Source organism: Aeromonas sp. R2-2 (assembly GCF_040908355.1).
Lineage (GTDB): Bacteria > Pseudomonadota > Gammaproteobacteria > Enterobacterales > Aeromonadaceae > Aeromonas > Aeromonas veronii.
Genome location: NZ_JBFODQ010000044.1, coordinates 1 through 57,302, shown reverse-complemented (window position 1 = coordinate 57,302; position 57,302 = coordinate 1). Strand labels below are relative to the sequence as shown.

49 protein-coding genes and 1 riboswitch (1 of these 50 running past the window's edge) are annotated in these 57,302 nt (G+C 59.6%); of the genes, 29 read left to right on the top strand and 20 right to left on the bottom strand.

The features are described 5' to 3' along the window. The 3 genes in view from AB5Z09_RS07970 to AB5Z09_RS07960 are tightly spaced (at most 17 nt apart) and all read left to right on the top strand, a layout consistent with a single transcriptional unit that may run on beyond the window. Positions 1–1,019: the 3' portion of an NAD-dependent malic enzyme gene (locus AB5Z09_RS07970; RefSeq protein ID WP_368150952.1), read on the top strand. The gene continues 532 nt to the left of window position 1, outside the view; the window shows 1,019 of its 1,551 coding nt (coding positions 533–1,551); its start codon lies beyond the left edge, outside the window; the stop codon is at positions 1,017–1,019. A gap of 17 nt (positions 1,020–1,036) precedes the next feature. Continuing rightward, on the top strand, positions 1,037–2,605 hold the full coding sequence (locus AB5Z09_RS07965) for an ATP-binding protein (protein ID WP_368195016.1): 1,569 nt from the start codon (positions 1,037–1,039) through the stop codon (positions 2,603–2,605). Positions 2,606–2,608: 3 nt separating this feature from the next. Beyond that, positions 2,609–3,304, top strand: a complete 696-nt coding sequence (locus AB5Z09_RS07960) for a response regulator (protein ID WP_368195015.1) — start codon at positions 2,609–2,611, stop codon at positions 3,302–3,304. A 77-nt stretch (positions 3,305–3,381) separates the two neighbouring features. Here the strand turns inward: AB5Z09_RS07960 and AB5Z09_RS07955 are convergent, their stop codons facing one another. After that, positions 3,382–4,281 carry a DMT family transporter gene (locus tag AB5Z09_RS07955; RefSeq protein WP_368195014.1) on the bottom strand — a complete coding sequence of 300 codons (900 nt, stop codon included), beginning with the start codon at positions 4,279–4,281 and terminating at the stop codon, positions 3,382–3,384. A 233-nt stretch (positions 4,282–4,514) separates the two neighbouring features. On the opposite strand from AB5Z09_RS07955, the gene AB5Z09_RS07950 reads away from it, so the two are divergent. From AB5Z09_RS07950 to AB5Z09_RS07895, 12 genes are all read left to right on the top strand, one after another. Next, the gene (locus AB5Z09_RS07950) at positions 4,515–5,318 is read left to right on the top strand and encodes a helix-turn-helix transcriptional regulator (RefSeq protein ID WP_368195013.1); all 804 of its coding nucleotides are present in this window, start codon (positions 4,515–4,517) and stop codon (positions 5,316–5,318) included. A 148-nt stretch (positions 5,319–5,466) separates the two neighbouring features. Continuing rightward, positions 5,467–6,747: a GGDEF domain-containing protein gene (locus tag AB5Z09_RS07945; RefSeq protein WP_368195012.1), complete on the top strand. Its 1,281-nt coding sequence runs from the start codon at positions 5,467–5,469 to the stop codon at positions 6,745–6,747. 63 nt (positions 6,748–6,810) lie between these two features. Further along, a complete protein-coding gene (locus AB5Z09_RS07940) occupies positions 6,811–7,221 on the top strand; it encodes a VOC family protein (RefSeq protein WP_368195010.1) in 411 nt (136 codons plus the stop codon). A gap of 101 nt (positions 7,222–7,322) precedes the next feature. Next, entirely contained in the window at positions 7,323–8,012 is a 690-nt protein-coding gene (phoB, locus tag AB5Z09_RS07935; RefSeq protein WP_005338414.1) for a phosphate regulon transcriptional regulator PhoB, read from the top strand. Between the two features lie 8 nt (positions 8,013–8,020). Further along, positions 8,021–9,316, top strand: a complete 1,296-nt coding sequence (gene phoR, locus AB5Z09_RS07930; RefSeq protein ID WP_368195008.1) for a phosphate regulon sensor histidine kinase PhoR — start codon at positions 8,021–8,023, stop codon at positions 9,314–9,316. Between the two features lie 178 nt (positions 9,317–9,494). Then, positions 9,495–10,469: a PstS family phosphate ABC transporter substrate-binding protein gene (locus AB5Z09_RS07925; protein WP_005338411.1), complete on the top strand. Its 975-nt coding sequence runs from the start codon at positions 9,495–9,497 to the stop codon at positions 10,467–10,469. Between the two features lie 181 nt (positions 10,470–10,650). Beyond that, positions 10,651–11,457, top strand: coding sequence for a M48 family metallopeptidase (locus AB5Z09_RS07920; protein ID WP_005338409.1), 807 nt, complete (start codon positions 10,651–10,653; stop codon positions 11,455–11,457). Beyond that, entirely contained in the window at positions 11,445–11,951 is a 507-nt protein-coding gene (locus tag AB5Z09_RS07915; protein WP_139493598.1) for a GNAT family N-acetyltransferase, read from the top strand. The genes AB5Z09_RS07920 and AB5Z09_RS07915 overlap by 13 nt, the downstream gene beginning before the upstream one ends. Positions 11,952–12,059: 108 nt before the next feature. Then, positions 12,060–12,962, top strand: a complete 903-nt coding sequence (locus tag AB5Z09_RS07910) for an ROK family protein (RefSeq protein WP_368195007.1) — start codon at positions 12,060–12,062, stop codon at positions 12,960–12,962. A gap of 41 nt (positions 12,963–13,003) precedes the next feature. Next, positions 13,004–13,729 (top strand): copper homeostasis protein CutC, encoded by a 726-nt coding sequence (locus AB5Z09_RS07905; RefSeq protein WP_058059160.1) that lies wholly within the window; start codon positions 13,004–13,006, stop codon positions 13,727–13,729. A 150-nt stretch (positions 13,730–13,879) separates the two neighbouring features. Next, a complete protein-coding gene (locus AB5Z09_RS07900; protein WP_368195006.1) occupies positions 13,880–14,491 on the top strand; it encodes an FKBP-type peptidyl-prolyl cis-trans isomerase in 612 nt (203 codons plus the stop codon). Positions 14,492–14,679: 188 nt separating this feature from the next. Next, positions 14,680–14,994, top strand: a complete 315-nt coding sequence (locus tag AB5Z09_RS07895; protein ID WP_005338404.1) for a DUF2845 domain-containing protein — start codon at positions 14,680–14,682, stop codon at positions 14,992–14,994. A gap of 52 nt (positions 14,995–15,046) precedes the next feature. Here AB5Z09_RS07895 and AB5Z09_RS07890 read toward each other — a convergent pair whose 3' ends face one another. Next, positions 15,047–15,265 carry a DUF1107 family protein gene (locus tag AB5Z09_RS07890; protein WP_005338403.1) on the bottom strand — a complete coding sequence of 73 codons (219 nt, stop codon included), beginning with the start codon at positions 15,263–15,265 and terminating at the stop codon, positions 15,047–15,049. A gap of 203 nt (positions 15,266–15,468) precedes the next feature. Between AB5Z09_RS07890 and yfcD the strand changes: the two genes are divergently transcribed. Then, positions 15,469–15,951 carry an NUDIX hydrolase YfcD gene (gene yfcD, locus AB5Z09_RS07885; RefSeq protein WP_181222801.1) on the top strand — a complete coding sequence of 161 codons (483 nt, stop codon included), beginning with the start codon at positions 15,469–15,471 and terminating at the stop codon, positions 15,949–15,951. An 83-nt stretch (positions 15,952–16,034) separates the two neighbouring features. Here yfcD and AB5Z09_RS07880 read toward each other — a convergent pair whose 3' ends face one another. Beyond that, the gene (locus AB5Z09_RS07880) at positions 16,035–16,961 is read right to left on the bottom strand and encodes a phenylacetate--CoA ligase family protein (RefSeq protein WP_368195005.1); all 927 of its coding nucleotides are present in this window, start codon (positions 16,959–16,961) and stop codon (positions 16,035–16,037) included. A 155-nt stretch (positions 16,962–17,116) separates the two neighbouring features. Between AB5Z09_RS07880 and AB5Z09_RS07875 the strand changes: the two genes are divergently transcribed. Next, the gene (locus AB5Z09_RS07875; RefSeq protein WP_368195004.1) at positions 17,117–17,590 is read left to right on the top strand and encodes a peroxiredoxin; all 474 of its coding nucleotides are present in this window, start codon (positions 17,117–17,119) and stop codon (positions 17,588–17,590) included. A gap of 126 nt (positions 17,591–17,716) precedes the next feature. Next, positions 17,717–18,685 carry a calcium/sodium antiporter gene (locus AB5Z09_RS07870; protein ID WP_368195003.1) on the top strand — a complete coding sequence of 323 codons (969 nt, stop codon included), beginning with the start codon at positions 17,717–17,719 and terminating at the stop codon, positions 18,683–18,685. Between the two features lie 88 nt (positions 18,686–18,773). Here the strand turns inward: AB5Z09_RS07870 and AB5Z09_RS07865 are convergent, their stop codons facing one another. After that, on the bottom strand, positions 18,774–19,940 hold the full coding sequence (locus AB5Z09_RS07865) for a type III PLP-dependent enzyme (protein WP_368195002.1): 1,167 nt from the start codon (positions 19,938–19,940) through the stop codon (positions 18,774–18,776). Between the two features lie 507 nt (positions 19,941–20,447). Beyond that, positions 20,448–20,563, top strand: a riboswitch (glycine riboswitch). 250 nt (positions 20,564–20,813) lie between these two features. Here AB5Z09_RS07865 and AB5Z09_RS07860 point away from each other — a divergent pair. Further along, positions 20,814–22,190, top strand: a complete 1,377-nt coding sequence (locus AB5Z09_RS07860) for an alanine/glycine:cation symporter family protein (RefSeq protein ID WP_368195001.1) — start codon at positions 20,814–20,816, stop codon at positions 22,188–22,190. A 114-nt stretch (positions 22,191–22,304) separates the two neighbouring features. Here AB5Z09_RS07860 and AB5Z09_RS07855 read toward each other — a convergent pair whose 3' ends face one another. Together AB5Z09_RS07855 and AB5Z09_RS07850 are read right to left on the bottom strand one after the other, a co-directional pair. Continuing rightward, positions 22,305–23,021: a protein ligase gene (locus tag AB5Z09_RS07855; protein ID WP_201914133.1), complete on the bottom strand. Its 717-nt coding sequence runs from the start codon at positions 23,019–23,021 to the stop codon at positions 22,305–22,307. 99 nt (positions 23,022–23,120) lie between these two features. After that, positions 23,121–24,518, bottom strand: coding sequence for a nucleobase:cation symporter-2 family protein (locus tag AB5Z09_RS07850; protein WP_201914131.1), 1,398 nt, complete (start codon positions 24,516–24,518; stop codon positions 23,121–23,123). 246 nt (positions 24,519–24,764) lie between these two features. On the opposite strand from AB5Z09_RS07850, the gene AB5Z09_RS07845 reads away from it, so the two are divergent. After that, the gene (locus AB5Z09_RS07845; protein ID WP_005338383.1) at positions 24,765–25,886 is read left to right on the top strand and encodes a GGDEF domain-containing protein; all 1,122 of its coding nucleotides are present in this window, start codon (positions 24,765–24,767) and stop codon (positions 25,884–25,886) included. A 32-nt stretch (positions 25,887–25,918) separates the two neighbouring features. Here the strand turns inward: AB5Z09_RS07845 and AB5Z09_RS07840 are convergent, their stop codons facing one another. Together AB5Z09_RS07840 and AB5Z09_RS07835 are read right to left on the bottom strand one after the other, a co-directional pair. Beyond that, complete coding sequence (locus tag AB5Z09_RS07840) at positions 25,919–26,167, bottom strand: YciN family protein (protein ID WP_005338382.1); 249 nt, start codon at positions 26,165–26,167, stop codon at positions 25,919–25,921. A gap of 123 nt (positions 26,168–26,290) precedes the next feature. Next, complete coding sequence (locus tag AB5Z09_RS07835) at positions 26,291–27,670, bottom strand: MATE family efflux transporter (protein WP_368195000.1); 1,380 nt, start codon at positions 27,668–27,670, stop codon at positions 26,291–26,293. A 120-nt stretch (positions 27,671–27,790) separates the two neighbouring features. Here AB5Z09_RS07835 and AB5Z09_RS07830 point away from each other — a divergent pair, with 120 nt between their 5' ends. Both AB5Z09_RS07830 and AB5Z09_RS07825 read left to right on the top strand, forming a co-directional pair. Further along, the gene (locus AB5Z09_RS07830) at positions 27,791–28,648 is read left to right on the top strand and encodes a helix-turn-helix transcriptional regulator (RefSeq protein WP_368194999.1); all 858 of its coding nucleotides are present in this window, start codon (positions 27,791–27,793) and stop codon (positions 28,646–28,648) included. A 69-nt stretch (positions 28,649–28,717) separates the two neighbouring features. Further along, positions 28,718–30,412, top strand: coding sequence for an NAD-dependent malic enzyme (locus tag AB5Z09_RS07825; RefSeq protein WP_331483294.1), 1,695 nt, complete (start codon positions 28,718–28,720; stop codon positions 30,410–30,412). An 85-nt stretch (positions 30,413–30,497) separates the two neighbouring features. Here AB5Z09_RS07825 and AB5Z09_RS07820 read toward each other — a convergent pair whose 3' ends face one another. The 4 genes from AB5Z09_RS07820 to AB5Z09_RS07805 form a co-directional block, all read right to left on the bottom strand. Further along, positions 30,498–31,535 carry an OmpA family protein gene (locus tag AB5Z09_RS07820; protein WP_368194998.1) on the bottom strand — a complete coding sequence of 346 codons (1,038 nt, stop codon included), beginning with the start codon at positions 31,533–31,535 and terminating at the stop codon, positions 30,498–30,500. Between the two features lie 230 nt (positions 31,536–31,765). After that, the gene (ompA, locus tag AB5Z09_RS07815; protein WP_005358919.1) at positions 31,766–32,764 is read right to left on the bottom strand and encodes a porin OmpA; all 999 of its coding nucleotides are present in this window, start codon (positions 32,762–32,764) and stop codon (positions 31,766–31,768) included. Positions 32,765–33,071: 307 nt separating this feature from the next. After that, complete coding sequence (gene ompA / locus AB5Z09_RS07810) at positions 33,072–34,091, bottom strand: porin OmpA (RefSeq protein WP_013723997.1); 1,020 nt, start codon at positions 34,089–34,091, stop codon at positions 33,072–33,074. Positions 34,092–34,399: 308 nt separating this feature from the next. Beyond that, the gene (locus tag AB5Z09_RS07805; RefSeq protein ID WP_219263350.1) at positions 34,400–34,996 is read right to left on the bottom strand and encodes a hypothetical protein; all 597 of its coding nucleotides are present in this window, start codon (positions 34,994–34,996) and stop codon (positions 34,400–34,402) included. Positions 34,997–35,254: 258 nt separating this feature from the next. Here AB5Z09_RS07805 and AB5Z09_RS07800 point away from each other — a divergent pair, with 258 nt between their 5' ends. Together AB5Z09_RS07800 and AB5Z09_RS07795 are read left to right on the top strand one after the other, a co-directional pair. Then, positions 35,255–35,521 carry a DNA-binding transcriptional regulator gene (locus tag AB5Z09_RS07800; protein ID WP_005338367.1) on the top strand — a complete coding sequence of 89 codons (267 nt, stop codon included), beginning with the start codon at positions 35,255–35,257 and terminating at the stop codon, positions 35,519–35,521. A 200-nt stretch (positions 35,522–35,721) separates the two neighbouring features. Further along, positions 35,722–37,062, top strand: coding sequence for an APC family permease (locus AB5Z09_RS07795; protein WP_368194997.1), 1,341 nt, complete (start codon positions 35,722–35,724; stop codon positions 37,060–37,062). A gap of 73 nt (positions 37,063–37,135) precedes the next feature. On the opposite strand, the gene AB5Z09_RS07790 is transcribed toward AB5Z09_RS07795, so the two are convergent. Then, positions 37,136–38,011: a patatin-like phospholipase family protein gene (locus AB5Z09_RS07790; RefSeq protein ID WP_368194996.1), complete on the bottom strand. Its 876-nt coding sequence runs from the start codon at positions 38,009–38,011 to the stop codon at positions 37,136–37,138. Between the two features lie 45 nt (positions 38,012–38,056). After that, positions 38,057–39,595: a diguanylate cyclase gene (locus AB5Z09_RS07785; RefSeq protein WP_368194995.1), complete on the bottom strand. Its 1,539-nt coding sequence runs from the start codon at positions 39,593–39,595 to the stop codon at positions 38,057–38,059. A 197-nt stretch (positions 39,596–39,792) separates the two neighbouring features. Here AB5Z09_RS07785 and AB5Z09_RS07780 point away from each other — a divergent pair, with 197 nt between their 5' ends. The 3 genes from AB5Z09_RS07780 to AB5Z09_RS07770 all read left to right on the top strand — a co-directional run bounded on the left by AB5Z09_RS07780 (position 39,793) and on the right by AB5Z09_RS07770 (position 46,484). Further along, complete coding sequence (locus tag AB5Z09_RS07780; RefSeq protein ID WP_021229115.1) at positions 39,793–40,842, top strand: efflux RND transporter periplasmic adaptor subunit; 1,050 nt, start codon at positions 39,793–39,795, stop codon at positions 40,840–40,842. Further along, positions 40,842–43,958, top strand: coding sequence for an efflux RND transporter permease subunit (locus tag AB5Z09_RS07775; protein WP_144715938.1), 3,117 nt, complete (start codon positions 40,842–40,844; stop codon positions 43,956–43,958). Before AB5Z09_RS07780 ends, AB5Z09_RS07775 begins: the two co-directional genes overlap by 1 nt. 174 nt (positions 43,959–44,132) lie before the next feature. Further along, entirely contained in the window at positions 44,133–46,484 is a 2,352-nt protein-coding gene (locus AB5Z09_RS07770; RefSeq protein WP_110302701.1) for a YgiQ family radical SAM protein, read from the top strand. Positions 46,485–46,566: 82 nt separating this feature from the next. Here AB5Z09_RS07770 and AB5Z09_RS07765 read toward each other — a convergent pair whose 3' ends face one another. The 4 genes from AB5Z09_RS07765 to AB5Z09_RS07750 form a co-directional block, all read right to left on the bottom strand. Continuing rightward, complete coding sequence (locus AB5Z09_RS07765) at positions 46,567–48,798, bottom strand: hypothetical protein (RefSeq protein ID WP_133249545.1); 2,232 nt, start codon at positions 48,796–48,798, stop codon at positions 46,567–46,569. Positions 48,799–49,181: 383 nt separating this feature from the next. Beyond that, complete coding sequence (locus AB5Z09_RS07760) at positions 49,182–50,681, bottom strand: histidine-type phosphatase (protein ID WP_368194994.1); 1,500 nt, start codon at positions 50,679–50,681, stop codon at positions 49,182–49,184. Between the two features lie 288 nt (positions 50,682–50,969). Next, positions 50,970–51,764: a hypothetical protein gene (locus AB5Z09_RS07755; RefSeq protein WP_368194993.1), complete on the bottom strand. Its 795-nt coding sequence runs from the start codon at positions 51,762–51,764 to the stop codon at positions 50,970–50,972. Positions 51,765–51,954: 190 nt separating this feature from the next. Then, entirely contained in the window at positions 51,955–52,563 is a 609-nt protein-coding gene (locus AB5Z09_RS07750) for a short chain dehydrogenase (RefSeq protein ID WP_151286685.1), read from the bottom strand. 105 nt (positions 52,564–52,668) lie between these two features. Between AB5Z09_RS07750 and AB5Z09_RS07745 the strand changes: the two genes are divergently transcribed. Further along, positions 52,669–53,550 (top strand): LysR family transcriptional regulator, encoded by an 882-nt coding sequence (locus tag AB5Z09_RS07745; protein WP_368194992.1) that lies wholly within the window; start codon positions 52,669–52,671, stop codon positions 53,548–53,550. A gap of 128 nt (positions 53,551–53,678) precedes the next feature. Beyond that, positions 53,679–54,593 (top strand): Gfo/Idh/MocA family protein, encoded by a 915-nt coding sequence (locus tag AB5Z09_RS07740; RefSeq protein WP_151286684.1) that lies wholly within the window; start codon positions 53,679–53,681, stop codon positions 54,591–54,593. A gap of 111 nt (positions 54,594–54,704) precedes the next feature. Here the strand turns inward: AB5Z09_RS07740 and AB5Z09_RS07735 are convergent, their stop codons facing one another. Continuing rightward, entirely contained in the window at positions 54,705–55,055 is a 351-nt protein-coding gene (locus AB5Z09_RS07735; protein ID WP_151286683.1) for a TusE/DsrC/DsvC family sulfur relay protein, read from the bottom strand. Positions 55,056–55,079: 24 nt separating this feature from the next. Then, entirely contained in the window at positions 55,080–57,233 is a 2,154-nt protein-coding gene (yccS, locus tag AB5Z09_RS07730) for a YccS family putative transporter (protein WP_151286682.1), read from the bottom strand. Positions 57,234–57,302 lie beyond the last annotated feature (69 nt).

Here is a 57,302-nt window from a genome sequence, read left to right as displayed (position 1 = left end):
ACCCCGAGCTGCTGGAGGATGACTCCTACCTCGGCTGGCAATCCCCGCGCATCGACGGCGAGAGCTACTACCACTTCATGGACAAGGTGGTGGCCGCCATTCGCAAGCGCTGGCCACAGGTGGTGCTGCAGTTTGAAGACTTTGCCGGCAAGCATGCCGCCAACTTGCTGACCCGTTATCGCGACGAGCTCTGCATGTTTAACGACGACATTCAGGGCACGGCGGCAGTCGCCTCCGCTTGTGTGCTGGCCGGTCTGCAGCAGGTGGGCACCGCCTTGTGCGATGCTCCTGTGCTGATCGTCGGCGCCGGTTCTGCCGGTTGCGGCATCGCCGCCATGCTGGCCCAGCTGGCGGGCGGCAGTGAGGGGGTCTGGCTGTTTGATCAGGACGGGGTGGTCTGTGCCGATCGTCCTGCACTGACCCGCGCCCAGCAGCCGTTTGCTCGATCCGTGGAGGAGGGGAGTAGTTCGCTGCTGGAGACCATCCGCCAGGTGCGCCCGGCTGTGCTGATCGGGGTGAGCGGTCAGGGCGGCCTCTTTACTGGCGAGGTGTTGCAGGCGATGGGGGAGGTGTGCGAGCAGCCGGTGATCCTGCCGCTCTCCAACCCGACCCGCAGCGCCGAAGCGACGCCCGAGCAGGTGTGGGCGGCCACGGGTGGCCGCGCCCTGTTGGCGACCGGCAGCCCGTTTGCGCCGGTGACGGTGGCCGGTGAGCGGCGGGTTGTCTCCCAGTGCAACAACGTCTATGTCTTCCCGGGCATTGGCCTCGGGGCCTGCGCCGTCAAGGCACGCCGCATCAGCGACTGCATGTTGCTGGCCGCGGTGCGGGCGGTCGGCGCCTATCCGCTGGTGGCGGGCCGACTGCTGCCCCCGATTGAACAGGTCGGAGAGGTGGCCCGCGCCGTGGCCAGAGCGGTCGCGCTCTGTGCCCGCGAGGAGGGCCTAGCCGATTTTTCCGGTGATCCTGCACCTTTGATTGACCAGACCTGGTGGCATCCGCACTATTGGGCTGCGTCCTGACGATTTAAGGTATGTGCATGAAACTTCGCCATCAGCTGGTCACCCTCTCTCTCGGGCTCTCCCTGCTGCTGATCCTCATTCTTGGCAGCTTGCTGGCCCTCTTTATCCGTCATCTGCTGGAGAGCAATCTGCAGGATAAGGGGAGCGATCTGGCACGGGTCATGGCGGCGGACACCCGGGTGGTCGAGGCCCTGCGTCAGGGCAGTGACCCTACCCTGCGCGACTACATGGAGGCGGTCTGCAACCGCACCGATGCCACCTATATGGTGGTGACCGACGAACATGGCCGTCGTCTCAGCCACCCCAACCCCGAGCTGGTGGGACAGAAGTTCCGTGGTGAGGATATCTGGCCTGCGCTGCAGGAGCGGCGCAGCTACTGCTCCAAGGATCGGGGCACCATGGGGCCGGCGATCCGCTGCTTCTCCCCGGTGGTGGGCGGTGATGGGCGCGTCATGGGGGCCGTGGTGGTGGGCTACCTGATGCAGCAGGTGGAGGGCATCTACATGGAGCGGGTAGCCCTGCTCGTCTGCGCCATTGTGGCGGTGCTGGGGTGCGGTCTGCTGTTGGCACTCTGGGTGCAATACCTGCTGCGCAAGACCCTGCTCGATCTGGAGCCGGAGGCGATCGTGCGCCGCTTCACCCTGCAGGATCTGGTGCTGGAGCACATCACCGAAGGGGTGATTGCCCTCGATGGCCGCGGCAACATCAACATGATCAACAGCACCGCCAGCTATCAGCTGCGGCTGCCGGTCACCGGGCGCCACGCCCTGCAGGGGCAGTCGCTGGCGGAGCTGGTGCCACCCCTTGCCCCCTGTCTGGAGCAGGAGGGGGGGGAAGTGAGCTTCACCATTCAGGGGGAGTCCTTCGTCGGCCGCTGGCAGGCGGTGCAGAGCAAGGCACCGGGGCGGCTGCTGATCTTCAGCCGTCCGGAGGTGGCCGCCAGTCTGGGGGTGCAGGTGACCCACCTGCGCCAGTATGCCGAGATGCTGCGGATGCAGAGCCACGAGTTCGCCAACAAGCTGAGCAGCCTCTCCGGCCTGTTGCAGCTGGGCCATGTGGATCAGGCGGTGGAGCTGATCCAGCAGGAGAACGAAGCGTGCCAGACCATGCTGCAGGAGCTGCTGCGGCTGATCGACAACAAGCCGGTGGCGGGGCTTATTCTCGGCAAGTTCAGCCGGGCTCGCGAGCTGGGGGTGACCCTGGAGCTAGATCCCGATTCGGCGCTGGCGGAGTATCCGGCTTCGGTCTCGGCCGATCTCATCACCCTCATTGGCAACCTGCTGGACAACGGTCTGCAGGCGGCCTGGCGCAACCGCCAGCAGCGGCCGCCGCGGGTGCTGCTCTCTCTGTGCGATGTGGGGCGGCGACTGGTGATCGAGGTGGAGGATAGCGGCGAGGGGGTCGACGAGGAGCTGGCCGATCATCTGTTCGATTACGGGGTGAGTCGCCAGAGCGGCGATCACGGGGTGGGTCTGTTCCTGGTCAAGGAGACCGTGGGTCGGCACGAGGGTGTGATAGAATGGCGGCGAACCGCCGAGCAGACCACCCTGTTTGGTATCTACTTGAATAAAAACCAATTAATGTGAGCCATGGACCCAATAATCACGCTTGTTATTGAAGATGACGATCGGATCGGTGCCATCTTGTCAGAACTGGTGGCGGCGACCCCCGGTTTCTCCCTGCTGGGGCGGGCCGGCACCCTGGCCCAGGCCGATGCCATGATGGCCGGTGTGGTGCCCCAACTGCTGGTGGTGGATGTCTCCCTACCCGATGGCTCCGGCCTTGAGTGGGTGAGCCGCCTGCGCAGCCACAACCGCGAAGCCTACGTCATCATGGTGACTGCCTCGCGGGATGTGGAGACCATCCAGCAGGCCCTCAATCTGGGGGTTCATGACTACGTCATCAAACCATTGCGGCTGTTTCGCATCCAGCAGAGTCTGGACGAGATCCTGCAACTGCACAGCCGCCTCTGCGAGCGGGGTCGGCTGGAGCAGGAAGATCTCGACAAGCTGCTGGGCAAGGGAGGGCGCTCTCAGATCAAGGAGATGCGCGTCACTCCCAAGGGGATCGACAGCATCACCCTGCGTCAGGTGCTGGATCTGCTGGCGGGCGAGCCGGAGAACGTTTTCTCCACCGACACGGTGGCGCTGCGGCTCTCCCTCAGCCGCACCACGGCGCGCCGCTATCTGGAGTATCTGGAGTCGGAAGACCGGGTGGATGTGGATCTCAACTATGGCCAGCGGGGGCGACCGGAGCGGCGCTACCGCTGGCGCCGGGCGGGGTGAGCTGGTTTGCGATCACCAAAACGATAGAAATGAACAAGGGAGCCAGCGGCTCCCTTGTTGTTTTTGTGTGTTACCCATCAGACCGCGCTGCGCTCCGGTTGCGGGAGCTGTTTTTTCAGCTGGGAGATCATCACGCCTCCCAGAATGAGGCCGCCCCCCAGCAGGTGGTAGCCATGGATCGGTTCCCCCAGGCCGACGACGGCGATCAGCGCCGTACAGAGCGGCATCAGGTTCATAAAGACCGAGGTGCGCTCTGCCCCCATGCAGGCGAGGCCGCGCATCCAGCAGTAGGCTGCCAGCAGAGAGGAGGCGAGCCCGGCGAAGAGCACCAGTCCCCACCCTTCGGCCGGCACCGCCATCGAGTCGGCGCTGAGAGCGAGCGGTACCAGCAGCAGTACGGCCAGCAGGATCTGCATGTAGAGGTTTAGCCAGGGGCCAAACGGCAGTTGCCAGCGGCGGATCAAGAGGCCGTAAAGGGCGTAGCTGGCGGAGCCCAGCAACATCATGCCATCCCCCGGGTTGATGCCGTTGTGCAGCAGGGCCAGTGGTTCGCCCTTGCCAAGCAGCCAGAGCACCCCGAACAGGGAGAGACTCATGCCGAGCAGTGCCTGTTTGCCGGGACGCTGGCCGAAGAAGAGCGCCCCTTGCAGCAGGGTGAGCAGCGGAATGAGAGAGCCGATCACCCCCATGTTGGTGGCGGAGGTGCTGTGAGCGGCGTAGTAGGCCAGACACTGGTAGAGCACCATACCGAGCGCTGCCAGCACCAGCAGCTTGCCGAGCCAGGGGCGAACCTCGCTGCGTCGCCGCCAGAGGGGGGGCAGACAGAAGGGGGTCAGCGCCAGGGCGGCGATCACCCAGCGATAGAAGGAGATGGCCGCGGGGTCGAGCACGCTGGCGGCCGCCTTGGACACCACGGTATTGGTAGCCCAGATCAGCACAGCCATCAGCGGAAAGAGAAGAGGGGAAAAGATTCGCATCAGAGGCTCCTTATTTACAGGGGGCCAAGTCTACCCTTGTCTTTATATTATCAAGTAGCGTAAAACAGACAGATTACCCAGCAGAAAAGACAACTCTTTCTGATGCACCTTATTCCGGCTCACACGGGCTGCGTCTGCCCGCAACTGATGGCTGCTTTTGACCTGTGCCGGAGACCGAGCCAACAGGGCGTTGCATCACGCCTGCTCCTCTCTCTCGCTGACAAGGGGCGCTGATGGCCACTCACCAGTTTCAGCCGGTAGATGTCGTTCTGCCCGCTCCCAATCCGCTCTATTTCAGTTACCAGCAGATGCTGGCCGACAGCGCGACCGTGCTGCACTCCCACCCCTGGGGCCAGCTCAACATGATCAGCCTGGGGATCATGGAGATAGAGCTGGGGGATCAGCGACTGGTGGCCCCTGCCGACTACCTTATCTGGGTACCGGCGGGTCTCGACCACACCTCCTACAACGAGCAGAACCTCGACTATACCTCCATCTACGTCAGCCACGAGCTGGCGGCCAAGCTGCCGCCAGAGCCCAGATTGCTGCTGCTTACCCCACTTATTCGCGCCCTGCTGAGCGATTTTTGCGAACAGCGGGTAGGCCATATGGTGGATGAGTGGGATCAGCGCCAGGCCGAGTTGCTGGTGGAGCGACTGGCGCGCACCCGCTGTCAGGAGAGCTACCTGCCGATGAGTCAGGACAAGCTGCTGGCTCCCATGCTGGCGGCGTTGCACAGCGATCCTGCCGATCCCCGAACTCTGGCCCAGTGGGCCGGACAACTGCACACCACAGAGCGCACCCTGGCGCGGCGCTACCTGCGGGAGCTGGGGATGAGCTTCGGTCAGTGGCGGGCGCGGCAGCGGTTGCTCAAGGCGCTGGCCTGGCTCAAGGGGGACATGTCCATTCAGGAGATTAGCTGGCGGCTCGGTTATGGCTCCACCTCGGCCTTTATCGCCATGTTCAACCGGGAGCTGGGCTGCTCCCCCCAGCGCTATCGCCAGCAGTCGGCAATGCGGGTTGGCACTGCGCTTTAAAAACGTGACAGAGAGCAGTGAACTCCTTGATAAGTGGCATGTTTTTTGTGATTCACGGGGTTATCATGGTGGCTTGTTATCGCGTGCTATCCGGTGCCACCGCCTGTTCCAGTTGCACGGATATTCCTATTTACGCGATGGGGTCAGCATGATCGCTTCCAGTTCCCGTTTTGCCGAGTTGCTGTTCTGGTATTTGCTGGCGCTGACTGGCTGCTCTATCCTGCTGTTCGAGTTTGGTCCCGAACGGGTGCTTGATATCAAGGAGTGGCCGCTCTCGGTAAGCGTGTTGAAGGCGGAGGATGCGGCACCGGGAGCGGTGAGTTACCGTCCCTCGGCCGATGGTAATCCCGGCGTAGAGTGTGTACTGACTGCGAGCCCCGCCAGCTATCCCAGCTGTGGTCTGGTTCTCACCCTGACCGTGCGCGAAAAGGGTATCAATCTTGCCCGGTTTAATACTCTCCATATCCGCTTGAGCGTGACGGGTGGCGAGGAGCAGGATTGGCGTTTCTACCTGCGCAACTACAATCCGCTTTTCGACAAGATGGATGACACGCTGCAATCCAAATTCAACGAAATAATCTTTCGTCCTGCCGATTACGGCAAGGACCACGAGGTGCCTCTCGATGTGTTTACCCCGGCAACCTGGTGGATCAAGCGCTACAAGGTGCCGTTACAGTTACAGGGGCCTGATCTGAGCCGGGTCTACGCCATCGAGATTGCTGCGGGGTCATATATGTCGCCGGGTGAGTATGGCGTGGTGATCGAGGAGCTGCAGTTTCATGGCAACTGGCTTGAGCCTACCCTTTTCTACCGGTTGATCCTGTTTGTCTGGTTTATCTATGGCTGTGCAGTCTTTCTGGTTAACCACCTCGCCATGAAGCAGCGTTTGTTGCATGCCCATCAGGCCAAGCTTGAGGTGGAGGTGCTGAACCGTACCCTGAGCGAAGAGAATCGCCGCACCCGTGAGGAGGCCTGTTATGATCCACTGACCGGTGCTTTCAACCGGCTTGGTGGTGAGCGACTGCTGGCCGATATCGCTGATCTGTCGTTTTCCTTCATCTATATCGACGTTGACCACTTCAAACAGATCAACGACATCCACGGTCACCCGGTGGGTGATGAGGTGCTCAAGCATCTGGTCAGCGAGATCCTGCGCCATTGTGATGCGCTCTGCCATCTGGTGCGCTGGGGCGGTGAGGAGTTCGTGCTGGTCTGCCTTCACTACGATGAGCTGCGGGCCTGTGCGCTGGCTGAGCGGTTGCGCGCTACCTTGGAGGCTGATATCCATTGGCCGTCCGGATTGCGGGTGACCGCCTCGTTCGGGGTGGCTGAGCGTGCGGGTGAGTCGCCGGAGCAGGTGCTCAAACGTGCCGACGAGGCGCTCTATCAGGCCAAGACGCAGGGTCGCAACCGGGTTGCGAGCCACTGACTGCGATGCGTCGAGATGCCGTGTGCTTTATTCCAATATCGCTTTCAACATGAGCAAGCAGTTATGACACAACACATAGGGGCGCTGACCCTGCTGGTGGCTGATTACGATCAGGCCATTCGCTTTTTTACCGAGGGACTTGGCTTTGCGCTCCTGGAAGACACTCGGCTCGATGAACCGGGTAAACCGGGCAAGCGCTGGGTGCGGGTTGCCCCCAAAGGCACCCCCGGTTCCGCGTTGCTGCTGGCACAAGCGGCCAATGCGCAGCAGCAGGCCGCCATCGGCCAGCAGGGCGGTGGCCGGGTATTTTTGTTCCTCGAGACCACTGATTTCTGGGGGGATTACCAGCGTATGCAGGCGTACGGTGTTCATTTTTGTGAACAGCCCCGCGACGAGCCTTATGGCACTGTGGTGGTATTTGAGGATATCAGCGGCAACCGGTGGGACTTGTTGCAACGTACTGCTGCCAACTGAATCTGAAAACGTTTATCATCCCGCTTGTCATAAAGTCATAAAAGTGTCACAGAAAATTCTAATAATTGGCGCACCCATCTTCACAGAGGAGAGAGAAGGGAATGGCTAAGCGAATTCTGGTGGTCGAGGACGAAGCACCGATCCGCGAAATGCTCTGCTTCGTGTTGGAGCAGAAGGGATATGAGACGATTGAAGCGGAAGATTACGCCGATGGACTGGCGAAGGTGCGCGAACCCTACCCCGAACTCATCGTGCTCGACTGGATGATGCCGGGCGGCAGTGGCATCCAGTTTATCAAGCAGCTCAAGCAGGATGAGGTGACGCGCCAGATCCCGGTGGTGATGCTCACCGCTCGCGGTGAAGAGGAGGACAAGGTGCGTGGTCTGGAGGCCGGTGCCGACGACTACATCACCAAGCCGTTCTCGCCCAAGGAGCTGACTGCTCGCCTCCATGCGGTGATGCGCCGCGTGTCGCCCACCTCGGTGGATGAGGTGATCGAGGTGCAGGGGCTGAAACTCGATCCTGTCTCCCACCGGGTCAGTGCCGAAGAGAAGGCGCTCGACATGGGGCCGACCGAATTCAAGCTGCTTCACTTCTTCATGACTCACCCCGAGCGGGTCTACAGCCGTGAACAGCTGCTCAATAATGTCTGGGGTACCAATGTGTACGTCGAGGACAGAACCGTAGATGTGCATATTCGTCGCCTGCGCAAGGCGATTGAAGAGACAGGGCACGACAGATTGATCCAGACGGTGCGTGGAGCCGGATACCGCTTCTCAACCCGTCTCTAGAGGCAGTTATGTTGCAACCTTACGCCTGGCGGCGACAGTTGTGGCGAATGGCGTTTTTTTACGCCCCCTTCGCATTGGTTGGCTGGTTGGTTGATCACCTTGCCCTCTGCCTGCTGGTGGCGGCCGTGTTGCATCTGGGCTGGCACTATCGCTTCCAGAAGCGGCTCTCTGACTGGTTGTGGCACGACCGCAGCCTGGTGCCCCCCAGTGGCAGTGGCAGCTGGGAGTACATCTTCAACGGTATCTACAAGCTGCAGCAGCGTCACCGCGCCCGTCGCCGCGAGCTGGCGGGGCTGATCCGCCGCTTCCGGGAGGGGGCCGAGGCGCTGCCCGATGCCGCCGTGGTGTTTCGCACCGATGGCAGCATCCTCTGGTGCAACCGGCTGGCGGAGCAACTGCTCGGTTTCCGCTGGCCGGAGGATGCCGGCCAGCATATCGGCAACCTCATTCGCAATCCTGCCTTTAACGCCTATCTGGGCAAGGGGGCGTATGACGAGCCCCTCGAGATGCACTCCCCGGTCAATGAGGAGAAGTTTCTTGAGTTTCGTATCATGCCCTACGCCTCCGATCAGGCGATGCTGGTGGTGCGGGATGTCACCCGCTTGCGCAGTCTCGAGAAGACCCGCAAGCACTTTGTCTCCAACGTCTCTCACGAACTGCGCACTCCGCTGACCGTGCTCAAGGGTTATCTGGAGATGACCGAGGAGCCGCCCCCGCCCGCCATGTGGGCCAAGGCGCATCGGGTGATGATGGAGCAGACCATCCGGATGGATAATCTGGTCAATCAGCTGCTCACCCTCTCCCGTATCGAGGCGGCTCCGACCGTGGATCTCTCCCATCTGGTGGACATGCCTGCCATGCTGGGGCTGCTGGAGCAGGAGGCGCGAGCGCTCTCGGGCGAACGGGCCCACCAGCTCGAATTTGTGGTGCAGCCCAATCTGTTGGTGCGCGGGGATCAGGAGCAGCTGCGCAGCGCCGTCTCCAATCTGGTCTACAACGCCATTCACTACACGCCGGCGGGGCGCAAGGTGACGGTGGAGTGGCGCAAGCAGGGGGCGATGGCGCTGTTTGCCGTGAGCGATGAAGGGGAGGGGATTGCCCCCGAGCATCTGGCACGGCTGACCGAGCGGTTCTATCGGGTCGACAAGGCACGCTCGCGCCACACCGGCGGCTCAGGCTTGGGCCTTGCCATCGTCAAGCATGCCCTCAGTCATCACGACTGCCAGCTCGATATCGAGAGCCGGGTCGGTCTTGGCAGCCGCTTCAGCTTTCTCATTCCGAGTCGGATGGTGGTGATTAAATAGTCTTTTATGGCAATGGGTTAGCTGCAAAAAGAGGGCCTTTGAACGGGCCCTCTTTTCATTTGTTCAAATCTGTCGCCATGTCATTAAAGTGTCACATTAAATCCATAAATTTGTCACTGCCAGGTCAGATACTGGCGCCGTCTTAAGAACGGACCTTCTGTAACTTTGGAGAGATTGGATGAAACTCAACAAACTGGCTGGTGTAATCGGATTCACCGCAGCAACCCTGTTTTCTGTCAGCGCCCTGGCTGCCGGTGTGGATAAAGACCTGCCGGATTACACACCGACCAGCGGCATTTCGGGCAACCTGTCCTCTGTCGGCTCGGACACCCTGGCCAACATGATGACCCTGTGGGCCGAAGAATTTAAGCGCTTGTACCCCAACGTTAACGTGCAGATCCAGGCCGCCGGTTCTTCTACCGCGCCGACTGCCCTGACCGAAGGTGTTGCCCAGTTCGGTCCGATGAGCCGTGCAATGAAGGCCGGTGAAGAGGAAGCATTCGAGAAGCGTTACGGCTACAAGCCGACTGCCATCCGCGTTGCAGTCGATGCCCTGGCGGTGTTCGTCAACAAGGACAACCCCATCAAGGGGCTGACTATGCCGCAGATCGACGCCATCTTCTCCAGCACCCTCAAGTGCGGCGAAGCCAAGGCTGCCACCAAGTGGTCTGATCTGGGTCTGGACGGCAACTGGTCCTCTAAGGATCTGCAACTGTTCGGTCGCAACTCCGTATCCGGTACCTACGGTTACTTCAAGGAGCACGCCCTGTGTAACGGCGACTTCAAGAGCGGCGTGAACGAGCAGCCGGGTTCTGCCTCCGTGGTGCAGTCTGTCTCTGCCTCCCTGAACGGCATCGGCTACTCCGGTATCGGTTATGTCACCTCCGGCGTGCGTGCGGTACCGCTCTCCAAAGATGGCAAGACCTTCATCGAAGCGACCTCCGATAACGCCATCACCGGCAAGTATCCGCTGTCACGCTTCCTGTACGTTTACGTGAACAAGCATCCGAACAAGCCGCTCTCCCCGATGGAGCAAGAGTTCGTCAAGATGATGCTCTCCAAAGCAGGCCAGAACATCGTTGCCAAAGATGGCTACGTGCCGGTGCCGGCCAAGGTGGTACAGGCTGACCTGAAAAAGCTGGGTATCATGTAACTGCCTGCAGTCAGCATGCCCTGATAAAACGAGCCCCAAGCGGGCTCGTTTTGTTTTTGGCGGCTGTCAGTTTTGTTAATAGCGCAGGATGGATATTTTTCCGCCAGCCGGGGGCTGGCTCCCTTGCGTAGCAGGGCGGCATTTCCGAGAATAGGGCAACGTTATGGCAAAGGATCCCTTCATGATTGCGTCCCTCACCAAGTTTGGCATGGTAGCCCTCTGTAGTTCCCTGCTGGTCGCCTGCGCCCAGTCGCCGACCGGCCGCAGCCAGATGCTGCTCTACTCTCCCCAGCAGATGAACCAGCTGGGCGCCGACTCCTTCGAGCAGATGAAGAAGCAGGAGAAGGTGAGCAAGGATGCCAAACTCAACGCCTATGTCTCCTGTGTCGCCAAGGCGGTGACTGCCCAGGTGCCGGCCAGCTATGGCATCACCAACTGGGAAGTGGTGGTGTTTGACTCCAAACAGGTCAACGCCTTCGCCCTGCCCGGCGGCAAGATCGGGGTCTACAGCGGCCTGCTCAAGGTGGCCAAGAATCAGGATCAGCTGGCGACCGTCATCGGCCACGAGCTGACTCACGTGCTGGCCCAGCACTCCAACGAGCGACTCTCGCGCAGCCAGCTGGCGGGGATCGGTCTGGCGGCTGCGGACATCGCCATGGGCACCAGCGAGTATCGCGGCGCCACCATGGCCGCCCTTGGCCTCGGGGTCGAGGTGGGGGTGATGTTGCCCTATGGCCGTACTCAGGAGAGCGAAGCGGATCGGCTGGGGCTTGAGCTGATGGCGCGCGCCGGGTTCAATCCGGCCGAGGCGATCCCCCTGTGGCAAAACATGAGTGCCGCCGCCGGTGGCAACACCCCGCCACAACTGCTCTCCACCCACCCGAGCAACGAGAACCGGATCGCCGAGTTGCAGGCGCAACAGGCACAAGTGCTGCCGCTCTATGAGCAGGCCCGCGCCAACGGTCTGGTGCCCCAATGCAAGGCATAAGCCTGCGCATGGCGCGCAGCGATGATGCCGCCGCCATGACGGTGATGCAGCGAGCCAGCTGGCTCGCTGCCTATGGCCAGGTGCTCGGTGCCGACCTGCTGGAGCAGCTGGACGTCACCGCTCATCTGCAGATCTGGCAGAGTCGTCTGGCCGAGCCGGGCCCAAGGCCCATGCTGCTTTGTCTCGATGAGGTGGTGATAGGCCTGCTCTACTGGCAACCACAACAGGAAGCGGGGCAGAGCAACGCACTGATCCGCGCCTTTTACCTCCATCCCGACCATTGGCGACAAGGCTATGGCAAACGGCTGTGGCAGGCGGTGGCGATGCAGATGCGCCGCGCCGGTTGCCATAGCGTCAAATTGTGGCTGCTCGATGGCAACCACATCGGCGAGGGGTTCTACCTGCGCCGCGGCTTCGTCTTTGATGGCGAAGAGCGCACCCTGATAAGCCTCGGGCAGCCCTGCCTGCAGCGACAAATGAGCCGTTTGCTCTGATCACTCTCCCGTTTTTCGCCTTCGGTCACTTTATTTTTTTTGCGAATTAATACAATGTCCCCCTTGAAACAGAGTTGGATAAACACGGGCTGACAAGGGAGTGCTGGCATGTATTACGGCTTTGATATCGGTGGCACCAAGATCGCCTTTGCGGTCTATGACGGTGCATTGAACCTCTGCCACGAGGAGCGCATGAGTACCCCGGGCAATGATTACGAGGGGCTGCAGCAGCTGATCCGCTCCCGGGTCGAGCAGGCGGATGCCCGCTTCGGCGCACGGGACTCGGTCGGCATCGGTTTCCCCGGCGTTATCAATAGCCAAGATCACAGCATAGTGGCGGCTAATCTGCCTTCCATCAATGGTCGCCATCTGGGCGCCGATCTGGCCGAGTTGCTGGAGCGGCCGGTCAAGGTGGATAACGACGCCAACTGCTTCCTCTGGTCCGAAGTGCATCAAGGGGCAGCCGACGGCGCCGGCAGTGCGCTCGGCGTCACCATCGGCACCGGCATCGGCGGCGCTGTTTATCTGGCGGGCAAGCTTATTCAGGGGCGCAACTGGCTGGCTGGCGAGATTGGTCACTACCCCTTGCCCGCGACCATGCTGATGAAGTACCCCGATTTGCCCCGTCCCCGTTGCGGCTGCGGCCGTCTAGTCTGTTTTGAAACCTATGCCTCCGGCACCGGTCTGGAGCGTCTCTATCACCATTTCCATGGCCAGCGCGCCACGGGTCACCAGATTGTGGGACGCTTCGAGGCCCATGAACCCCATGCGGTCGAAACGGTCGACTGCTGGCTGGAGGTCATGGCCGCCGGGCTTGCCACCGCCATTTCGGTGATTGATCCCGAGGTGGTGGTATTGGGGGGCGGCCTGAGCGGCCTGCCCGCCCTCTATGAACAGCTGCCGCTGCGTCTGCCCGGTCACTTGCTGCCCGGGGTCGCCCTGCCCGAGATCCGCCAGGCCCGCTTCGGTGGTGCCGGTGGTGTGCGCGGCGCAGCCTTGCTCAATCTATGAGATCAGATGTGGGGTCTGATCTCCCCGAAAAAGGAGTCCTCATGACCCGTCTTGAAATCTGTATCGACAACCTGGAATCCCTGTTCACCGCCCAGCAATCCGGGGCGGATCGCATCGAGCTCTGCTCTGCGCTGGGTCTGGGTGGCCTGACCCCCTCCTACGGCTTTATGCAGCTGGCAGCCCGCCACGCCAGCGTGCCGGTTTACGCCATGATCCGCCCGCGTGCCGGGGATTTTTGCTTCAATGACGGCGAGTTCGAGATGATGCTGCAAGATATCGCGGCGGCACGCTCTGCCGGTCTGCAAGGGGTAGTAGTCGGTCTGCTGGATGAGGAGGGGCGGGTGCCTGCCGCCAAGCTCAAACAGCTGGTGGATGCCGCTGGCCCGTTGGGGGTTACCTTCCATCGCGCCATCGACCTCTCCTCCGACTGGCGCCTCGATCTGGAGACCATAGTCGCGGCCGGTTGCGAGCGCATTCTGAGCTCGGGCCATGCGCCGACCGCGTTGGCTGGGTTGGAAACCCTGCAAGAGATGCAACAGGCGCTGGCGGGGCGTGCCAGCCTGATGCCGGGGGCCGGGGTCAATGCCGACAACGTGCGTACCATCATCGAGTTCACCGGGGTGAGCGAAGTGCATATGTCCGGCATGGGCTGGCGCGGCGGCATGGTGCCGCACGGAGTGAATATGGGCACTTCGGATGATGGCCGGGTCAATATCACCGATGGCGCCAAGGTGGCTGCGGTCAGAGCGTTGCTGGATCGCGGTTAAGCAGATCGCCGCCGTTGGGCGGCGTTCATCCGCATCTTGTGTGAAGTTCCTCCCACTGACGGGGAAATCAGGGGCGCCCCCGGCAGCACCTCGGCCAAAAGTCTGATATTATCCCGCCTCTTTACTACATGGATCTGGAGCAACATCTCAATGTCCCAATACGACTCTATCGAACAGAAGGCCAGCTATGGCATCGGCCGCAACATGGGTGATCAGCTGGCGCAGCAAGCCTTCGCCGGTCTCGATATCCCGGCCCTGCAACAAGGTCTGGCAGATGCTCTGAATGGTCTGGAGTTCGCGGTCAGCCGTGACGATATCAATGATGCCTTCCAGGTGATCACTGCGCGTATGCAAGAAGAGCAGGAAGCCGCCGCCAAGGCCGCCTCTGCTGACGGCGAAGCCTTCCTTGCTGATAACGCCAAGCGCGCTGAAGTGAAGGTGACCGACTCCGGTCTGCAGTACGAAGTGCTGGTAGAAGGCAACGGTGCCGTTCCGGTAGCCGGTCAGTCCGTGCGTGTGCACTACCACGGTACCTTCACCCACGGTGGTGTATTCGACAGCTCCGTCGCTCGCGGCCAGCCGGCTGAATTCCCGGTGACCGGCGTGATCGCTGGCTGGGTTGAAGCGCTGCAGCTGATGCCGGTTGGTTCCAAGTGGAAGCTCTACATCCCCCACGATCTGGCCTACGGTGCCCGTGGTGCCGGTTCCATCCCGCCCTACTCTGCACTGGTATTTGAAGTCGAGCTGCTGGACATCCTGTGATCCTGCTGGCTTGATGCAAACGGCGACCCTCGGGTCGCCGTTTGTTTTTGGATTATGTGATAGACAGCATTTGTCGCGACCAGCGGGCTGGAAAGGAGAAAAGGGCAGCTCTTTTGCGCTTTTTACTGGTTTTTTCAGAAACGGGAACAGGCATACTGCGACTCATTAGAGAGGATAAGGAGAACCCGATGAGCAAGAAGATGAAGAAAGTAGCGGGCCTGGCCCTGTTGCTGCTGAGCATTCCGGCCAGTGCTGATGCCATGCGCTGCAAGAACGCCCTGATCACCGAGGGAGACACCACCGCCGAGATGCTGCTCAAGTGTGGTGAGCCGATGTTGCGTGAAGAGCTCAACCGCAACGAGGAGAACCAGTTTGGCAACATGGTGCAGGTCAAATATGGTGAACGCTGGACCTACAACTTCGGCAAGAACGAGTTCATGCGCTTTGTGACGGTGCGCAACGGCATCATTACCGATATCGAAAACGGCCCGCGCGGCCAGTAGCCGGCGGGCAAAGCATGGATGCACAACAGACAGTAGGGCAAGACCCTTTGACTCACATGTCCGGCAAGGGGTCGCGGTGACCAAGTTGTCTGACAGCCAGATTGATCTGGCGAGCCAGTCTTAGCCGCTGGCGGCAGGTCAGGCCATGGAGGCTGATCCTGCCCGCGTTGAATTCAAATGTCCCCAGCGACTCGATGGCAAAATAGCCTCGATGAAAGCTCTTGATGTAGCGAGCGATCTGCCGTGGGGATAACTGCTTGAATACCTTCATCACACGGTTCCCTGATTGCCTGGACAGGGCACACTATGGTGTCGGTCGATGACACTGATATGACGATTTATAAAGATTTGCATGAATCCTTATTTTGCCAGTGAGCTCGGCAAATTGACGGCATCATCGAAAAAGTTGTGCCATGGCAAACTACCGCACCGATATACTGCGGGCTTGAATGGAACAAATAAAAGGGCCTGTGCGTGGAATGGGTTGATGTGGTGGACGGGAACAACCGGGTGATTGGCGTGGCCGAGCGAGCCAAGGTGCGGCGAGAGAATCTCTGCCATCGCGCCAGCTATATTCTGGTGCTCGACGACGCGGATCGGATCCTGGTGCAGCGACGCACCCTCAGCAAGGATTTCTGCCCCGGCATGCTGGATGCCTGCGCCGGTGGCGTGGTCACCACCGGTGAGGAGATGGAGCGCTCCGCCCGCCGCGAGCTGGCCGAGGAGCTGGGGATTATGGATGTTCCTCTGCAGGGCTTTGGCAGCTTTTATGCAGAAGGGGAGGGCTACCGGGTCTGGGGCGGCCTCTTCAGTTGCCGCTATCAGGGGCCGCTGCAGTTGCAGGCCGAAGAGGTGAGCTCGGTGCACTGGATGAGCCTGGCCGAGATCGCCGAGCGCGCCAGTGAATTTACCCCCGACTCCCTGCTCGCCATCGCCACCTGGCAGGCGAGACGCTGACCAACTTCATATATCCTCTTCTCCAGAGACAAGACGGGCAGCCTGATGGCTGCCCGTTTGCATGTGTGCATTTACTTGGTCTGCTACACCAGCTTGAGGCGTCGGTTGGTGCGCCCGCAAGCGCTCGGTTTGGCGAGCCAGTGACCTTGCCAGTCGGTGGCCAGACGCAGCAGCGGATACTCCAGATCGAGCCGGGTCACCACCAGCTGGCCGGTCTCGTCGCCACTCACGGGATTGCCGCTGGCGGGATCGATGATTTCGACGATGCAGCTCTCGTTGACGATAAAGCCCTGACCGGGCTGACTCTCGTAGGCCACCACCCCCACATCCTGCCATACCAGACAGTTGAGGGCCGCAATGCCGTGAATGACGCGCAGCGGCACGGTTTCGGGATGGGTGGCTTCGCACAATAGGGCGCGGCGCAGCGAGTCGCTCGGGATCTCCGCCGCCTCGGCCGCTTCCAGCAGGTCGAGCAGGGTCACCAGCGGGCCGACGTAGCCGGTGGGTTGATAGCGCAGCAGTGCCTCCAGCTGGCGCTGGGTATCATGGGGGCCGCAGGGTACCACTGGAGCCCCCAGCTGGCGGGCGCCGTTATCGAAGATAAAGGCGGTGGGACCTGCATGATAGTCGTGGCCGTTGAGCATTACTTCCCCCGCCTTGAAGCCGGCGGCAAACAGTGCTCGGGCGGCGCCCCACCAGTCTGCCCCGGCATATTCGGGGATGGCCAGCTGACCCGGACAGGAGAAGACCCGCAGCGCCTGACTGGCCGGACGGCCGGTGAGACCGGCAAAGGGGGGATGAGCTTGCTGAGCGGCAAAGAGCTCTTTGCTATCGAGCAGTGGCAGGGTGGCCAGCTCTGCCAGGTCCTCGAGGCGGCACTGGCGATAGGCGCTGGAGTAACCGGCGCAATATTGACTGACATGGGTAAGCTGATGATTGAGCTGGTCCAGTTGCTGCTGTTCGCGTATGGCGGAGGGACGAATTTCCAGACCATCGTAATAGTGTTGCATGGGGCCTCCTGGCGCCGTGAAACCAGCTCAAGAGTAGTCTGCCCAAGGGGAAAATGCCTTCCGCTATCCATGGTCAGGCTCAGAGCCGCTGTTAGGCGGCATCGTTACTCTGGGATAAACTGGCGACTTCCCATCACGACTCAGGACGAGAAATCATGATTGCTGTAGGACAACCCCTGCCTGCGGGCGAATTTACCTTTATCACCGCCGAGGGCAAGCAGCTGCGGGATAGCAAGACGCTGTTCGCCGGTAAAAAAGTGGTGCTGTTTGCGGTATCCGGCGCCTTTACTCCCACCTGCTCCAATGCCCATCTGCCCGGTTATGTGGTGCTGGCCGATCAGTTTATGGCCAAAGGGGTGGATGCCATCTGTTGTCTGTCGGTCAACGACGCTTTCGTGATGCGGGCCTGGCAGACGGCCCAGAATGCAGAGGCGATCACCATGCTGGCGGATGGCGACGGCAGCTGGACCCGGGCGCTGGGCCTGGCCAAGGAGACCGGTGCCTTTGGCGGCGTGCGCGCCCAGCGCTTTGCGTTGATCGCCAACGATGGTGTAGTCGAGCAGCTGTTTGTGGAGGCTCCGGGCAAGTTCGAGGTCTCCGATGCCGCGAGCCTGCTGGCTGCACTGTGAAATGTTAATCACGGTTTGATTTACCCTTGAAATGGGAGGTGGCACAGCTACACTGGCGCCACTTTCCCATGGTGCCTGCCTGTTTGGGCTGGCGCTTCGTTGCAGATAACAAGAGATGAAGATCCTATGACCCTGGCTTTTGTTGCCCTGATTGCCGGACTGGCGCTGCTGGTCTGGAGTGCAGACAAGTTTGTCGATGGCGCTGCTGCCACCGCCCGTTATGCGGGGATGCCGCCGCTGCTGATCGGCATGGTGATCATCGGTTTTGGTACCTCTGCCCCGGAGATGGTGGTCTCGGCGCTGGCGGCGTCCCAGGGCAATCCCGGGTTGGCGCTTGGTAATGCCTATGGCTCCAACATCACCAATATCGCGCTGATCCTGGGTCTGACGGCACTGATCAGCCCTATCGCGGTGGCCTCTCAGGTTGTGCGCAAGGAGATCCCGCTCCTGCTCGGTATTACCCTGCTCTCCGGTGCCCTGCTGATTGATGGTCATCTGGGCCGGATGGATGCGGTCATTCTGGGGGTCGTCTTCGTTGCCCTGATGGGCTGGTCCATCTGGGCTGGCATGAATGGCAAGGGAGATGCGCTGGATACCGAGACCGCCGAGGATATCGAGAGCGAGGGGATGTCCCTCAAGAGCGCCATCTTCTGGCTGGTAGTCGGGCTGGTGCTGCTGATCGGCGCTTCCCGCCTGTTGGTCTGGGGGGCGGTAACCATCGCTCAGGCGCTCGGTATCAGCGATCTGGTGATTGGTCTCACCATAGTCGCGGTGGGAACCTCTTTGCCGGAGCTGGCCTCGTCCCTCATCGCCATTCGCAAGAACGAGCATGATCTGGCCCTTGGCAACGTGCTCGGCTCCAACCTGTTCAACACCCTGGCGGTGGTGGGGATTGCGGCGGGCATCCACCCGCTCGATGTGGCGCCGGAGGTGCTTACCCGTGACTGGAGCATCATGATGGGGCTGACCCTGTTGCTGCTGGTGATGTGTCTGGGCCGCAAGGGCCAAGGCCGCATCAACCGGCTGGAGGGGGGCGTGCTGCTCACCTGCTTCGTCGCCTACACCGGCTGGCTGCTGACCAGTCAGTTTATCTGATAGGGGTTGGTGAAATAAGAGAGGGGGAAGCTCAAGCTTCCCCCTCTTGTTTTTGCCCAGTGAACCTGTTGGCGAGCGAGCGGTGTGCTCAGGCTACTGCCACCAGCTTCTGCCCCTTCTGGCTGCTGTCCAGAATGAGGATGCTGGCCTTGGGGAAGAAGTTGAAGGTGGAGGCGGAGGCCCAGGTGTAGGCGCCCATCACCTTGCCAACCACCAACTCGCCGATAGCCAGATCCGGCAGCATGATGCCATCGCGGATCACATCCACGCTGTCGCAGGTGGGGCCGGAGAGCACCGAGTTGTGCTGATCGCCACAGGCATAAGGCGTGCTCACCGGATAGGTAACGTGGTCATAGAGCTGGCCGTTGTAGCTGCCGTAGAGACCGTCATCCAGGTAGTACCAGATCTTGTCGCCACGGTGGGCCTTGCCCATCACGCTGGATACCGAAGTCATGGCCGGTGCGCTGATAAAGCGGCCTGGTTCGGCAATCTTCTGCACGGTAGCGGGCAACTTGGCCAGCGCTTCGCGGATCGGCGCGCAGAAGCCGTCGATATCGAACTCGCCCCCTTCATAGTCGACCGGGAAACCGCCGCCGATGTCCAGCACCCAGGGCTTGAGCCCGAGCGACCAGGCCTGCTCCATGATCTCGCGGCAGGCGTCGATGGCCTGCACATGGCGACGGGCATGAGGCACTTGCGAGCCGACGTGGAACGACAGCCCCATCACCTTGATCCCCTTGGCGTGGGCCAGTTGCAGCAGCGGCAGCGCCTGCTCCGGAGTGCAGCCGAACTTCTTGGAGAGGTCGACCTTGGTCTCGGGGTTGGGGAAGCTGACCCGCAACAGCAGTTTCACTTCGTCCTTGTAGGGAATGAACTTCTCCAGCTCCAGCGGGTTGTCGTAGACAAACACGGTGCAGCCAAACTCCAGCGCATAACGGATATCGCTGTCGCGCTTGATGGGATGGGTATGAATGCAACGTCCCGGGCGAACCCCCTGACTGCGCACCAGATCCACTTCGCCATTGGTGGCCAGATCGAAACAGGCCCCCTCTTCCTTCAAGACAGAGACCACCGCCTCATGGGGCAGGGGTTTGAGTGCATAGTGCAATCGTACATCGGGCAGGGCGGCGGCCAGGGCCCGATACTGTTTGCGGACGGCTGCCTTGTCGAGCAGCAGCAGGGGGGAGCCGAATTGTTCAACCAGCTGACGGTAATCTTGTGCGACCACATCTTTTGCAACCAGGGCGTCGTTCATTCTCTTTTGAAAGTCCTTAGGGGGCGTGATATGCCCAAGCCATATGCGATTGAACCGGCGACGGCCGGGTCAGGCGAGCGGTCCGGTGGGACCAACCGAACACAGTGCATAAATTGATGGCAAAGTGCTTGGTTATGCAGCGAATTATCGGCTTATTGATTCTGTGTGCAAGCATTTTGATTGGATATGTCGGCAAGATTTTCTTGGCGAAACGAGAGGGATCACTGTTCTCTATCCGCCATTTTTCCCATTTGGGCCACATTTGATCCGTGAGAGCCTAACTTGTTGATAGTTAACTAACATTTAACATTCTTGCCGCGGTTCTGGCGGTCACTAAAAAAATATAAATGGGGGCGGCCAAGTGCGAGACAGCTCACATTTTTTGGATTAACATGCCGACTTCCTAATCCAAACTAGTTCGGATGAAGGTAGCAGGAGAGCGATGGGCAACCATCCACCGAAGAAGTGAATCTTTCAGGTACCGGGCAACCGGTGTGGACTGCTACTGGACGATACTCTGGAGAGACCCGTTAAATCGGGCGCCGAAGGAGCAAGGCACCATGACTACCCGCAAGGGCAGGCTGGCGCCGGAAACTCTCAGGCAAAAGGACAGAGGGGATGGGATGGTTGTACCTGAGCTTGGAACTGTTCACGATCTGTAACGAGAGGTCGTCAGCAAGGTAAAGAGCAGCGCAGGAACCGGAGCGTATAGACATACGTGAGGATTCCGAGTCGCGCATGAGCCTTGATCACGGCCTCGCAGTAAGAGTGTGAACACGTTCTTGGCCTGCATCCGATCGCCTTTGGTTGATCGCGACACCTATGGGAAGATCATCCTTCTCCTCCTTAATTTCTGTTTCTTAAGGAGGATGCATGTCATCAATTCAATCGGCGTTAACCGCCATCGATAGCTTTATCTGGGGGCCGCCCCTGCTGATCCTGCTGGTCGGGACCGGTATCTATCTCACCCTGCGTCTGGGTCTGCTTCAGGTCGTGCGCTTGCCGCTCGCTCTGCGGCTGGTCTTTGGTCGCGATCAGGGCCAGGGCAAGCAGGGGGATGTCTCCAGCTTCGGCGCTCTCTGTACCGCTCTCTCTGCCACCATCGGTACCGGCAACATCGTCGGGGTGGCTACCGCCATCAAGCTCGGCGGCCCCGGAGCCCTGTTCTGGATGTGGATGGCGGCACTGTTCGGCATGGCCACCAAGTATGCCGAGTGCCTGCTGGCGGTCAAATACCGCGAGCAGGATGCCAACGGCCAGATGGCGGGTGGCCCCATGTACTATCTGGAGAAGGGGCTTGGCTCCAAGCCGCTGGCCAAGCTGTTTGCCTTGTTTGGCATCGGCGTAGCTTTCTTCGGGATCGGTACCTTCCCGCAGGTCAATGCTATCTCCGACGCCATGAGCCTCTCCTTCTCGGTGCCCCGTGAAGGGACCGCCGTGGTGCTGACCCTGATCGTGGCGCTGGTGACCCTGGGGGGGATCAAGTCCATCTCCAGCGTGTCGAGCAAGGTGGTGCCCTTCATGGCCATCTTCTACATCGTCGCCTGTCTGGGCGTGTTGGTGAACAACGCCAGCGCCCTGCCCGACGCTGTCATGCTGGTGATCGAGAGTGCCTTCACCGGCCATGCGGCGACCGGCGGCTTCGTCGGTGCCAGCATCATGCTGGCCATTCAGTCCGGGGTGGCGCGCGGGGTCTTCTCCAACGAATCGGGACTGGGCTCTGCGCCTATCGCGGCGGCGGCAGCCAAGACCGATTCGTGCGTGGAGCAGGGGCTGGTCTCCATGACAGGTACCTTCATCGACACCATCATCATCTGCACTATGACCGGCCTGACCCTGGTGGTGACCGGCGTGTGGAGCGGCGATGCAAGCGGCGCGGCCATGACCAGTCTGGCCTTTGCCCAGGGGCTCGATGCTCATGTTGGCCAGTATCTGGTGAGCATAGGCCTGCTGTTCTTCGCCTTTACCACCATCCTTGGCTGGAACTACTACGGCGAGCGCTGCACCGAATACCTGTTCGGGGTGAAGGCAATTAAGCCCTATCGTCTGGTCTATCTGGCGCTGGTAGCGAGCGGTGCTTTCCTCCATCTGGACATGATTTGGCTGCTGGCCGATATCGTTAACGGCCTGATGGCGGTGCCCAACCTCATCGGCCTGATTGGCCTGCGCCATGTGGTGATCGCCGAGACCCGCGCCTACTTTAGCCGGGATCTGGATAGCGAAGCCGAGCCGGAGCCGCAGACGGCCTGAACGCCTCAGCCCGTTTCACGCTCCACTTGAAAAGAACAAGCCACGACTCCGGTCGTGGCTTTTTTGTGCGCTGTGTCTAAGGATAGGTACTTTCCCTCTCCCTTCGGGATAAGGTCAAAATGAGGGGGATAGCCCCTCGCTCAGCAGGCTATCCAGACGTGCTCGCACTTTCTCTACCAGTGCCTGATCGCTACCGCGCCAATCGATGCAGCTTGCCAGCGTGGTGGAGGTTCCTGCCATAAAACGCAGTTCGCCGCCCGCCAGCTCGTAGAAGCGGCTCGCCATTCTGGTTCCCTCATCCACATCACCCGCCACCAGCAGCATGGCTTGCGCCAGCACGGCGCCCTGGTGATCCTGCCCCGGCGCCAGCCAGCGCTGGGCGGTACCGGTGATCTTGCGTCCCCCGATCACCAGATTGTACTGACCATCGCAAAAGGAGCCGGGTACGAAGTCATAGCTTCCCTCAAGGCCGTATTCCGCCAGCAGGGTCAGCAGCGGCGCCCCCAGCAGCCGGTAGTAGTGGGCGAGATCTGTGGTGGTACGGGGCAGCAGCAGGGATAGGTTGAGGATCCCCGCCCCGTGGGGCACGGCAGTGCCACCGCTGTCGCGCACATGCACCGGCCAGCCTTCGTCTGCCAGCTGTTTGCAGGCGGCTTCGTAACGGGGGAGGCGGGTATCCTTGCGAGTGACAATCAGGCATTGGGGCGCTTGCCAGAGGTGAGCGCGGGGCTGGCCGTCATGGGCACAGTCGCGCAGCCAGTGCTGCTCTTGCGCCAGTATCTGTGCGGGTGAATCGGTATCGGGGAGGGGGGAGAGCAAGCGATAGGGCATGGCGGCATCCTCAAAAAAGGCTGCCCAGCACACTACCCGTGGCGACTGGCAAGGTAAAGCCCCGCAGTGCGGGGCTGTTTGCTATCGGTAGGCGGTGTCTCAGGAGTGACGCGCTTCGCGCTTGGGCAGCAGCAGGTTGAGCACGATGGCGGTAATGCCGCCGGTGGCGACGCCGTAGGAGAGCACACTCTTGGCCAGCTCCGGCAGGTGTTGCAGCACTTCCGGCACCTGCGCGACTCCCAGCCCCATGGCCAGCGACACTGCCAGGATCATCAGGGCGCGGCGATCCAGCTCCTCGCGGGCAATGATGCGCACGCCAGCGGCGGCGATGGTGCCGAACATCACGATAGTGGCGCCCCCCAGCACGGGCTCGGGGATCTGCTGCACCAGACTTGCGACCGCCGGGAACAGGCCGAGCATGGCCAGCATGGCGGCGATAAAGAGACCGACGTGACGGCTGGCCACCCCGGTCAGCTGAATGACGCCGTTATTCTGGGCGAAGGTGGACATGGGGAAGGTGGAGAAAACCGCTGCCAGCATGGAGTTGGCACCATCGGCCAGCACGCCGCCTTTGATCCGCTCCATATAGACAGGCCCTTCCAGTGGCTCGCCGGAGATATCTGAAGTGGCGGTCATGTCGCCGATCGCTTCGAGCGCCGTGACCACGAAGATGATGGCGAGCGGCACGAACAACTGCCAGTCAAAGCCGAGGCCGTAGTGAAGCGGAATGGGCACCATCACCAGCGGGCCATCGAAGGTGGGGGCGCTCACTTTGCCCAGCAACAGCGCCACGGCATAGCCCGCCAGCATGGCGATCATGATGGCGGAGAGGCGCAACCAGGGGTTGCGACTGCGTTGCAGCAACACGATAAGGCCGAGCACCAGCAGGGAGAGGAAGAGGTTGGTATGGCTGGCGAAGCTGCCATCAGAGAGGGCTGCATAGCCGCCGCCCATGCTGATGAGACCTACCTTGATCAAGGTCAGGCCGATCAGCAGCACCACGATGCCGGTGACCAGCGGGGTGATGATCCGTTTCACCAGATGGAGGAAGCGGCTCATCACCACGATAGTGAGTGCGGCAACCATCATGGTGCCAAACAATGTGCCCAACAGATCCTCGGTGGGCATGGCGGCCTGTTTGAGGGCGAGACCGGAGGCGATGATGGGGCCGAGGAAGTTGAAGCTGGTACCTTGCACCGAGAGCAGGCCGGAACCGATGGGGCCGAAGCGGCGGGTTTGAATGAAGGAGGCGATGCCGGACATGACCAGCGACATAGAGACGATATAACGGGTGTCGGCGGCAGGGAGGCCGAGGGCATTGGCGATAATCAGGGGCGGGGTAATGATGGCGACAAACATGGCGAGCATATGCTGCAGGGCGGCGAACAGCGTCTGGGGCAGAGGCGGGACATCCTCTATGCCATAGACCAGTTCGCTATGGGCTCGCCTGGGTGGATGTGCCTCTCGATTGGCGCGTGTGACAGCAGCCTGTTCCATAAGTACCTCGAATTGTGTGGGGAGGGGGAGAAAATTGGGCGCTATTGTAGTGATTGAAATGAGGCTGACCAGCGCTAATTATGCAAAAAAAGGTTTATTTTTTGATGGGTTGAAACGTTTGCGCGCTGCGATTATCATCTGTCGGTTTGTGTGACCGACCTCTCCTTTTTATTCTCCCCGCTAATGACATTTTTACCACTTTGTAGGTGTAGAATGAGCCCTCAGTATTCATCGTGGAGACTCTGGATGCTCAAGTTGTCAGAGTTCTGGAGTGCGAGAGTTCACTCCGAAGACTTTACTCGTACTCGCATGGGCTTTATGACGGTGCGTTTGCGCCTGCTGACCTGCTTGCTGATGCTTGGATTGCCCGCCTGGGCCGTGGTGGATTGGCTGACCTTGCCCGCCGTTCATTTCGAGCAGCTGTTCCAGGCCAGGATCTTCTGCACCCTGGCGCTCTCGCCACTTATTCCGCTCTCGTACCTCATTCACTTCAAGCGGGAACGGATGAAGCTGGCCCTTGGCTATCTGATGGCCGTGATGATGCTCTTCTCCCTCTTCTGCCTGAACAGCTTTGGCGCCGGACAGGAGTTGCAGGCGGGCTATGCGGCCTTTCCCTATCTGCTGATCACCCTGTTTGCCATCTTCCCCATCCCCCTCTCCCTCGGCTTGCAACTGGCAGGCGTGGTACTGGTGACCATGCTGCTGGGCCACTGGCTGCTGGTGGGACAGAGCATCTGGAGTCAGGCCACCCTGAATCAGGTGTGGGTGCTCGGCATGTTTACCATGGCCAGTTGCTGGGTGCAGTGCGGTCAACTCAATATGCTGCTGCGGCTCTATCGGGAATCGACCACCGATGAGCTGACCGGCATGATGAACCGCCGCCTGCTGATGAAGCAGCTGGAGCAGGCCAGAATCCGGCTGCAACTCAAGAAGAAGCCCTTTGCGGTGATGTTGCTGGATCTCGATCGCTTCAAGCGGATCAACGATATCTACGGCCATCTGGCGGGGGATGCGGTGCTCAAGGAGGTGGCTACCACCCTGGGGGAGCAGCTGGAGCCTGACATGGTGCTGGGGCGTTATGGCGGCGAAGAGTTTGCCATCCTGATGCACAACTGCGCCGATCCGGCACTGGCGAGCAAAATGGCTGAGCGGCTACGCATTGCCGTCGAGGCGCGGCTGGTGAAGAGTCCCACCTCGGACGAATTGCTGGAGGTGACGGTGAGTATCGGGATTGCCATGGCTCGTGCCGATGACACCATCGATATTCTGATCAACCGTGCCGACGAGTGTCTCTATCAGGCCAAGATGGCGGGACGCAACTGCGTGGTGGTCGAGGGGCAGAACCGCGCAAAAACAGATGCCGCCTGAGGGCGGCATCTGTTGGCAATGAGCTGGCGAGATCAGGCCAGCTTGTATTTGCCGGAGAGCTGCTGGGCCAGCAGCTTGAACATGTTGAAGACCGCCATGGTCTTGCCGGTCGGGGTGCCATCTTCGGCCAGGAAATACTCCCCCTTGAACACCAGAATATCCCCCTTCTGCTCCACCGAATCGGCGCGCATACCGTGGATGAAGTCTTCATGCTCTTTGATGATCTTGTTGGCCATCTCAAGCAGGGCCGTCTCGGTGATCAGCTCTTTCTGTGGTTGCATGCTCGTCTCCTTAAACGACTACTGGACAGGGAAACCGTGGATCCCTGTCTCTGATTGAAGAGGCGCCCAGCATACTGCAAACAGGGTTTTTCTGTCATTGATATGACCCCGATTTGTGGCTGTTTATCCGATCACCAGATTCTTCAACCAGCAGCGTTGGCGAATACGGCGCTGCACCAGCAACACCTTGCTGAGCTCCTCCAGCAAGACCACCGCCACCACCCAGGAGAGGGGCCAGCCGAGCAGCGTGACCGCCACCCAGGCGAGCGGGATGCCGATGCACCACATGCCGACGATGTCGATAAAGATGCTGTAGTTCACATCACCGCCAGAGCGCAGCACTCCGATGATCCCCACCATGTTGAACACCTTGAGCAGCATCCCGAGGCACATGATGCCGAGCACCTGGCCCGCTTCCGTCATCAGCTCGGGGGGCAGGTTGCCGACCCACTGCAACAGGTTGGCTTGCAGCAGCCAGACGATGATCCCCACCAGTAGCGCGCCGATGGGGGCGAGCAGCAGGAACAGCTGGGAGTGCTGCCAGGCGACCTCGTACTCCTCGGCCCCGAGCCGGTGGCCGAGCAGGGTCGAGCAGGCCACCGCCAGTCCGAAGAAGAGGGAGATAAGGATGCTCTCCAGGGTGCCGAGTGTGGTCATGATGGCCAGCGAATCGGTGCCAAGATGGGCATAGAGAAAGCCGTAAATCAGCATGCCGAAGGCCCAGAGGCCGTCGTGGAATAGTAGCGGCAGGGCGATCAGGGTAAAGCGCACCACCTCCTTGCGCTTGAAGGCGGCCAGCCAGTCTGGTGCGCGCGGGATCAGGCGCGCTTCATAACGCTTTACGTAGAGCAGCAGCAGGGCTGTCTGCAGCAGCCGGGAAATGGTGGTGCCCCAGGCCGAGCCGGCTACGCCCATCGCTTCGAAGCCGAAATGACCGAAGATGAGGGCGTAGTTGAGGATGACGTTGGCAATAATGGCGATGATGCCGATGCGGGTGGGGGCGGCGGCATTGCCGACCGAGCGCAGCGCCGACTCCAGCGGTACCACCACGGCGGTGCAGAGGATGGTGGCGCCGGTGATCATCAAGAATTGATCCGCCAGAGTTCGCAGTGCAGGATCCTGACTGGCAAAGCCGAGTACGCTGCCCGGTGATAACACATAGATGAAGGCAAAGGGCAGGGTGACCAGCAGGGCACCCACTATGGCCAGCGCCAGGGAGCGGCGTACCCCGGCCATCTCCCCGCGCCCGAAGTATTGTGCTGCCAATACCGAGACCCCGCCCGCGAGGCCCGCTATCACCAGCAGATTGAAAAAGAAGACCCGGTTACCCAAGCCGACCGCCGCCACAGCCGTGGTGCCAAGCTGGCTCACCATCATGATATCGATGAGGCCGAGCAGGGAGAACATCATGGATTGCAGCGAGACAGGCAGGGCCAGCCGCCACAATCGGGTCATGAACTCGCGATCGGTGGTTTGTTTTAAAATCGCTTGCCAATAATTCATAGTTGTTAACCGGGTATGAGAAAAGCAAGGTTTGTCAGGGGTATGATAGGGGCTGGCGAGGCTCTTCTCACTGTGAGTAGCTCTCGATTTTCTTGTGTAAAACTATCCTGTTGAGGTGTTATGTCCTTTGTCAGCGAGTGTCTGGAGATAGCGCCCTCCTGCGATGAGCGAATGCTGGGGCGCGAAGGGCTGCCGCTGCTCGGCGAGGCCGGTATCTTTCTGACCGGCCTCTCGACCATTCGGGAGCACTACCTCATTCGCCGTAATCGGCCCGAGTTTCACATTCTGATGGCGAGCCACAGCGAGGGGGGGGCGCTGCTCACCGACCGGGGTGAGCAGCCCATCCCGAACGGTTCGCTCATCTTTCTGCCTGCCGCCGTACCCGGTGGCCTCAAGCTGGTGGGGGAGCAGTGGCAGATGAGCTGGATTTTGCTCGATGACGTGCCGCGCTGGCAGCATCTACACCGGCTTGGTCATCGTATCTGGCAGGGGGATGGCGGTGATCAGCTTCATCATCTGCTCAGCCTGATCCAGCTCGAAGGGATTCGTTCCCCACTCCAGCCCCAGTTGCTCACTCTGCTGCTGGCACTGCTGGAGCGCACCCTGCAGGGAGAAGTGCGTGGTACGCCGGAGCTGCGCCTGCAGGCGCTGTTTCGCCGGGTGGAGGCGCGTCTCGACGAGCCCTGGAGTGTGGCCCAGCTCGCCGACCAGATGGCCTGCTCGGTGCCCCATCTGCACCGCCTCTGTCAGCAGCACTTTGGCATGGGGCCGATGGCAAGGGTGACCGAGCTCAGAATGAACAAGGCACGCCAGTTGCTGCTTTATACCAATTGGCCGCTCAGCGAGCTGGCCGCCCGAGTCGGTTATAGCGATGGCGCCAACTTTGCCAACTCGTTTCGGCGCCTGACTGGTCTGACCCCGGGGGCATTTCGTCGACTCGGTCGCAAACCTTTTGCAACGGATATGCAAACTCTTTGAAATTAATGACACAAGCCCCTAGGATCGGCGGGTTCCTGCGTCTAGCTAACCGTTTAGGTATCAAGATCCATGTTTGAAGATAATAACCAGAAACGTCCTCTCTACATTCCCTACGCCGGCCCCGCTCTGCTGGAGACCCCGCTGCTCAACAAGGGGAGCGCCTTCACCAGCGAAGAGCGCAGCAACTTCAACCTCGAGGGGCTGCTGCCCCAGAATATCGAGACCATCGAAGAGCAGGCCGAGCGCGCCTATCGCCAGTTCATGGCGTTTGGCAACGACATGGACAAGCACATTTACCTGCGCAACATCCAGGATACCAACGAGACGCTCTTCTACCGTCTGCTGCACAACCACCTGACCGAGATGCTGCCCATTATCTACACCCCGACGGTGGGCAAGGCGTGCGAGGAGTTCTCCAACATCTATCGCCGCGCCCGTGGCCTCTTCATCTCCTATCCGGACAAGGAGAGGATCGATGACATGCTGCAAAACGCCACCAAGCAGAACGTCAAGGTGATCGTGGTGACTGACGGCGAGCGGATCCTGGGTCTGGGTGACCAGGGGATCGGCGGCATGGGCATTCCCATCGGCAAGCTGTCGCTTTACACCGCCTGTGGCGGCATCTCGCCTGCCTACTGCCTGCCGGTGGTGCTGGATGTCGGCACCAACAACCAGCAGTTGCTGAACGACCCCTTCTACATGGGCTGGCGCAATCCGCGCATCTCCGGTGAAGAGTATGCCGAGTTCGTCGATGCTTTCATTCAGGCGGTCAAGCGCCGCTGGCCGGATATCCTGCTGCAGTTCGAGGACTTCGCCCAGAACAACGCCATGCCGCTGCTCAACCGCTACAAGAACGAGCTCTGCTGCTTCAACGACGACATTCAGGGTACCGCGGCGGTGACCCTCGGCAGCCTGATAGCCGCCTGCAAGGCCTCCGGTGCCAAGCTCTCCGAGAAGCGGGTCGCCTTCCTCGGCGCAGGCAGCGCCGGTTGCGGCATTGCCGAGCAGATCGTGGCGCAGATGAAGGCCGAAGGGCTGACCGATGCCCAAGCGCGCAGCCGGGTCTTTATGGTTGATCGCTTCGGTCTTATAACCGACAAGATCCCCAACCAGCTCGACTTCCAGCGCCGTCTCTCCCAACCGGTGGAGCGCATCGCTGACTGGCCGGTGGGGGACAATATCTCCCTGCTGGAGGTGATGGAGCATGGTCGCCCGGACATCCTGATCGGGGTCTCCGGTCAGCCGGGGCTGTTCACCGAAGAGGTGGTCAAGACCATGCACAAGCACTGTGCCCGTCCCATCATCTTCCCGCTCTCCAACCCCACCTCCCGGGTCGAGGCGACGCCGGCAGATCTGATCCGCTGGACCGACGGTCAGGCGCTGGTGGCCACCGGCAGCCCGTTTGCACCGGTGGAGTACAAGGGCAAGCGCTACGTCATCGCCCAGTGCAACAACTCCTTCATCTTCCCGGGGATCGGCCTTGGCGTTATCGCCTCCGGTGCAACCCGGGTGACTGATGCCATGCTGATGTCGGCCAGCCGTGCGTTGGCTGATTGTTCACCGCTGGTGAAAGGGGAAGAGGGCTCCCTGCTGCCGGATCTGGCGGATATCCATCAGGTCTCCCGCTACATCGCCAAGATGGTGGCCAAGACCGCCATGCTGCAGGGCAAGGCGGTGCAGACCCCGGACGAGGTGATCGATCAGGCCATCGAGGCCAACTTCTGGCATCCGGAGTATCGCCGCTACCGCCGCACCTCGTTCTGATTTCTGCGGGAAGTGGCAAAGCAAAAGGGATGCCTCGGCATCCCTTTTTACTGCACGTCTGACATGGTTATCGCCTCAAGATCAACTACTCGCTGCCGCCCTGCACGCCGGTGACGCGCACCTCGACCCGGCGATCCGGACCAAGGCAGTCGATGAGCGCCGCCTTCGCCTTGATGGCATCACACTGGTTGCCGGTGACCGGATTGCTCGCACCATTGCCCTGGATGCTCACCTTGTCGGCAGGCAGCCCTTTGCTGATCAGAAAGTCGGCAACGGTTTGTGCCCGAGCTTCTGACAACCTCTGATTGTTGGCATCCGAGCCGATGCGGTCGGTATACCCCATCACGACTGCACTGCCATCCTTGGGCTGCACGTCGACGATCTGCTGGTAGAGATCGTCCAGCGCACTCATCCCCTCCTGTTTGAGGTCCGCTTTGCCAAAGGCGAACAGCACATCGGAACTGAGGTTGAAGGTCTGATTCACCACTTCCGGTTCGGCCGGTGGCGGGGGGACCACGACCGGGGCGGGCGTGGGGGCCGCTTCTTTGGGTTGGCTGCGGTTCGGGTGGATCACCAGTTCCAGCGTGGCGGTGCTGATGTCGCTGACCCAGCGCTGGGTACCGCTGTTGGCTTTGCCGTTATCCGGATCATCGCCAACGCGCACTATGTAACGGTAGCGAGCCTGCAGATCGACCCAGTCATGGAGCCGGGCCGTCACTCCCAGGCCTGCCAGCGGCGCCAGGTTGTCGTCCCCGCCATTGACCGACTCGACGTGGTAGATATAGCCACCACCCTCGGCAAAGAGCGAGAACATCTCGCTGAGCGGCAGGCGGCCAATGACTGACAGCGTGGCTCCCTTGCTGTTGAAGTCATGGCCGCTGATATCCCAGTCTCCGGTGGAGAGATAGCCAATCTCGGCCCCCAGATTTTCCGTGAAGTTGTAGCCGCCAAACAGGGAGAGCGCAGTCGCATCCTTGCCGACATCCTGACTGAAATCATTCAGATTGTGGGCAATGGCCCAGCCACCGCCAACCCCGGCATACCAGTCGTGAACCGGTTCCGCTTGTGCGCCTGTGCTCGCCAATGCCAGTGCAATCCACACAGGTTTTACTCTTATGTTCATCGCGTATCCTCGTCGATGTTTGGTGTAGTGAGGTTGCCTGCTGGTCAAACCCCACACTTATGTATAGGTGACGGGCTGTTTTTAACCACCAAAGAGGTATGGGGGCGACACGCCGTGAACTAGGGCGCGAGACGGGAAGAGGAAGGGGGCAAAAGAGGGTTACAAGGTGGGCGAATAAGCGGCAAGAAAAAGGAGGCCAGGTGGCCTCCTTGTTGTATCGGACTGCAGGATTACTGTTGTACTTGCTGCACGCCGGTGACGCGTACTTCTACGCGGCGATCCGGTGCCAGGCAGGAGATCAGCTGAGCCTTGCCCTTGACGCTGTTGCACTGGGTGCCGGTGACCGGATTGGCTTCACCGCGACCTTCGATGGCAACTTTGCCAGCCGGCAGACCTTTGCCAACCAGGAAGTCGGCCACGGTACGGGCACGCGCTTCGGAGAGTTTCAGGTTGTAGGCGTCAGAGCCGATACGGTCGGTGTAACCGACGACCACGGCGCTGCCATCTTTCGGCTGAACATCAACGATCTGCTGATACAGGGTGTTCAGCGCTGCGACACCTTCTGGCTTGAGGGTGGATTTGCCAAAGGCAAACAGCACGTCAGAGCTCAGGGCGAAGTTCTTGTCGACCAGTACCGGCTCGGGAACCGGCTCAGGCGCAGGGGCGGCCACCGGGGCAACATAAGAGGTGCGGTTCGGGTGCATCACCAGCTCCAGGGTCGCGACGCTCATGTCGCTCTCCCAGGTTTTCTGCTCGTCACCCAGATTCCACAGATAGCGGTAGCGTGCCTGCACATCGATAAGGTCGGAGAGCTTGGCAGTCAGACCCAGGCCCGCCAGCGGTGCAGTGCCGTTGTCGCTGTTGCCATTGCCGTTGACGTGATTGAAGTAGGCACCGCCTTCAGCAAACACCGAGAAGATGTCGCCCAGCGGCAGGCGGGCGATACCGGAGAGGGTGGCACCCTGGGTTTTGAAATCGGCACCGTCAACGCCCGCTTTACCGGCGTAGAGGTAGCCCAGTTCAGCTGCGTAGTAGTCGTTGAAGTTGTAACCGCCGAACAGGCTCAGCGCAGTGGCGTCTTTGTCAGTGTCTTTGCCAAAATCATCCAGACCGTGGGCATATGCCCAACCTGCACCAACACCGGTGTACCAGTCATCGGCAGCCTGAGCTGTGGTGCCTGCGGCGGCGAGCGCCAGTGCAATCAGGGTAGGAGCCATTTTGAGTTTCATCGGTTTATCCTCGTTGTGTTAGCCCATGTCGGGCAATGCACTTGTTTTTATTGCTGCGAAAAATCGCCAGCAAAGTGGATAGCGAAGGCTTTGGACTCTCATGATGCATTGGCGTCATGGACAACAGACCGGACAAGAAGCGCTTTTTAGTGCTTATCCAATACCTTACAGGCGCAACTACTTTATGCTTTCGAGACGGGGCAGGCAAGGGCAGGGAGGCGGGAGTGAGGGATGCAAGCGAGAACTAGACAAACAAAAAGGGATGCCGCAGCATCCCTTTTTTTCGCACTATCTGAACGAGGTCAGATTATTGCTGAACTTCTTGTACACCAGATACGCGAACTTCTACGCGACGATCCGGAGCCAGGCAGGAGATCAGTTGAGCTTTAGCGGTTACGCCGTTGCACTTGGTGCCGGTAACCGGGTTGGCTTCGCCACGACCTTCGATGGCAACTTTGCTGGCAGCCATACCTTTGCTTACCAGGAAGTTGGCAACGGTGCGGGCACGGGCTTCAGACAGCTTCTGGTTGTAAGCGTCGGAACCGATACGGTCGGTGTAACCAACAACAACAGCGTTGCCATCTTTCGGCTGGAACTCAACGATTTGCTGATACAGACCGTTCAGGGCTGCAACGCCTTCAGGCTTCAGGGTGTCTTTGCCGAAGGCAAACAGCACGTCTGAGTTCAGGGCGAAGTTCTTCTCTACCACTTGCGGAGCAGGAGCCGGCGCTTCTTCAACAACCGGAGCAGCTACCGGAGCTACGTAGGAAGTACGGAACGGGTGGTATACCGCTTCCAGAGTAGCGATGCTCTGGTTGGCTTTGTAACGCTCACCGTTGGCGTGCAGGTCAGCCACGTCCCACATGTAGCGGTAGCGAGCTTGCAGATCCAGCGCGTCATTTACCTTGTAAGTCACACCAGCACCGGCCAGCGGGGAAACTTTAGTGTCGCTGGTGCCCAGACCATCGGTGTGACCCCAGTAGGCGCCGCCTTCAGCGAACAGGGAGAAGTCGTTGCCAACCGGCATACGGGCGATACCGGACAGGGTGGCACCCTGGCTCTCGTAACGGTTGCCGTCGGTGTTGCCACGACCGGTGTACTGGTAGCCCAGTTCGGTACCGAAGTTCTCGGTGAAGTTGTAACCCATGAAGGCGTTGGCAGCAGCCGCGTCTTCCTGGCCTACATTGGTGCTTTCCAGCTTGTTCAGGCCGTTGAAGTGAGTAGCACCGACACCGGCACCGAAGTAGATGTCGTCAGCGGCGTGAGCAGCGGTAGCACCCAGAGCAGCCATGGCGATGGCGATCATGGAAGGAGCCATTTTCATCATAAAAAAATCCTCGTTGAGATCGCACGTTATTCACGTGCTTCACACTTTGTAATTTATGTAAGCTGCAGGCTCCGCCGTACGGCTGGCGTCGAGTCTGGCAGATGACCCGGTATAACCGGGTTGCACACTCTCCTGGTGTGTCGAGTGCGCTGGCATGGCACGCAATGCGTGAGAAACCACTGCCAGGCAACTGATGTCATTCCGATGACGAGGCGCACTCTATGCCGATTTTAAAACATGATCAAGCTCACAAATGAGCCTTGTGGCAAATTGTGTCGTGCCCTTAACTGGCTGTTTATCCAGATTAATTAGTGATCCAGATAGGCCCTGTGCAGTTTCTTCTCCAGCTTCATATAGGCCTGAACCCAGTCGCTATGCGGGTTGGCTGGATTCGCTCTGGCGGCAAAGACCGCGAGGTAATCTGTCTGGGTTGCGCTCTGCAGCAGGGGGGTAAATGTCATCAAGAAATGTCGGGCCAGATAGGGGTCAAGGGGCCAGATGTTGAGGATAGCGCGAGCCACAGGCTGAACCGCAGCTGAACAGATGAAGTGGCGATGTCCCGCCTCCAGCCAGTTGGCCATCTCGCACATGCCCGATTCGGGCACCAGACCACCATCACCTTGAGTGGTTGCCAGAGCAATCGCCTGACCATTTACCGTGACGAGCTGCTCATTGTTATGCAGGGTGCCGTCGTGGCTGCGCAGGGTCAGGTCCGGGCATGCCTGTTCAAGAAACAGGCTGCAGCTCTCCGGCAGGGCGGCCAGCAGCTCGCTGGCGTGGCTGGACATCAAGGCCGGAAGCCAGAATGCTTCGGCGCGATATTGTTCACCTTGCAGGCGCTGTTGTGCCAGTTCTTCTGTGCTGGATACGGGGTGCAGGCGAGAGATAATGCCGGGAAACGCCATACTTATTCCTCTTAATGGGTATCTGGCGGATTATACGAGTTATTGGGGGGGCTACAATAAAGGTTTCTTTTCGAGACTGTTTACCTGAGGCGGCTGAGCGATTACCATCCCCCCTTGAAGGCAAGGGTTGTCGCCGAAAGGCGCTCATAAGATAGAGGCTCGACCATAACGAGTCCGAACAAAACTGATACACTTGACTACGAGTCGTCGCGAAAAATAAAAGGCGGAGTAAATCCGCCAAACGGAGTATGGAACATTATGAATTCAAATATCGTCACTGTTGGCAAGAAGATCCGTCAGATCCGTGAAGCGGTCGGTTTGAGCCGTCCGAAGTTTGCAGATTTGCTGGGTGTTCCTCCCACCACGCTGAAAAACTACGAACTGGGTTACCGTGAAGTTGGGGGCGCCTTCCTGGTTGCCCTGGCGCACCACCCGGATCTGCACAAGTTCACCCTCTGGCTGCTGGCAGACAAGAAAGTCGCCGAAATCGGCCAGATTGGCCCGGATGACCTCGCCAAGGCGTGATCATCGATGTGAATAGAAATGCCGCCTTCGGGCGGTATTTTTTTTGGGTTGCCGATCGATATTTTGATCTAACACGCTTTGAATTACCCATGCAGGCCAACGAGAATAAGCGGCCCCGAAAAGTGGGCCCCCTGGTGGTATCTGGCCACCTGAGCACTATTACATTCAGGATGATATGAGCAATCGTATGGAGTATGGGTATGAGCAGTAATGAGTTGGATAAACGCTATGGCCTGATGACTGCCATTGCGATGGTGGTCGGCGTGGTGATCGGCTCCGGTGTCTTCTTCAAGGCCGATGATGTACTGCGTCTGACTGGCGGTAATCTGGCCATTGCGCTGCTGGCATGGGCGCTGGGGGCATTTTCGATGATCTTCGGCGCGCTGGTGTTTGCCGAGTTTGCCCAGCGGATCGAAAAGTCCAACGGTATCGTCGATTATGCCGAAGCGGCATACGGCAAAATGTTTGGTTATCTGGTGGGGTGGTTCAAAGGCGTACTCTATTACGCCCCTCTTTCCGCCATCCTTGCCTGGGTCGCCGCTCTGTACACCATGATCTTGCTTGGTAGTGATAATCCGACCAACTCTGGTGCGACCTGGATACTGGCGGCTGTCTATATGACGGTCACTTATCTGATCAACTTCTATACCCCGGTCCTGGCGGGCAAGCTGCAAGTGGGCTCTACCCTGATCAAGTTGATCCCGTTGATCCTGGTTGCCATTGTGGGCACCATTTCAGGCTTGCTCAATGGTGTCACCGTGACCAACTTTGTGCAGGCAATGGATGGCATAGGAAGCACCGGAGGCACGCTGGCCACGGCCGTGGTTGCCACCGCCTTCGCTTATGAGGGGTGGATCGCCGCCGTGACCATCAACAGCGAAATTCGCGATTCCAAGAAGAATCTGCCCAGAGCGCTGGTGATTGGCACCCTGATCGTCTTTGTGGTCTATGTCACCTATTTTCTGGGGATCGCCAGCGTCTTGCCGACGGACGAGATAGTGGCGCAAGGGGATAACGCGGTTAATCTCGCGACAACCAGCCTGTTTGGCGGGACTGCCTCGACCATTTTGACCGTGTTCGTGATTATCTCCTGCCTCGGAACCCTCAATGGTCTGGTGCTGGCGACCATGCGCATTCCCTACTCGCTGGCGATCCGCAATCAGGGTCCTGCCCCCAAGTGGATGAGCCGTATCGAACCGCATCACCACATGCCCATCAACTCGGCCCTCGCGGCAGCGCTGTTGTCGGTGATCTACTCAGTGTTGTGGTACTGCAGCATCAACGAGACATTCGGTCGTTACATCGCCCTGGACGAGATGCCGATCGTGCTGATTTATGGCCTCTATCTGTTCCTCTATGTCTGGTACATGCGCACCTTTACCGAGTTGGGCTGGATGAAGCGGTTTGTGATCCCGACCTGCGCCACCCTGGGCGCGCTCATCATTCTGTATGGCGGTATCACCAATCCCAGTCTGGGACTCTATCTGCTGGTCTCTGTGGGGGTGATTCTGCTCGGGTTGCTCTTCTACCGTAAGGAGTGACCGGGTAAGTAAGTTGAAAAAAAAAAGCGCCGAATGGCGCTTTTTTCATGTGTAAACCGCTGCATGTCGACAACTAACTGTCCAGCAACCCGAGGCGGCCCAGTTCATCCTTGAGCTGATCGAGATTGCGCTCGACGCAGGCTTCCCCCTCGTTGATGGCATCGCTGGCGCGATGAAAATCCATGATGGAGAAGCTGCCAAGGCGCGGGCAGAGCTGGATCTCCGGCGGGTCACCGGCCATCCGGGCGCGGGTAATACGCTCTTGCATGATGTTGATGGAGCCACTCATCACGCTCCACAGACCCGGGGTGGTTGGCGCGGATTCACCGCGATTGAGCCACTGGCTGAGCAGGCCGCCGCTGCCGGGTTGATCCGGCTCGTCGGTCCAGGGTTGGTGCATATCGGTGTTGAGGTTGACCGCAATCACCACCTCGGCCCCCATGGCGCGGGCCAGCGAGATGGGCACCGGATTGACCACGGCGCCATCGACCAGCCAGCGGTCGTTGATCCGGGTCGGGGTGAGGATCCCCGGCATGCCGCAGGAGGCGCGCACCGACTGGCGCAGCGGGCCCTGTTGCAGCCAGATTTCGCGGCCGGTATCGAGCTCGGTGGCGATGCAGGCGAAGGGGATGGGCAGATTCTCGAGATTGGGATCCCCCAGATGGCTGGCGGCAAGACCAAACACCTTTTCGCCGCGAAACAGCCCGCCGGAGAGGGCCGGGTCGAGCAGGCTGACCACCTGCAGGCGGGTAAAGCCGCGCACCCAGGTTTCCAGCCGATCCAGTTCACCGGCGGCATAGGCGGCACCGACAAAGCTGCCGATGGAGCAGCCAGCGATCAAATCCGGTTTGATGCCGAGACGTTCAAGGGCGCGGATGACGCCGATATGGGCCCATCCTCTGGCGGCGCCGCTCCCGAGAGCGAGCCCTACGCGGGGTTTACGTGGCACGACAGTCCTCCAAAAAGGGGTTGAGGGGTCAGCTTACTCCGAGAGTCAGGAGGCGTCACCCTGCCATCTTTCGCTGCGGTTGCGACCGTTGGCCTTGGCCTGATAGAGCGCCACATCGGCGCGGCGCACCGCCTCGTGCAGGGGAAGGTTCTCCTGGTGGGGCAGATAGCCGAGGCTGATGGTGACTTCCAGCCCGGGCTCGATGGCGGCCCAGTCATGATCTGCCACCGCCTTTCTCAGCCGCTCCGCCAGCTCGCCGAGCTGCGTTGCATCTGCGCGGCCAATCAGCAGCAGAAACTCTTCGCCCCCCCAGCGGATCAGGCGGTCTGTGGGCCTAAGCTGCTGCTGGCAGATCTGCACCAGCCGGATCAGCACGATATCGCCGACGGCATGGCCGAAGTTGTCATTGACCCGTTTGAAGTGATCCGCATCGAACATCAGGATCCCCGCTTGCAGCCGGGCCAGATCGCCCGCCTGCTCCAGCAGCACCAGATAGTGGCGGTTGAAGGCGCCGGTGAGGGCATCGTGGCAGGAGAGGTAATTGAGCCGCTGGTTGAGGCGATGGGACCTCAGGTTGGAGAGGGCGGCCAGCAGCATAAAGAGGATGGCGAGCAGGGTCGGCGTGGACTGGCAGAGCATGGCCCACACCAGCGGCAGCAGGGTGACGTTGTGCACCAGTCGCAACGGGGTATCTGGGATTGCCATGGTCAGCTGCAATGCCCCTTGCCGCCACTGGTATTCGTCGGTCGGCTCGGGGTCTTGCGGCACCACGGGCTGGTGTGCGCTGCTGGCCAGCACCTGATGGTACTGATTGAGCAGCAGATACTCACCCAGCGCCGGCGCCAGCTGGTTGAGCTGCGATTGCAAGCGTGAGAGCAGGATGTCCATGCTGATCATCCCTACCAGCGAGCCGTCCTTGTAGAGAGGCTGGGACATGGTGACCATGGTGCCCAGTCCGGCAAAATCTTCGTAGGGGCGGGAGAGAATGGTGTCCTGGCTGGGGTTGGGTGACATCAGCGCATCCTGCCAGTAGTGCTTGTCATAGATGCTGCGGGCAAAGCGAAACTGGCTGGAGGGGATCCAGGGATAGAGGTAGATAAAGTTGTCCACCCCGGTGAAGTAGGCCCAGGCGATCTCGCTGCCCAGGCGCTGGCTGGCGGTGGACAACAAGGGGGAGAGGCTCAGGGCCAAATGAAGTTGCGCCTCCCGCGCACTGCCGGGGGGCGGCAGCGGGCCGTCACCGGTGAGGTTGCCCACCAGTCCGGCCGGTAAATCGCCGGGGAGCTTGTCGAGGGCCAGCCCCTCTGGCAGTACCTCGATATGGCGATAGAGCTGGCGGGTGAGCACCGACTGGGGGTCGCTGCGCAGTCGCTCTTCGGCCTGACCGCGCATCGCCTCAAGAAATACTTCGGTCTGTTTGAACCGATCCCGCAGGTAGATGGCGCTGTTGAGGGTATCGCTCTGGTAGAGGCGTTCTATCTGTTTCAGGCTTTGCCGCAAGGTCAGACCAATCAGCAGGATGACCACGGCGAACAGGAGCCAGGTCAGGCGTGTGAGAAAGCGGTGGTCAGACATTTTGGGCATAGGCAGTCAGTCGGGTTGCGAAGGAAATAGTCGTTAGTGTATGCGATGTGGCGTGAAAACAAACGGCGCGACCTGAAACAGAGTGAGCTTATCCCGCTCTTGTTACGTTTTGTCACATTTATACATAGTCACGGCATAGTCTGGGGCTAAAATGGCCCCAATCTGGATTTACCCTCTCACTCTTCATGGACTGTTCGATGAAAATGCGTATCTGGCTCGGCTTGGGCCTTCTTCTAATCGTGGTTGCCGGCGTCTGGGCGCTGCGTCACAGCGAACCCGCCGCCAAAGCACCGACCAGACAGGTCAATATCCGCACTCAAACCGTCAAACAGAGTCTGGCCGAGCCTACCCTCAAGCTGGTGGGCAAGCTGGCGGCCAATCGTTCTGTCATCATCAGCCCCGAAGTGACCGGTCGCATCGTCAAGATTGCGGTGCAATCTGGTCAGAGCGTGGCGAAGGGGGAGACCCTGATCGCGCTGGATGCGGGCAAGCAGCAGGCGGAGCTGGCCGAGCAGAGCGCCAGTCTGCGCGACGAGAACCGCAAGCTGAGTGATATGCGCAAGCTGGTGGCCCGTGGCGCCGTGACCCAATCCGAGCTGGAGGGGCAGGAAGCCACCGTGGCCCAGGTGCAGGCACGCCTCGATGCCGCCCGCTACGAGCTCTCCCTGCGTACCCTGCAGGCGCCCTTTGCCGGTACCGTGAGCCTGATTGATCTCAGCGAAGGGGCGCTGGTCAACAGCGGCGACACCCTGCTGCATCTCGATGAACTGGACAAACTGCGCCTCGATCTGGCGGTGCCGGAGCGTTACCTCTCCCTGCTGCGCCCGGGCATGGCGGTCACCGCCACCAGTACTGCCTGGCCGGATCAACAATTCAACGGCACTTTGACCACCCTCGACAGCCGCGTCTCCAACGATACCCAGAACATCAAGGCGCGGGTGATGATCCCCAATGGCAATGGCCAGTTGCGCCCGGGCATGTTGCTCAATGTGGAGCTGGCACTGCCTGCCCAGCAGCTTACCCTGATCCCTGCCCAGTCGGTGGAGTACGCCGGCGAGCAGCGTTTCGTCTATCGCCTTGAGGCCGATGGCCGGGTCAAGCGGGTGCCTGTGGTACTCGGCGAAACCGAAGGGGAGACTGTCTGGGTCACCGAGGGGCTCAAGGTCGGCGATCGCATCGTGGTCGAGGGGCTGGTCAATCTGCGTGATGGGGTGCAGGTGCGTGATCTGGCCGAGGTGAACGGCTGATGTGGCTCTCCGATATCTCAGTTCGCCGCCCGCTGGTGGCGGTGGTGCTCAGCGCCTTGCTGACCGTGTTTGGTCTGGTCGCCTTCAGCAAATTGACGGTGCGGGAGATGCCGGACGTGCAGATCCCCTCGGTCTCCATCACCACCACCTATGAGGGGGCGGCCCCCTCGGTGATGGAGAGCCAGGTCACCAAGCCCATCGAGGATCAACTTTCCGGCATCAGCGGCATCAAGAACATCAACTCCATGACCCGCAAGGGGCGCTCGATGATCACCGTCGAGTTCAAGCTCGGCTGGAACATGGTGGAGGGGATCTCCGATGTGCGTGATGCCCTCTCCCGCGCGCGGCCACGGCTGCCCGATGATGTGGACGAGCCGCTGGTGACCAAGGACAGCGGCAACGGCGATGTGGCGATCTGGCTCAACTTCAGCAGCAGCCAGATGGATCGCACCGCCATGACCGACTACGCCAACCGCGTGCTGGTTGACCCCCTGAGTCTGGTGGACGGGGTGAGCGAAGTGGCGCTCTCCGGCGATCTGACCCAGGTGATGTATGTACGGCTGCGCCCTGCCGATATGGCGGCCCGAGGCATCACGGTGAGCGATGTGGAAGAGGCCCTCAAGCGGGAGAATATCGAGCTGCCGGGGGGCGAGATCCGCAACAACTCCATGACCATGGCGGTGCAGATCGCCCGTCTCTATCACACAGCGGAAGATTTCCAGCAGCTGCAAGTCACCACAGCCGCCAACGGCCAGAGCGTCTATCTGGCTGATATCGCCGATGTGGAGGTGGGAGCCAAGAACGAAGACAGCGCCTATCAGCGCAACGGCAAAGAGAGTCTGGGTATCGGCATCGTCGCCCAGTCCACCGCCAATCCGCTGGCGGTGGCGCAGGGGATCGAGAAGAAACTCGGCGAGATGCAGCGCTTCCTGCCGGAGGGGGCCAAGCTGGAGGTCGATTACGACTCCACCATCTTTATCAAGCAGGCCATCGATGAGGTGTACGAGACCCTGGCCATCTGCGCCGTGCTGGTGGTGGCGGTGCTCTATCTGTTCCTCGGGCAGGGGCGCACCACGCTTATTCCGGCCATTACGGTGCCGGTGTCGCTCATCTCCGCCTTTATCGGCGCCTGGTATTTCGGCTTTTCCATCAACCTCATCACCTTGCTGGCCCTTATTCTCGCCATCGGCTTGGTGGTGGATGATGCCATCGTGGTGGTGGAGAACATCCACCACCATCTGCAGCGGGGTGAACCGCCGCTGCTGGCCGCCTGGCACGGCACCCGCGAGGTGGGCTTTGCGGTCATCGCCACCACCGCCGTGCTGGTGATGGTGTTTGTCCCCATCGCCTTTATGGATGGCATGGTGGGGCGGCTCTTTACCGAGTTTGCGATATTGCTTTCGCTTGCGGTGCTCTGCTCCTCGCTGGTTGCGCTGACTCTAACCCCGGCCATGGGCTCCTGGTTGATGCGCCCGCTGGATAAACCGAACCGGCTGACAGCCGGGCTCGACCGCGGGCTCGGCTGGCTGGAGGGGCACTATCGCCACCTGCTGGCATGGGTGCTGCGTCGCTCCCGCTGGACGCCGCTGGTGCTGCTGCTCTGTCTGGGCGGTATCGGTGCCCTCTTTACCCAACTGCCGACCAGCCTCACCCCGACCGAGGATCGTGGCGTCATCTATGTCTTCGTCAAGGGGGCAGAGGGGACCAGCATCGAGCGGATGAAGCGCAACATGCAGCAGGTGGAGTCCGCCATCATGCCGATGCTGGGCAAAGGGGTGGTGCAGGCGCTGAGCTTCAGTACCCCCGCCTTTGGCCGTGGCGGCGATCAGACCGGTATGGTGATCATCCAGCTCACCGACTGGGCGGAGCGCGACGTCACTGCCACCGAGTTCTCCCGCTCGCTGGGTGCCAAGCTCTCCGGCATTCCCGACGTGATGATCCGCACCTTCCAGCCCGGTTTCCGCGGCGGCTCCACCGCGCCGGTGCAGTTCGTGCTGCAGGGTAACGACTATGCCGAGCTCTACCAGCAAGGGTTGGCGCTGCAACAGGCGGCGCAGGGCAGCGGCCTGATGCTGAGCCCGGATCTCGACTATGCCGAGAAGACCCCCGAGCTGCAGGTGACCATCAATCGCGACAGCGCCAGCCAGCTTGGCATTCCGGTCTCCACCGTGGCCAACAGCTTGCAAACCCTGCTGGGCGGGGCGAGCAAGACCACCTATGTGGACAGGGGCGAGGAGTATGACGTCTACCTGCGCGGCAATCAGACCGAGTTCAACGGCATCTCGGATCTCGGTCGCATCTACCTGAAGGCGGCCAATGGCGAGATGGTCAGTCTCTCTACCCTGGCCACCGTCAAGCAGGTGGCGACCGCCAATCGCCTCAACCACTACCAGCGGCAAAAGGCGATCACCCTGACCGCCGATGTGCATCCCGACCACACCCTGGGTGAGGCCCTCGATTTCCTCGATGGCTGGGCCAACGCCAACCTACCCACCGGCATGACGGTGGATTACGCCGGTGATTCCAAGGATTACCGCGACAATCAGGGGGAGATGGTGCTGGTCTTTGGCCTCGCCCTGCTGGTGGTCTATCTGGTGCTGGTGGCCCAGTTCGAGAGCACCCTGACACCGGCAGTGGTGATGGTGACGGTGCCACTCGGCATCTTCGGCGGCCTGCTTGGCCTCTGGCTGACGGGGCAGGAGATGAGCATCTACAGCCAGATCGGCATGATCATGCTGATTGGCATGGTGACCAAGAACGGCATCCTCATCGTCGAGTTCATCAACCAGTTGCGCCAGCGGGGGGAAGGGTTCGAGGAGGCGATCATCGCAGGCTCGGTGCGCCGTCTGCGCCCCATCCTGATGACCTCGCTCACCGCCATTATCGGTGCGGTGCCGCTGATGCTCTCCATGGGGGCGGGCTACGAGAGCCGGATGGCGGTGGGAACCGTGGTCTTCTTCGGACTGTCGCTGGCGACCCTGGTCACTCTGCTGGTGGTGCCCGCCATCTACCATCTGATCGCCCGCCACGCTGGCATGACAGGGGCGCGGGATCAGCAGGTAGACGAAGCGCTGGCCGCCAAAGGGGCAGGGGAGTCGCACCCTCCGGCGCTCTGACCTCAATCCTGACGGAGGCCAGTTATCAGCCTCCATCATCACAAGGGCGCCTGCGGGCGCCCTTGCTATTGCGGGCGGCGACCTATTCCGCGGGATCTATAGGGACAAAAAGCCATCGCTCCCCTTGGCCGCAACCGGTATAATGCGCGACCCGAATTTTTCCAGGTGTTCAAAATGCAGCCGGTACCCAACCTTTTCTCCTATCCCCGCTATTGGGCCGAGTGCTACGGCACGGCGCCCTTCCTGCCCATGTCCCGCAAAGAGATGGACAAGCTCGGTTGGGACAGCTGCGACGTCATTCTGGTGACGGGGGATGCCTACGTGGATCACCCGAGTTTCGGCATGGCGGTCATCGGCCGCATGCTGGAGGCGCAGGGCTTTCGGGTCGGCATCATCGCCCAGCCGGACTGGTCATCCAAAGATGACTTTATGCGTCTGGGCAAACCGAACCTCTTCTTCGGGGTGACCGCGGGCAACATGGACTCCATGATCAACCGCTACACCTCCGACAAAAAGCTGCGCCACGACGACGCCTACACCCCGGGGGATGTGGGCGGCAAGCGGCCGGATCGCGCCACCCTGGTCTATACCCAGCGCTGCAAGGAGGCCTTCAAGGAGGTCCCTGTCGTTATCGGCGGCATCGAGGCGTCGCTGCGCCGTATCGCCCACTACGACTACTGGTCCGAGACCATCCGCCGCTCCATCCTGCTCGATGCCAAGGCCGATATCCTCATCTACGGCAACGCCGAGCGGCCGCTGGTGGAAGTGGCCCACCGTATCGCGGCGGGGGAGACCATCGACACCATGCAGGATATTCGCGGCACCGCCGTCATCCGCAAGGAGCCGCTGCCGGGCTGGAAAGGGGTGGATTCGAGCAAGCTCGACCAGATTGGCCGCATCGATCCCATCATGAACCCCTATATGGAAGGGGCCCCATGCTCGGATGACGCCACCGACGCGGCACCTGCCGCGCAGGAAGCCCAGCCCGTGCTGGTGCAGCCGCCCAAGCCCAAGCCGTGGGAAAAAACCTATGTGAAGCTGCCGGCGTTCGAGCGGGTGAAAGAGGACAAGGTGCTCTACGCCCACGCCTCGCGCATTCTGCACCACGAAACCAACCCCGGCTGTGCCCGCGCCCTGTCGCAGGCTCACGGCGATCGCATCGTCTGGGTCAACCCGCCCGCCTTCCCGCTGGAAACCGAGGAGATGGACGGCGTCTTCGGCCTGCCCTACCAGCGGGTGCCGCACCCTGCCTATGGCAACGAGAAGATCCCCGCCTTCGAGATGATCAAGACCTCGGTCAACATCATGCGTGGCTGCTTTGGCGGCTGCTCCTTCTGCTCCATCACCGAGCACGAAGGGCGCATCATCCAGAGCCGCTCGGAAGAGTCGATCCTCAAAGAGATCGAAGATATCCGCGACAAGGTGCCGGGCTTTACCGGTGTCATCTCGGATCTCGGCGGCCCTACCGCCAACATGTACAAGCTGCGCTGCAAGAGCCCCAAGGCCGAGCAGACCTGCCGTCGCGCCTCCTGTGTCTGGCCTACCATCTGCCCGCACATGGACACCGACCACAGCCCGACCATCAACCTCTATCGCAAGGCGCGCGACCTCAAGGGGATCAAGAAGATCCTCATCGCCTCCGGCGTGCGTTACGACATCGCGGTGGAAGATCCCCGCTATATCAAGGAGCTGGCCAAGTATCACGTCGGCGGCTACCTCAAGATCGCGCCGGAACACACCGAGGAGGGGCCGCTCTCCAAGATGATGAAGCCGGGCATGGGCAGCTACTACCAGTTCAAGGAGCTGTTCGACAAATACTCCAAAGAGGCGGGCAAGCAGCAGTACCTGATCCCCTACTTTATCTCTGCCCACCCGGGCACCACGGATGAAGACATGATCAATCTGGCGCTCTGGGTCAAAGAGAACCGCTTCAAGCTCGATCAGGTGCAGAACTTCTACCCGTCGCCGCTCGCCAACGCCACCACCATGTATTACACGGAGAAAAACCCGTTAAACAAGGTGAGCCGCACCGGTGGCGATGTGTTTGTTGCCAAGGGCGAGCGTCGTCGCCGCCTGCACAAGGCGCTGCTGCGCTACCACGACCCCGCTGGCTGGCCGATGATCCGCGAAGCCCTGCTCGCCATGGGCAAGGGCCACCTGATTGGCAACGGCCCAGGCTGTCTGGTGCCTGCGGAAGGGCGCAACGAGCGCGCCGCCAGCGGCAAGGGGATGAAACCGGCCCTGACTCGCCACAGTAACATTGCTCATCAGCGTGGCAATGGCGCAGGCAACAAGCCGACGGGCGGCAAGCCGGTGGGTTCCCAGCTGCAGAAAGGGGCGGCTAACGGCAAACCGGCCGCACAGGGCGAAGGCAAGAGTGCTGGCAAGGGCAAACCTGCCGGAAAACCTGCCCATAAGGGCAAGGCGCCGACCCGCGCTGGCTCTGCCAAGCCGGGCGTCAAACCCGCAGCTCAAGGCGGCAAGCCTGCGGCTAAAGGAAATGGTGCCAAACGACCGGCGCGGTAAGTTTTCCTGATTGGAAAGTAATCGAAATAAAAAGGCGACCGAGTGGTCGCCTTTGCTAATTATCAATAGTTTTTGGTTTAACTTATGTATTCCAGTTCATAACGGATTTAACCCAATCCCATATTCCTCCCTGAAAAATAGCAACTAATGCAAGAGACCCTGGGACTAAGAGAGCTTTTTTTCCAACCCAATTAACAATTCGTACTATACGCCAACTCTGAAGTGCTTCATGCTTGATGGTGATGTAAGGTGAAATTAGACATGACAATGCCAATGGTGTAATACCTAGTAGAATGGCAGTAATTAGTTTGTTTATGGGTCCAAGCGAGAACTCAAACAAGAAATATTCTGTTAGGGCTAGAGTGAAACCGAGAGCGCACGGCGCTAAAATTGCGATCAAGAAGTAATGGAGTCTTTTTAGCTCTCTTTGTGCTTCTTTTGATTTTATTTCAATCTGAATTAACTGTTGATCTTTAGCTTCTCTAAGTCGCTCAGCATCGGCAATTCTTTGCTCTGCTTCTATTGCAATTTCTTCTGCCTTTCTTAGCTGTTCTTGAGTCGCTAATAATGCATGTTCTGATTTTTCTTTACTTGCTTTTTCAGTATCCAAGAATGCCACAGTAGCATTTAACTTTCCCTGAGTCTGTTCTAACAAATTCAGTGCTGCTTGGTGCTCGGAGAGTAGTTCCTCACGAACTAATGCGAAAATCTCATCATTTGATGTATCAGCTTCTTTTAATCGCCCTCTTAATGCACGGTTTGTAAGGACGGAGCGGACAGTCGAATCTGGCAAGTCATCCACATTCTCAAAACGTGAAAGAGCTTGTAGTACCTGAATTGTTGCTCTTTCATCTTCAGGGTCGAAAGACTGAAAAAAAAGTGGCAAGCGGAAGCTATCGACTAAACTATCTTCCAATTGTTGCGATCGTGGAACCCAAAACTGCACTAGCTGTATTAAGTTACTTGGGTGAAGTACCACAGGAAGGTTTGATGCATTGGCGGCTCTTTTTTTTCGGTCAAAAGAGATTAATCTCCAATCAATTGATACGGCCCAATATTCAACATCAAAAGGTGAGTCTGAATATGACGGTCGACGGTCTTTAACTGCATGCCAAAGTACTGCATCATGTAGATGAGTTTCATATCCTTTGCGCTTGGACTCAGGTATTTCTCGTTCTTCACGTTTTATTTCATCCAGTACATCATCAACAACATCTTGTCGTTGATTGTAGATAGTTGGATGGGCATCAAGTACTTTAATTCCTTTTTCCTGAAGAATTATTTTAAGGTCGTCAATATATGGTTGGAAGAATGCTCGGGCAGATAATCCCGGATTACGTGATGCTGTATCGAAGAATTTTTTAGCAATGCTGGGTAATGGTTGATGAAGTGCTGCCCGGGACATTACAGTTGTTGTCTTGATGCGATCAATGAGATTCATTTGATGGAGGATTACTCGTTTTGCTTCCTCCAGCGTTCCAGGAAGTACGTAGAATTTAATGTCTAATTTTTTTCCAGCCCGTTGAGCAATATCAATAAGTGATAGGGCGGAATCATCACCAGGGTTATCATGAAGTTGTAATACAGAGAAAATGAAGTTCGTGTCAAGTACTACCTTGATGGTTCTTTTCGTCTTTTTACCTTCAATAGCAGCTAATGTTTCTGGTTTTAGCTGGGATGCTTCGGCAAAAAAGTGTGCTGTTAGTAATCGGAGGATTTGGTTTCGACAAGCACTATTACTAGGAGTGAAAAATACTTGTAGTACTTTATAGAGGCCATCGTGATGTTCAGTTGAGAATCGAGAAAGAAAACCGTGTACCCAATCAAAGTCCCGTTGTAACCTGCCATCTGCTAATAGGTGAAAAAGGTTTGCTCCAGTGACCTGTATGGCATGTAGAAGTGATCTTTGAAAGTGTTCCCATACATCTTTAGAGTTTAATGATGGAGTGTATGTGGCGCAGGATGCCAAGAATGTATCAGTGCATTCATCTTGCTCTGCTTTGGCTTTTTGTTGCGCTTTTGTCAGCTCTAGTCTTGCATGTTCGGATAGTCTGAATTTATCACAGATTGGTTTTGCGACAACTCCTTGTGAAATAAGTGTACTAAGGAGTTTTTCAAGCGAGTCGACAGGGAGATTAATCCCAACATCTTGTTGTAATGCGTTTTGCAGTTCAGTAATGGATTTAGGTGTTTCTGTTTTCCAAAGAACTCCTTTTACAACTTGTCCGATAGCTTTTTTCCACCAACCTGACTCATTAAGCTCAACATGATGAATTAATGAAATTATATCAGGGGATAAGTGTTTTAATTTCATTCCTGCGCCTCCTGTGCGCAAATTATGCTATTTATGTCTTCGCAAGCGAATATTAGGCCCAACTTTCTGAACAAAAGGTAATACTGCCCAATTTCACGGAATAGCCATAAATAACAGCTTTATGTATTTTTTTGGCCATCCTTGGCAGCAACCCATCGCAGCTCAACAGGTTCTGGATGGCTATGGTAAGCCAAACGAAACTGCCGAGGCGAGCCTTAAAGTGACTTAACTATCAGAAATTAATCGTTTTTTGAACTGGATCAGCAAATGGAACTGGAAGGCGGCTTTATTGCCATATCCCGCTTTGGCAAACAGGGAAGGGGAGTGAATTGGGGCGACCTGCTGGTCGCCCCTTGTTATCGCCATATCCGGCGTGCGAAGGGTTAGCCTTTATAGCCGTAGCAGCGCTTGAGCTCCTCGAAGTCGTAGTAGTGGCTGCCGCTTTGGTAGGGCTGGCAGCCCGTTTTAAAGGCGATCTCCTTTTCGTTGTAGAGCATCTTGACCAGCACCTGCCGCTGCCCGTTCTGGTAGATATCCCACTGGATATTGGCGGTATAGGGGGAGACCCAGCCGCCGCGCCACTCGTTGTTCTGCTGGCTGAACAGCTGATCCGGGCTGGCCCCTTGACGGCTCCCTTCCAGCTTCATCAGGGCGGCGAGGGGGATAATGGCCTCGGCATGGGCAAAGCGCAGGGTGGCCCGTCGGCTCTGCTCGCCCTCCACCACCTGACGCTGCACCTCGCCAAACAGGCCGTCGAGCAGCGGCTGGGCAATGGCGTAGGGGGCGCTCTGGTTGGCAAAGCTCGGCCCCTTCTCGTAGAAATCTTCCGCATCGGAGAGGTAGGAGAACCAGGCAGACTCCTGTGGGGTGAGGAACTGTTCCAGCGCCCAGGGTTCGCTGCCCTGTGCCTGCGCTTCGCGGATCATGCCGGGGCCGATGATAAAGAGGTTGTAGAGCATCAGGGCGGCATCCACTTCGTCGCGCACATAGGTCATGCCGCCATCTTCCGGGTTGACGGCGACAAACTCGACGCCGCCCGCCAGATAGTCGACAAACCCCTTGCTGTAGATACGCTCCAGCATGCTGCGGGCCATCTCTTTGGTCTTGCTCAGGTTTTTAAGCTGATCCAGCGCTCTGGCCAGCTCGGGGGCCGCGGCAATTCCGGCATCTTCGTCGCCGATAAAGCGCTGGTAGCTCTCATAGGCGGGCAGGTAGCGGGCGTAATCCCCCTCGGGCGTGGTCTTGTGGAAGTAGAGCTCGAACTTGTTGACCAGCTTTTTGTCGATCTTCGAGGGGTCATCCTGCGTGAGGTAGCACTGCGCCGAGTCGCTGACATAGCTCACGTTGCGCTTGAGACTCTCCATAAAGTAGAAGGCGCTTTCGTTGGCCCTGTCCTTGCCCGAGGTGACTACCTTGATGCAGTGGGGCTCACTGCTGTTGAGCAGGGTCGGCAGCCGTGCCGCCAGCCGGGTGGCGAGATTGGCGTGCTCCTCCTTGCCCAGCGCCGAGAGCAGGCCATAACCCAGTTTCTGGTTGGCGGCCGTCACCAGATCGACCTTGCCTCCCAGCCCCTGCCCGAGGGTGGTAAGCGCCCCTTGGCGCTGCGCCTCTTCCCATACCAGCTTGGTCAGCACGTCATATTTCGGGCTGGAGAGGGAGCGCGAGCCATGGCGCGCCACCATCTCGGTAAAGACCGGGCTGAACCCCTGAGGCGCTGGCTCGTAGCTCTCCGCCTGCTGCTGCGGGCTGTAGACCGCTTTGGTGCTGTATTGATAGGCGGTTTTGCCCTGGCTGTCGGCAGACGATTCGTTCTCTGACTGGCAGCCGCCAAGCAAGACCAGCGAGACGGCCAAAGCCACATAAGAAGAGCGCGGGAAAGTCATGATGTTCCTTATCTATCCATATGAAAAATAAGTGAAAAACTCTATGGCTTGAAAATGACCGCGGGATGTCAGCCAGATGACAGGCTGATGACTTCTGATAAAGCAGTAAGCAAGGGGAGGGGCAGAGGGTGGCTATAGGGAGGGTAATAGAGGCTCAACCAACCACTGCGCCGGTCACGGCAGAGTGGTCAGTGAGCGCGTTTGGGATGGGGGCTTATTGTCTTACCTGCTGCCCCGCCATCTTGATCCAAAGGGGGGGGCAATTAAAGGTTGCCAATTAAGGGTTGCTCAATACCACGCCAATAAGGCATCGAACATGCGGGTATGGTTCACTTGCAGGTTTGCCGCCTTGGTAGAAATGGCTGCGCTATAGAGCTGGGCGCCGGGTTCGTTATGACTCTGCACCAGATAGTTTTTATGGCGACAGGTCCCGTAGAGGGAGAGGCTTTTTCTCGCGCAGTGGCCGAGAAACAGTACCCCACCAAGGCCGATTATCAGGCCGGATATATCCATCAGATTGACGGCGGGCAGGGCAAATTGAGCCTCGGCTTGTTGCGCGAATTCATAGAGTGACACGGCAAACATGGCGCCGCAGAGCAGCAGTTTGAGGCGGGCGAGGCTGGTGAGTTTGGTTTGCATCAGGTCCGGCGAGACAAAGTAGAGGTTCTCCAGATGTCGTCTCTGCTCCTTGATAAGGATCCCGCGCACATTGACATCAACCTCGACCTGGGTTGATTCGCGATAGACCAGCCCCTGTTTTTCCCACTCGTCCGCCAGCATGGCAACCAGCACCGGATAGACGACAATGGCCAGGCCGCAATAGATCGGCAGCGCATGATATCCGCTGGACATCAGCCCAACTGACAATATTGCGAATATATAGGGCGACAAGGCTTTGAGTGCAATTGATGATTTCATCGTTATACATCCATAAATAACGCGTTTTATAAGTGCCGATAGCGCACAGGCAATAGTGGCCGCGCCAATAAGCTGCTGCCAAACAGGGCGTTGGTCAGCGGTAATCCATTCCGGCAAATAGCCTGAAATAGTCCCTTTGCTCGGCAACAGGGAGAAGAGCGCCATAGTAAGCCAAACGAGGCCGCTCTGACAGTGACCCGGATGACATAAATCTGTGTACCGTCGTCGAAATAAAATCATATTCTGTCGCTACTCCGGTTCCTCTATGCAAAAAGCCCCGAGAGCAGTGCTTTCGGGGAAGAGGAAAAACATCGACAAGGAATTACAAAGGCATTGGGGTCAGGCCTGAAAAAGATCAGGCATCGACATAGAGCACCTGGCCGCTAATAAAGCCATCGACGGAGCGCTCAAACGCCTTGCCGACCAGAGCTCCCGGCACCGGCTGGAAGCCCGGCATCATCTCGCCATATACGTCCCACGCCTCTTCCAATACGGTCGGGTTGACCACATTGATGCGAATGCCGCGGGGCAGCTCGTGGGCCACGCACTGGACAAAGGTATCGATGGCGCCGCTGGTAGTGGCATCGGCAATGGCCAGCGGGATCGGCTTGATATTGAGAATGCCGGAGATCAGGGTGAAGGAGCCCCCCTGATTGATGTAGTTGAGGCCGATATTGACCAGATTGATCTGCCCCATCAGCTTGCTCTGGATGGTGGTTTGCCACTGCTCGTCACTCATCTCGCCAAAGGGGGCGTATTCGCAATAGCCGGCGGTATTGACCACCGCATCGAAGGAACCCACGTTTTGGTAGAGCCGCTCGATGGACTCTCGGCTGGTGATATCCACCTGAAAATCACACCCCTCAACGGAGCGGCTGGCGGTAATGACCTTGTGCTTGCCCAGACCACTGAGGGCGGCTTGCCCCATTTTCCCCTGAGCACCAATCAGAATGACAGTTTTCATCGTTAACCTCGCTTTGCTGGAAGAGCTGCAAGGTTAGAGAGCCACTGATACAATGTAAATCATGGGTGGTTTGTATGTGATACAACTGAAATTGGTGAGGTAAGGGTGGAGAAGATCGATATCAGGCAGATGCGGGTGCTGGTGCTGCTGGTGAGATACAAGAGTGTGTCGCGGGTGGCCGAGCTGCTGGAGATCTCCCAGCAGGGGGTGAGCAGCCATTTGAAAAAGCTGCGCGATCTCTTTCCCGCCGAGCTCTTTATCCGCCAGAGCGCCGGGTTGCAGCCGACCGACTACGCCTGCGAGCTGGCTGCCAGGTTCGAGCAGATCCTGGCCGATATCGACGGGATCTTTGTGGCTGCCCCCTTCGATCCTGCCAGCAGCGAGCGCACCTTCAGGGTGATGGCCAACGAATATGCCCAGCTCGCCATTATTCCAAGGCTGGCGAGCGCCCTGCGCACTCAGGCGCCCTCCATCCGGCTCGATGTGGTGGACTTTCAGGCCGAAGCGCATCTGGAGGCGCTGGCCAGCGGCGAGGTCGATCTGGTGATTGGCTTTGATGCCTATCTCGACCCGGGGTTGCTGCGCGCCACCCTGCGCCGGGATCACTACTGCTGCGTGCTGCGCCGCGATTCCCGATATCTGCCGGACAACGCCCCGCAGGATCTGGCGGCCATCCCCTTTGTGCAGTTCGCCAACAGCGTCGGCAATTTCGAAGGGCAGATGAGCCCGCAGCAGGTTGCCAGCGCGGCGGTGGCAACGCTCCCCTGTTACACCTCGCTGCAAGCCTTTATGTCGGTCAATGACGTGGCAGCCTGCATTCCGTCGGCCATCGCCGCCCTCGGCGATTTTCGCACCGTGGCGATGGCCGGGGCGCCGCAGCCGTTCGAGGTGGTGGTCGGCAGACACCGCAAAAGCCAGGGCAATCTCGCCATCGAGTGGCTGGCCGAGGTGATCAAGTCGGTCTGCGATCTTGCCATGCCCAAATAACGTCGCTGTTTGCACAGATCTGCACACGCCAGCCAGTGCGCTAACGGCAGGCTGGATCTGCGGGAGAAATCCTGCGATGGTGCGGGCAGTTATCCGCTTGTCCCGTTATCGAGTGAAAAGGAGTTGAGATGCGCATTGCCATGATTGGTCTGGGGGATATCGCCCAAAAAGCCTATCTGCCGCTGCTGGCGAGCGACGAGCGGGTCACCCCGCTGCTCTGTACCCGGAATCCGGCAGTGCTGGAGAAGCTGGCACGCCAGTATCGGGTCGCCGAGTGCTTTACCGATGTGGCGGCCATGCTGGCCAGCCGCCCCGATGCCGTGATGATCCACGCTGCTACCGCCGTTCACCGTGAGCTGGCCGAACAGTGCCTGCGGGCAGGGATCCCCACCTTTGTCGACAAGCCCCTGTGCGACAATCTGGCCGAGGCCGAGGCGCTGGCCAACCTCGCCATTGCGCAAGATTGCGCCCTCTTTACCGGCTTTAACCGCCGTTATCTGCCCGCCATGGCCGAGGCGCGCGCTCAGCCGCTCACCGAGCTGAACTGGCAGAAACACCGCTTCGCCCTGCCGGGCAAGGCGCGGGATTTTATGTTCGACGATTTTATCCATGTGCTCGACAGCCTCTGCTTCTATGGCGGCGTGCCGGGCGGCGACTTTCATGCGGTATTGCGACCGGATACGAAGGACAGCAGCCTGTTGGCCGGGGTTAGCGTCAGCTGGCAGAGCGGGGATCGCGCCATCAGCGGCAGCATGAACCGCAGCGCCGGGATCACCGAGGAGCGCATCGATGCCTACGGCGACAATCTCTCCCTGCACCTTGAGAACTGCACCCGCGGCAGCATCGCCCGCGACAAGCAGGCGCAGATGCTTAGCCCCAACGACTGGCAGCCGGTGCTGGCCCAGCGCGGCTTTGCTGCCATGCTGGCGCACTGGTATCAGCAGATTGAGATCGGCAAGGCGGATAGCGAGCTGATCGCCTCCTACCTGCACGGCCACCGGCTGGCGGAGCAGTTGGTGGCGCTGGCTGACAAGCGGGGATAAGGCTGGCTGAAAGCCTGAGGGATGTGAATACGAGGTGCGCGAAGATAGCGCACCAAACACAACGGGGGCCGCAGTTGCGGCCCCCGTTGTTATGGGATGAGATGCATGGGATCAGATGCACTTCACCGGCTTGGGCAGGCCACCAATCTTGGTCGCCTGTTTGGCGGGCCCTTCCGGGAACAGCTTGTAGAGGTAGCGGCTGTTGCCCTTCTCGGGACCGTACTGCTTTTCCATCGCCTTGACCAGTGCGCGGATGGCGGGGGAGGTGTTGAACTCCAGATAGAAGGCGCGCACAAAGCGCACCACTTCCCAGTGCGGTTCCTCAAGCTCGATCCCCTCCTGCGCAGCCAGCACCAGCGCCAGCTCCTCGTTCCAGTCGTTGCTGTTGAGCAGGTAGCCCTTGGCATCGGTCTCGATGAGTTGGCCGTTGAATTCCAGCTGATGTTTTTCGGACGCAGACATGAGGGCTCCTCGCTAATGGGGCTATCAGGATTGGGCGGGCATGGTAGCGCCTTGATCCCCGGTGAGCAACCGGCTCTCGTTGGCCAGATGCAGCAGCTGATCCGCCAGCTCGCTGATCAGGTTGAGCTGCTGGGTCAGCATCAGCTGCTCCTCGCTGCTGTCCGGACTTATCACCGGACACTGACCACCGATGGAGCTGGAGGGGTTGCCCGCCAGATGACCGGCGGCCTGCTCAAGGGTGTGGCAGATGTGGTGGCGCACCTCATCCAGTCCGCTGATGGCTTCCAGCTTGTCGCGATGGGCCCCCAGCGCCGAGATGTAGGAGAGCAGAGCGTGATTGCGCCAGGTGAGGGTAAAGCAGAGATCGAGGAAGCGGCGGCGCTTTTGCGGCTCCACCAGCATGCTCTGCCAGGCGGTAGCCAGTTCGCTGTCCGCCAGATGGGCGCTCTTGCGCGCCACCCGATAGTCGATGGACTCGTCCCGCTGCTGCTTGAGGCTCGCCAGCACCGCCGAGAGGTAGCGGGCGTTTGCAGACAGCGAATTGGCGATAAGCGTTGGTAGCCGTTTGTACTGCCAGTCCGGCCACAGCCAGGCCACCAGCCCGTAGGAGATCAGGCAGCCGAGCAGGGTATCGAGTAGCCGTGGCCCGAGGATCGCAAAGCCGATGCCATCGAGCAGGTTGAACGCCATCAGCACGTAGAGGGTGATAAAGCAGACCGCGGCGCTGTAGTTGTTGCGCACCTGGGTGAAAAACAGGAAGGCGGCCAGCCCCATCACCACCAGCTGGACGTGCAGCTCGGGGAAGAGCCAGAGCACCGGAATACCCACCAGTATGCCGGCGAAGGTGCCGAGCATCCGCTGCACCAGTCGGCGGCGGGTGGCGCTGTAGCTGGGCTGGCAGACAAACAGCACGGTCAGCAAAATCCAGTAGCCCTTTTCCAGATCAAAGGCTTGCAGTATGCCGTAGCCGATCACCAGCCCGAGTGACAAACGCAGCGCGTGGCGAAACACCATGGAGTGCAAGGTGAGGTGCTGCTTGAGCTGGGCCAGTAGCGGCAGGCGGGGCGGGCGCGCCAGCGCGGGCAGCTCCTGCTCCGGTTGCTCGGGGTTTTGCAACACTTCGGCGCTGCCCAGCAGCTGGTTGATGCTGGCCAGATTGCGGCGTAGGAACTTCATCGGCGTCAGCAGGGTTTTCGGGTAGTGCTGCTTGAGATTGGTGAACTCCAACTGATCGCCAAGGGCCTCCAGCGTCCAGTGGATGCGCTTGTTATGGGCGTAGGGCTTGTGCACCAGAATGGCGTAACCGAGCCGCTGGCACGCCTCGGAGAGCTGCAGGAACACCTCCTGAAATCCTTCCAGCACTATGCCCTGCTTGAGCTCGGCTTCCAGTCGGCTGTAGGGGTAGTGGCTGGAGGTGGCGCGCTCGTGGATTTCCAGCGCCAGCAGGTAGAGGCGCAGCAGGCTGGCCAGCTCGGGGCTCGCCGGATGGCGCCGGCTCAGGCGGGCATTGAGGGCCGATTTGGTGAGGGTCAGCGCGCTCACCAGATTGATGTTGAGCTGGGCCAGATTGTGGCGAATGGCCTGGGCGCCGTGCTCGTCCGCCGGGAAGAAGCGGGACTTTTCCAGCAGGTAGCGACCAAGGGCGAAGTAGCTCTGGGCCAGCTGCTCGTGCAGGGTCTTGTAGGGCAGGAGCCAGAGCCAGATAAACGAGACCAGCCCGTACCAGAGGGCGCCAGCGCCGAGGGCCAGCGGCTGGTAGAAGAGATCCGGTGCCTTGGCGGCTCCCAGCATGGTGTAGATGGCGATCAGCAGCGAGCCGAAGCTGATGGTGGCGTAGCGGGCACCGAGCGCCCCCACCATCACGAAGATAAAGGTGGAGCTGGCGAGCCCGATGGCAAACAGCCAGGGGGTGGGGTAGAGATACTGCACACACAGGGACGCGAACATGAAGCAAATCAGCGTCATGGCGAGGTTTTTGAGCCGTCCCCACAGGCTGTCGTCGGTTTCGGCGATGGCGCCCGCCACGACCCCGAGGGAGAGCAGCACGGTGAGCTGGATATTACCGGTGGCCAGGGTGAAGGCGAGCAGACCGAGAATGGCCAGCAGCACTTTGAGAGCGAAGTAGATGTGACTATCGGTCAGCAGTCGGCGCAGCAGGCCAGAGAGATCCATCGGCATGAGACAGGTGAAACCCTTGATCGAAACGAGAGCGAGATAGTAACCCGCCAAGCGTGAAGTGGCCCTGAT

Coding starts and splice junctions, on each gene's coding strand:
- AB5Z09_RS07965 (WP_368195016.1), top strand. CDS start 1,037: ATGAAACTTCGCCATCAGCTGGTCACCCTCTCTCTCGGGCTCTCCCTG.
- AB5Z09_RS07960 (WP_368195015.1), top strand. CDS start 2,609: ATGGACCCAATAATCACGCTTGTTATTGAAGATGACGATCGGATCGGT.
- AB5Z09_RS07955 (WP_368195014.1), bottom strand. CDS start 4,281: ATGCGAATCTTTTCCCCTCTTCTCTTTCCGCTGATGGCTGTGCTGATC.
- AB5Z09_RS07950 (WP_368195013.1), top strand. CDS start 4,515: ATGGCCACTCACCAGTTTCAGCCGGTAGATGTCGTTCTGCCCGCTCCC.
- AB5Z09_RS07945 (WP_368195012.1), top strand. CDS start 5,467: ATGATCGCTTCCAGTTCCCGTTTTGCCGAGTTGCTGTTCTGGTATTTG.
- AB5Z09_RS07940 (WP_368195010.1), top strand. CDS start 6,811: ATGACACAACACATAGGGGCGCTGACCCTGCTGGTGGCTGATTACGAT.
- phoB (WP_005338414.1), top strand. CDS start 7,323: ATGGCTAAGCGAATTCTGGTGGTCGAGGACGAAGCACCGATCCGCGAA.
- phoR (WP_368195008.1), top strand. CDS start 8,021: ATGTTGCAACCTTACGCCTGGCGGCGACAGTTGTGGCGAATGGCGTTT.
- AB5Z09_RS07925 (WP_005338411.1), top strand. CDS start 9,495: ATGAAACTCAACAAACTGGCTGGTGTAATCGGATTCACCGCAGCAACC.
- AB5Z09_RS07920 (WP_005338409.1), top strand. CDS start 10,651: ATGATTGCGTCCCTCACCAAGTTTGGCATGGTAGCCCTCTGTAGTTCC.
- AB5Z09_RS07915 (WP_139493598.1), top strand. CDS start 11,445: ATGCAAGGCATAAGCCTGCGCATGGCGCGCAGCGATGATGCCGCCGCC.
- AB5Z09_RS07910 (WP_368195007.1), top strand. CDS start 12,060: ATGTATTACGGCTTTGATATCGGTGGCACCAAGATCGCCTTTGCGGTC.
- AB5Z09_RS07905 (WP_058059160.1), top strand. CDS start 13,004: ATGACCCGTCTTGAAATCTGTATCGACAACCTGGAATCCCTGTTCACC.
- AB5Z09_RS07900 (WP_368195006.1), top strand. CDS start 13,880: ATGTCCCAATACGACTCTATCGAACAGAAGGCCAGCTATGGCATCGGC.
- AB5Z09_RS07895 (WP_005338404.1), top strand. CDS start 14,680: ATGAGCAAGAAGATGAAGAAAGTAGCGGGCCTGGCCCTGTTGCTGCTG.
- AB5Z09_RS07890 (WP_005338403.1), bottom strand. CDS start 15,265: ATGAAGGTATTCAAGCAGTTATCCCCACGGCAGATCGCTCGCTACATC.
- AB5Z09_RS07880 (WP_368195005.1), bottom strand. CDS start 16,961: ATGCAACACTATTACGATGGTCTGGAAATTCGTCCCTCCGCCATACGC.
- AB5Z09_RS07875 (WP_368195004.1), top strand. CDS start 17,117: ATGATTGCTGTAGGACAACCCCTGCCTGCGGGCGAATTTACCTTTATC.
- AB5Z09_RS07870 (WP_368195003.1), top strand. CDS start 17,717: ATGACCCTGGCTTTTGTTGCCCTGATTGCCGGACTGGCGCTGCTGGTC.
- AB5Z09_RS07865 (WP_368195002.1), bottom strand. CDS start 19,940: ATGAACGACGCCCTGGTTGCAAAAGATGTGGTCGCACAAGATTACCGT.
- AB5Z09_RS07860 (WP_368195001.1), top strand. CDS start 20,814: ATGTCATCAATTCAATCGGCGTTAACCGCCATCGATAGCTTTATCTGG.
- AB5Z09_RS07855 (WP_201914133.1), bottom strand. CDS start 23,021: ATGCCCTATCGCTTGCTCTCCCCCCTCCCCGATACCGATTCACCCGCA.
- AB5Z09_RS07850 (WP_201914131.1), bottom strand. CDS start 24,518: ATGGAACAGGCTGCTGTCACACGCGCCAATCGAGAGGCACATCCACCC.
- AB5Z09_RS07845 (WP_005338383.1), top strand. CDS start 24,765: ATGCTCAAGTTGTCAGAGTTCTGGAGTGCGAGAGTTCACTCCGAAGAC.
- AB5Z09_RS07840 (WP_005338382.1), bottom strand. CDS start 26,167: ATGCAACCACAGAAAGAGCTGATCACCGAGACGGCCCTGCTTGAGATG.
- AB5Z09_RS07835 (WP_368195000.1), bottom strand. CDS start 27,670: ATGAATTATTGGCAAGCGATTTTAAAACAAACCACCGATCGCGAGTTC.
- AB5Z09_RS07830 (WP_368194999.1), top strand. CDS start 27,791: ATGTCCTTTGTCAGCGAGTGTCTGGAGATAGCGCCCTCCTGCGATGAG.
- AB5Z09_RS07825 (WP_331483294.1), top strand. CDS start 28,718: ATGTTTGAAGATAATAACCAGAAACGTCCTCTCTACATTCCCTACGCC.
- AB5Z09_RS07820 (WP_368194998.1), bottom strand. CDS start 31,535: ATGAACATAAGAGTAAAACCTGTGTGGATTGCACTGGCATTGGCGAGC.
- ompA (WP_005358919.1), bottom strand. CDS start 32,764: ATGAAACTCAAAATGGCTCCTACCCTGATTGCACTGGCGCTCGCCGCC.
- ompA (WP_013723997.1), bottom strand. CDS start 34,091: ATGATGAAAATGGCTCCTTCCATGATCGCCATCGCCATGGCTGCTCTG.
- AB5Z09_RS07805 (WP_219263350.1), bottom strand. CDS start 34,996: ATGGCGTTTCCCGGCATTATCTCTCGCCTGCACCCCGTATCCAGCACA.
- AB5Z09_RS07800 (WP_005338367.1), top strand. CDS start 35,255: ATGAATTCAAATATCGTCACTGTTGGCAAGAAGATCCGTCAGATCCGT.
- AB5Z09_RS07795 (WP_368194997.1), top strand. CDS start 35,722: ATGAGCAGTAATGAGTTGGATAAACGCTATGGCCTGATGACTGCCATT.
- AB5Z09_RS07785 (WP_368194995.1), bottom strand. CDS start 39,595: ATGCCCAAAATGTCTGACCACCGCTTTCTCACACGCCTGACCTGGCTC.
- AB5Z09_RS07780 (WP_021229115.1), top strand. CDS start 39,793: ATGAAAATGCGTATCTGGCTCGGCTTGGGCCTTCTTCTAATCGTGGTT.
- AB5Z09_RS07775 (WP_144715938.1), top strand. CDS start 40,842: ATGTGGCTCTCCGATATCTCAGTTCGCCGCCCGCTGGTGGCGGTGGTG.
- AB5Z09_RS07770 (WP_110302701.1), top strand. CDS start 44,133: ATGCAGCCGGTACCCAACCTTTTCTCCTATCCCCGCTATTGGGCCGAG.
- AB5Z09_RS07765 (WP_133249545.1), bottom strand. CDS start 48,798: ATGAAATTAAAACACTTATCCCCTGATATAATTTCATTAATTCATCAT.
- AB5Z09_RS07760 (WP_368194994.1), bottom strand. CDS start 50,681: ATGACTTTCCCGCGCTCTTCTTATGTGGCTTTGGCCGTCTCGCTGGTC.
- AB5Z09_RS07755 (WP_368194993.1), bottom strand. CDS start 51,764: ATGGCGCTCTTCTCCCTGTTGCCGAGCAAAGGGACTATTTCAGGCTAT.
- AB5Z09_RS07750 (WP_151286685.1), bottom strand. CDS start 52,563: ATGAAAACTGTCATTCTGATTGGTGCTCAGGGGAAAATGGGGCAAGCC.
- AB5Z09_RS07740 (WP_151286684.1), top strand. CDS start 53,679: ATGCGCATTGCCATGATTGGTCTGGGGGATATCGCCCAAAAAGCCTAT.
- AB5Z09_RS07735 (WP_151286683.1), bottom strand. CDS start 55,055: ATGTCTGCGTCCGAAAAACATCAGCTGGAATTCAACGGCCAACTCATC.
- yccS (WP_151286682.1), bottom strand. CDS start 57,233: ATGCCGATGGATCTCTCTGGCCTGCTGCGCCGACTGCTGACCGATAGT.